Below are 46521 nucleotides of genomic sequence, written 5' to 3'. Positions count from 1 at the left end.
CTCCTGCCGAGCACGAATCGCCTCCATGTCCGAAGGCGCCCTCAGCCAGCCGGCCAGCGTGTCTTGGCCCATCGGTGTCTGCGCGGTCGAGAGGAGCTGAAACAGCGAACCGCGGCCGAAAATGTCGAGGTCTTCCGCATATAGATGCTCGTCCGTGAGGTATCTACGCCCTTCGTCGCCGCGACCGATCCAGCGGTTCTCCAGCCTCGCCAGGCCGCTCTCGTAATAGGCCGCCGCCTTGCTCGCCCGCCGCCACGCCTTCAACACGGCATTCTGCAAAAACGCCAATGGCACGAGCGCGATCGCCAACGGTACCAGGGCCTGAGCCTCGGTGGGATCAAACACCACGTAGCCGATCACGGCGAACAGCACCAGCCGTCGCCCCAGCGTGATGCGCTGGTTCGCCCGAGCCAGCCGCCGGGCAGTAGCCGAGCGGGCCGCGAGCCGGCCCCGATATTCGGTTGCCGGATCGTAGCCGGGCACCGTACGTTGCTCGGTCACCGCGGGTGTCATTGGACCGACCGCCTCCAGGGAAAGGACGAACTCTTCCCCTACTTTCGCCGCTCGAGCTCAATTCTTACTGAATAGCTGGATAGCCGGCGGAAGACAGGCCGCGACGCCTGGTGAATCGAAGCCGCATTACGCGTCCTTCTATTCAACGTTAGGCATTCATCATTTCAGCTACATCAGCTGCCATTGGTTCCAGACGACCACGTAAATGCCCAAAAGTAGGTTCGTCGTGGCATGGGCGGCCACACAGTCCCAGATATTGCGCGTCGCCACCATCAGACCAGTCACCATCGTGAACCATACCAGGGCGGCCAGCAGCTCGGCCGGGTGCATCGCCATCGGCACGGCCGTGCCGACGAGCACGGCGAGCGGCGTCACGGTTCCGAACGGGACGCTCCACCAGTTCTCATGGACACAAGCCCGCATCAGAAAGCCGCGCAGAAAGAACTCCTCGATTAGTGGCACAACCAGCGCCAGACCAATAAAGCGAATGGCCAGAAATCCATAGGCCCAGGCCGGCTCTCCCACCAACTCGACCAAGGGGTTGAACGCGCTGCGCTGACCCGATCCGAGCACGCTTCCCAGTCCGATCGCCGGCAGGATGCGGTGTTCGAGCCCCAGGTGGCACACGCCGATCCACAGCACGACTCCCACGCCCCCTACGGCAAATGCCAGCCAGCTAACGCGCCACGGGAATTGCCGATAGACCGGCCACACAAAAAAAACCGCGGCGATCGAAAGCGCGATCTTCGCCGTATAGACCAGCGGGTAGGCGCGGTACGGAATGTTCAAATCGAACCAGCCCGTCGCTGTCTGGTCCTGGGGTTGGGCTTGATTTAGCGGATCGGCACCCACGCCAGCGGCCGCCAGGTCATCGGCCGGTGCCCGGTCTGGCGGCGCCGGCTCGCAGCTTGTCAGGACGAGAAATACCACCAGAGGGAGCACATAGCCCAGCCACGGATAACGTGCCAGCAGAGCGAGGCGCCAGCCACCCGTGTTTCCGCCGCCGAGAGGCGGGGGGGGAGAACCCGTTGCGTTGGGGGGCAAAGATGCTGAATCGGATGATGCCATAGTTGCTTAACACTAATTATAGTAGAGAGATAAATCAATCAGACAGGACTTTGATCCGCCCCGCGAGCGATAGTAAACGCGAGAATCGATCGACACCAAAGCTAGCAGAATTCGGTGGACCGACGAAGAATTCACGTAATCGACACACTTTTCTCACCAGCAATTCAAATCCGTATGTTCAATTTGGTCTTTGCGTGCCGAAGAAATGGGTTACGATGGTTGGACAGGCATCATGCCACGCTGACCCCGCTCCCGTTGGCAGAGTTCGCTCACAAGGCGGTGAGCCGCCATAGGAAGGTCCGGGGACAGGCCTGCCCAACCGGGGTTCTCGTTCCTTCCGGCGACCCCACGCAACTGCGACCCCGAATTTTGGCGGCGCAAGCGCTATAGACTTGTCGCCTGACCGTAAGATTAGTTCTAACGCCTTAACTGTGTAACTTGATACTGGATCGCGAGATTCGACCATGGACCTGGCCCAACTACGCAACATCGGCATTTCGGCACACATCGACTCAGGCAAGACCACGCTCAGCGAGCGCATCTTGTTCTATGCCGGACGCATTCACCGCATGCAAGAGGTGAAGGGTGAAGGTGGCGCCACCATGGATCACATGGACCTGGAGCGCGAGCGCGGTATCACCATTACCAGCGCCGCAACGACGGTCTCTTGGGACGATCACCAGATCAACCTGATCGACACGCCGGGGCACGTCGACTTCACCGTCGAGGTCGAACGCAGTTTGCGCGTGCTCGACGGCGCGATCCTCGTGCTGTGCGCCGTCGGTGGCGTGCAGTCGCAATCGATGACCGTCGACCGCCAGATGAAACGCTATCATGTGCCCCGACTGGCATTCATCAACAAGATGGATCGCACCGGCGCGGATTACCGCCGCGTGGTCAAGCAACTTCGCGAGAAGCTGCACTGCGAAGCCGTGCTGCTGCAAATAGGCATCGGCAAAGAAGACCAGTTCGAAGGGGTCGTCGACCTGATCACCCAGAAGGCTTTGTACTTCGACGGCACCAACGGCGAGCGCGTCCGCGAAGAGGCCATCCCCGATGATCTCAAGGAAGAAGCCGCGCACTCCCGTCAGGAAATGCTCGAAGCGCTGGCTATGTACAGCGACGAGATGATGGAGTTGCTGCTGGCCGAACAAGACGTCCCCGTGGACCTGATCCACAAGGTCGTCAAGGAAGCCGTGCAAGAGCAGGACGTCACCCCGGTCTTCATGGGCACGGCCTACAAGAACAAGGGTGTCCAGCCCCTGTTGGACGCAGTGGTCCGCTACTTGCCGTCGCCGCTCGATCGCAAGGTCGCGGCCAAGTCGTACGACAAGCCCGACGAGAAATTCCCGCTCGAACCCGATCCCACCAAGACTTTCGTCGGTATGGCCTTCAAGATCGTCGAAGATCCGTACGGTCAGTTGACCTTTACGCGCATCTATCAGGGCACGATCAACAAGGGGGATACGAACTTCAATCAGCGCACCGGCCAGAAGCAGCGCTTCAGCCGCATTTTGCGCATGCATGCCGACAAGCGCGAGGAAATCGATAGTGCTTCGGCCGGCGACATCGTAGCCATCATCGGCATCGACTGCGCCAGCGGCGATACCTACGCCTCGCAAAACAAATACTGCACGCTCGAAAGCATGTTCGTGCCCGAGCCGGTCATCAAGATGGCCATCACGCCGATTTCGCGCGAGGGTGGCGACAAGCTCTCGAAGGCCTTGCAGCGCTTCACGAAAGAAGATCCCACCTTCCGCGCCACTAGCGACGAGGAAACCGGCGATACGCTGATCGCAGGCATGGGTGAGCTGCACCTCGAGATCTATGTCGAACGGATGCGTCGCGAATACAAGTTGGACGTCGAGGTCGGCGCTCCCAAGGTCAGCTACCGCGAAGCGCCCACCAAGGAAACCGAGTACGACTTCAAGCACAAGAAGCAAACCGGCGGTTCGGGTCAGTACGCCCACGTGAAGGGACACTTCTATCCGCTACCGGATGATGCCCCGGAACCGTTCGAGTTCGTAGACGACGTCATCGGCGGCCGTATTCCCCGCGAGTACATCCCCAGCGTCGAAAAGGGCTTCCGCGATTCGCTCAAGAAGGGCCCCGTGGCCGGCTACCCGATCGTGGGCGTCAAGACCGTGCTTGAAGACGGTTCCTACCACGACGTCGACAGCTCGGATATGGCGTTCCAGATCTGCGCTCGCAACTGCTTCCGCGAAACGTTCCTGAAGATGAAGCCGATGCTGCTCGAACCCGTCATGAAGCTGGAAGTGGAAGTACCCGTGAACTTCCAAGGCTCGGTGACTGGTGAGCTGACCAGCCGCCGCGGCATGATCGTCTCCAGCGACGTGCAAGGCGCCGTCGCCGTGATCGAAGCCGAGGTCCCGCTGGCCGAAACGTTCGGCTACTCGACCGATCTGCGCAGCATGACGCAAGGCCAGGGAACTTTCACGATGGAGTTCTCGCGTTACAAGCGCGTGCCGGTCAGCATCCAGGAAGAAATCCTGGCTGAAAAGAAGAAGCAACTGGTCGGGGCGAAGTAAGCCGTCGCTCGGTAACGGCTTTGTCGCTGGCCGGGGAGCGCGCCCCACCTTCCGTGTGGCACACGGTTGCAATGACTTTGAATCACCCTCTCGCCTTGCGGGAGAGGGCCGGGTGAGGGAGTCTCCCGCGCCCCTGAACAATGCATCCACTCGACCTCGGCCTGCACAGGCTCTCAGGGGTCGCGCCATCTGCGCTCGCGTTTTTCATGCGGCGCTGCCGGCATCCCGCGCGCGCCTGACGACAGGTTTCGCACGTCATTGCTCGCGAACGTTGGGGCAACCGCGCCCGATGCTCGGAGAGGATTTTCGTGCCCTGCCGTGGTAAATTAACGGCAGCGTGACCGCACGGCACCATGGCGCGCCACGCTTATTCTGACGCGGAAGGCGTGAGCACGTCGGCGCACGTGTTGCGGATTCGAGGCATGAGTAAAAGGGCCGAGCAGAGGAGAGGGGCATCGTGATCGATCAATTAGCGATGGCCAACCTGGCCATTGTCGGGGTGGCGTTGCTCGTCGCAGCCACTCGACCAAAGCTTGCGGCAGACATGCTGCGCAAGGGGGATCGTTGTTTCTCCCAGCTGGCGCGCCGCCGCGGCGTAGCTATCTGCATCTCTGCTGCGCTGCCCATCTTGGTGCGTTTGGCCATGTTGCCCGTCGCGGGCGTCCCCTACCCTCACATCCACGACGAGTTCAGTTACCTGCTGGCCTCGGACACGTTTGCTGCGGGGCGCGTGGCAAACCCCACGCATCCGCTGTGGCAACACTTCGAGAGCATGCACATCATTCACGAGCCGACGTACGTGTCGAAGTATCCGCCGCTGACGGCGGTGTTCATGGCGCTGGGACAGGTCACGTTGGGCTACCCCTGGGCTGGCGTGCTGTTGGGCGTTGCGGCCATGTGCGGCGGTATTTGCTGGATGCTGCAAGGCTGGCTGCCACCGAAGTGGGCCCTGCTAGGGGCGATTCTGGCGGGGATGCGACTGGGCGTTTGCGGCTATTGGGTAGACAGCTATTGGGGTGGCGCTTGGGGAGCGTTCGGCGGCGCCTTGCTGGTCGGAGCGCTACCGCGAATCAAACGTCGATCCAAAGTGCGCGATGCCGTGGCGCTGGCGCTGGGTGTGGCGATCTTGGCAAACTCGCGCCCCTTCGAAGGAATGGCGCTTAGCCTGGCCGTGGGGCTGGCACTTCTATGGTGGATGATTCGACTGGACCGTCGCGCGATCGTCACGGCGTTGCGTCGGTTCGTGCTGCCGGCGTCGACGATCTTGCTCGTCGTCGCTTCCGCCATGGCGTACTACAACTGGAGGACTACCGGCAGCCCGACACGTATGCCGTACATGGTGCACCAAGCCACTTACCAGGTTTACCCGATCTTTCTTTGGCAACCGAAGGCTGCACCGCCGGTTTACCGTCACCTGATGATGCGACGAACCTTTGAGTTCGATGCCGCGGGATCGAATCCTTTTTTGTTCTCGCCAACGTTCGCAAGCCTGGTCGATTCAACCTGGTATGCCGCCGCGAAAACCGCGACGATCCTAGGGCCGGTCCTGCTTCTTCCACTGCTTTATCTTCCCTGGATCCTCCGCGACCGGCGCATGCGCTTCATCCTCTTTGCCACCGCACTGGTTGCCGTCGCGCTCTGTAGCGGGGTCGTTCATCAAGTACACTACGCAGCCCCCATGACGTGCTTGCTCTATTGCTTGTGCGTGCAAGGGCTGCGGCATCTCTATGTATGCCGTTTTCATCGTCGCGCCATCGGCCGCGACCTGGTGCGACTGCTTCCAATAGCCTATGCCTTGCTGGTGATTGTCGGGCTAGTGGCCCGCCTGGACCCGTCCGAGATGATTCCGCGGTGGTCGCCCGACCGATTTCCCCGGCCAGGTCGCGACAGCCGAGCGCGCGTCGAAAAGGAATTGCAATCCAATTCGGGAAAGCACCTGGCGTTCGTGCACTATGAAGTCGCGGTACACAACCCTGATGACGAATGGGTCTATAACGCGGCCGATATCGATGGCGCCAAGATCGTGTGGGCCCAGGAAATGAGCCCTGCAGACAATCAAGAGCTGATCGATTACTTCCCTGACCGGCACGTGTGGCTCGTCGAGCCCGAGCCCGTCCCAAAGATTACGGAATATCCGCGGTAACGCGGACGCCATCCTCTTCAACCCAAGCCCCTCGCGGGAGAGGGCAACTCCGTACTTAACCCCCGAACCACTTCGCGATCGAACGCAACGTGGTCGCTCGGCCGGCGCGGCCGATGCTCGTCGTGAGGGGGATCTTCTTCGGGCAGACGTTCACGCAGTTCTGCGCGTTGCCGCAGTCCTGGATGCCTCCCGGGGCGGTCAACAGATCGAGTCGCTCGCCGGCATTCAAAGCGCCGGTGGGATGGTTGTTGAACAGCATCACCTGGCTGATGGCATGCGCGCCGACAAAGTGAGTGTCGTATGTCTCGTGCTCGCGCTTGTGGAACTGCTCGTCGGTCTCCCCTTCGTTCCGCTCCAACTCCAGCTTATTGAACTGTGGACAGGCATCCAGGCAGCAGCCGCAGCTCATGCACTCCGACAGCGGGTAAGCTTGCTGCTGTTGCTCGGGCGAGACGCGCGGTCCGGGGCCCGCATCGTAATAGCCATCGACCGGAATCCAGGCTCTGACTTTCTCCAAGGCGCGAAACAACCGGCGACGATTCACCACCAGGTCGCGCACGACGGGAAACTTTTCCATCGGCCGCAGCTCGATGCCTTCGGGACTGTCTTCGAGCAGACGGTCCACGAGTGCCGTGCAGGCTTGCCGCACGCGGCCGTTGACCAGCATGGTACACGCGCCACAGACTTCTTCCAGGCAGTTGCAATCCCAGGCCACCGGCGCCACGCGTTGCCCCTCGACCGTTTTGGCCTGTGCGGCTACCCGCTGCAGAACGCTAATCACGTTCATATCGGCTTCGCGCTTGATGCGGTGCCGCTCCCAGTAACTGGAGTTGCCGGGGCCGTCCTGGCGAAGAATCCGCACGTCGAACTCGGTCACGTGTGAGCTGTGGCCGTGTCCGTCGGCCGAGGCGTGCGCGTCGTGGTCGGCGTGCGACGAATGTCCGTTGGTCGTGGCTTGCATGGCTTCTTTCAACGCAGGTTAGTTGGCGGCCGCGTGGGCGACCGTCTCCACAAAACTCACACGAATCTATCCGCAGAGGTCGTTTACCCTGCGGCGGTCGCCTTAACGGCTCCCTTGCCGACGGCGCCATTGCCGTCGTGGCCGGCGGCCGCCTTGGCCACTTGGCGCTGGTTCCAGACTTCTTCGATCACTTCCGCGCCGACCAGGCCATACAATCGCGGCCGCGGCGGGATCAGCGTGGTATCAACGTCTTCGTAAACGAGGACCGGATCCCCATCTTCGACATGCGTTGCCACGGTCGATTTCAGCCACTTGCGAGTGTTCTCTTCAAAGCGGTCGCACCAGGCCTCGGCCTCGCGACGGTGGGCCGCCGGGTCCGTGGCCACCAACCCTGGCATGGCGAAGTCGGGCTTAAAGTGTGCGCCGCGGCACTCGTCGCGCTGTAGCGCGCCTTTGACGATCACTTTGGCCAGCGGGAACATGTCCAGCAGCGATTTGGTGAAGACGACGTTTTGATTGGTCCAGTTGCCGGTGTCGGACAGCGAGCAGCGCTTCGCTCGTTCGGCCAATTCGCATACCGTGCCGTAGGCTTCTTGCAGCACGTCGTTGCGGCGCACCACGGTGGCCGCCTTGGTCATCACGTTGCCCAATTCCTGATGAATCAAGTAAGGGTTCTCGCCCCCTCCGCTGCGCTTCAACAAGGCATCGTGTGCTTGCTGATGTTGGCGGCGGGCACTATCGAACAAGCTCGACGGCTGATCCGCGGCCGCTCCACCGGGCACACTCTTGATCCAATTGGCCAATCCCGGCGCCGTGATCAGGCCGCTGAAGATGCAGCTCAGCAGCGAGTTCGCCCCCAGCCGATTGGCGCCGTGATACTGATAGTCGCACTCGCCGATCGCATACAGGCCGGGAATGTTCGTCACCTGGTTGCGCGGAGAGCCAAGCCGCAGCCCGCCTTCGGCGGTGCGCTCGTAATCGACCCACAACCCACCCATCGAGTAATGGACTGCCGGGAAGATCTTCATGGGGGTCTCACGCGGATCGACCCCTTGGAATTTCTCGTAGATGTCGAGAATTCCCCCCAGCTTCTGATCCAGCACAGCCCGCGGAATGTGCGTGACGTCGAGATAGACGGCCAGCCGGTCTTGTTCAACGCTCAGCCCTTCGTACGTGCAGACGTTGAAGATCTCGCGCGTGGCAATATCGCGCGGCACCAGATTGCCGTACTTCGGATAGCGCTCTTCCAGGAAATAGTAGCGTTCGGCCTCGGGGATCTGCTTCGGGTCGCGCGTGTCTTGCGGCTTACGCGGGACCCATACGCGGCCCCCCTCGCCACGGGCGCTTTCGCTCATCAAACGCAGCTTATCGGCGCCCGGAATGGCGGTGGGATGAACTTGGATAAACTCACCATTGCCGTACTTCGCCCCCGCGCGGAAGGCTCGCGAGGCGGCGCTACCGGTGCAGACCATTGACATCGTCGAGCGGCCGTAGATCAAGCCGCACCCACCCGAGGCAATGACGACCGCGTCGGCCGGAAAGCTGCGGATCTCCATCGTGACCAGATCCTGGCCGATGCAGCCGCGGCAAGTGCCGTTCTGGTCGAGCACGGGACCGAGAAAATCCCAGAACTCGTACTTCTTGATCTTGCCTTCGACCTCCCAGCGACGGACCTGCTCGTCGAGCGCGTACAACAGTTGTTGCCCGGTCGTCGCACCGGCGAAAGCCGTGCGCTTGAAGAGCGTGCCGCCAAAACGGCGCTGATCGCGGAAGCCCTCGGGCGTGCGATTAAACGGCACGCCCAGCCGGTCCATCAGGTCGATGATCCGCGGGCCCCATTCGGTCATTTCCTTGACCGGCGGCTGGTGCTGCAGAAAATCGCCGCCGTACACCGTATCGTCGAAATGCAGGTACTCGTTGTCCCCTTGCTGACGGGTCACCGAGTTGACGCTGTTGATGCCCCCCTGGGCACAAACGCTGTGCGAACGTTTGACGGGCGTCAGGCTCATCAGGTCGACGCTGATACCTGCTTCGGCAAGTTGCATGGCGGCCGACAAGCCCGCCAGCCCGCCCCCGACGATCATCACGCGCTGCTTTGCCATCTTCGATTGACCTTAGGCTGATTGCATGTCGGGCCACGGCGTACCGGGCCTATCGCCGGCGCGGAAAGTCCGCGCGATTGTTGGCGATAAATTATTGCGATACTTCAATTTTACGGTTGCTGCTCGACCTGGGCGACCGGCGTGGTCTGTGGTGCTGACCGTCTGGCGGACTTCTTGGTTTCGCCCTGCTGTTCGAGTTCGGCTTTCGCTTTCGCTTCGAGTTCTTCGAGTTGCTGGTTCTGTTCGTCTCGGGCTTGTTCGTAGGCTTCGGCTTCGAGCAGGTTCTTCTTGTCACCGGCCCGCACGGCGCCAAAGAGGGCCCCCATGCCGAGCGTGAACAGGAGCACGCCAAAGACGCCGCATACCCAGTTCGCACGGCGTTGCGCGGCGGCTGTTTCCCACAAGCCCCACGTGATTCCCATCGTCCACAGACCGTTGGAAAGATGGAACACGCAGGCCGCAATGCCGATCGCGTAGGCCACGCGAGCCGTCAGCGGCGCGAGCGCCAGTCCCACCGACGACGTGGCATGTTCAGGATCGAATTGGCCGCCATACAGCGGCTTGGCCAGGTTCTTCATCCAGTAGTCATTATGGATCCAGCCGTGCATATGGAACACGTGCCAGAAAATGAAAACCAGCGCGATCCAGGCCGTGGCCCGCTGCAAGGTGTAGCGGATATTGCCCGAATAGGTGTAGCGATTCGAGTTCGATTTGCCGCTGCGGACGATCATCACCCCCACGACCGCATGGAAGATCAGCGGCAGGAAGATGAAGCTCCATTCGACCAGCGGTAATGCCGGCCCCAGGGAGTGGATCGTGTCGACGTTTTTCTGAAACGATTTCGCCCCGGCCAGCAGGCTGGCATTGGTCAGCAGATGGACCACCATGTAGGCGCCCACCGGCAGCAATCCACTGAGCGAGTGCAGCCGGCGGATCAGGAATTCGTGACGAAGGAAGAACGTGGGGGCGGGGCTACTAGTCACGCGATTGATTTCCTTAACGCGCTGCGGCAGGAGCGCGAGACGCGGTTACATCGGAACCACCAACTGCACCGGGTAGTATAGATTTGCCACGCCCCCTGACAAGCGGACTGCACCACGTTGCCGCGACAGCATGGATAGTAGGCCGAACTGCGGGCAATGCATCACGCCGCAGAGGGCTTCGTTGCGGACTGTACCACGCCCTCGCATTGCGAACCGATCGTGCGCCAGTTCGATCACATGGGCAACGGACTGGGCCCGGGACGCGGGCCGGCATTCGCCAAATCTTCTCCAACAATCATCGCGCCTCGGGGGCAACCGCGTAGCTGGCTGCGGCACCCGCACCTCCTCGAGAACGATTTCGGTCCTCCCGTGGAACCATTCGCCGGGGCGCAGCATCTGCAGCCGGCCAAGTGGAGCGGCCCGCCTGTCGAAGCAGGTTCCCAGAGGCATGCCTGCCGAAATGGCAGCAAATTTGCCCCGTCAGGGGGCACGCGGCGAGCTAATTTACCTAATCTAACTTGTGGCGAGGTATCATTGGTCGATATTAACATGAAGGTAGATAAGGATTATCGCCGCGCACGGCTGACAGAAACGTACTGTCCACCGGCGAAGTGGCATCCTAGTTGCTTAGAGTGGTGTCGGGGTGCGCCGGTACGCCGGCGAAACGTCAGGTGGGAACTGGTCCTGTGATTGGTACAACGCCATCTCTGTTGATCACTGACGACGATCTCGGCTTCCGCGAGACGTTACGCGGCGTGCTCGAGCCGCTGGGGTTTCGCACGTTCATGGCGGAGAACGGCGAGGAGGCTCTGCATCTGGTACGGCACGAGGAAGTGCATCTCGTGCTGCTCGATATGCACATGCCGCGGCTGACCGGGCTAGAGACGCTGCGGCTGGTCAAGCAGGTCAAGGCTATCCTGCCTTGCATCATCCTATCGGCGAACGCCGACGAGGACTTGCGCGAGCAGGCCCGCCGGGCCGAGGCCTTCTCGGTGCTCGATAAGCCGGTCAGTCGGCTGAATCTGACCAACATTGTCCGTATGGCACTGCGACGGACCTACAACTGGCCGGCATAACCCGAGCCCGTTTCGCCGCCCGCCACAGTTTCGCTGCTCGGGCCTATTTCGCTGCCCGGGCCTATTTCCCAAGCGCGACTTTACGCTCCGCTGGCTTGATCCGCCTCGGGCGCGCTCTCTTCGCGTAGGACCGTGGTGCGCTTGCGAGCGATGCCGGTGCCCGGAACCAGCAAGGGACTGGGAGAGTTTTCCTCGACGATCTGCTTCAGCTCGTCGGCGTCGATGACTTCCTTCTCGATCAGCCGTGCGGCCATCGCTTCCAGTGCCGGTCGGCGGGCGGCGATTATCGCGCGTACTTTCTCGATCGATTCTTCGATGATGCGGCGCACTTCCTGGTCAATCTCGCGCGCCGTGTGCTCGCTGTGGCTGCGCTCGCGCGGAAAGTCGCCTCCGGTGGCCAGGAAGGGGGAACGTGCGCTCTCGCGATAGTTCACCCGGCCTAGCCGGCTCATGCCGTATTCCATAACCATGCAGCGGACGATCTCGCTGGCGCGTTCGAGGTCGTTCTGCGCACCAGTGGAAACGTCCTGAAAAATCATTTCTTCGGAGATCGTGCCGGCCAACAGCACCTGCACCCGGCTTTCCAATTCTCCTTGGGTCATCAGATACCGATCCCCCTCGGGACGCTGCATCATGTAGCCTAAGGCGCCGATGCCGCGAGGAATGATCGAAACCTTATGCACAGGATCTGTGTCGGGCAGGCTATAGGCCACTAGGGCGTGACCGCTTTCGTGGTAAGCCACACGCTGCTTTTCGTCCTGATGGATGATGCGCTGTTTTTTCTCCAGGCCCGCGGTGACGCGCTCAACTCCCTCGTTGAATTCCACCATGCCGACGCCGGTTTTTCCCTTGCGGGCGGCCAACAACGCGGCTTCGTTGACCAGGTTCGCCAGGTCGGCCCCGACGAAACCCGAGGTAATGCCGGCTACATCGCGCAACTGCACGCTGCTGTCGAGCTTCACGTTCTGCACGTGAACGTCGAGAATCTTTTCGCGGCCGCGCACGTCGGGACGATCGACCAGCACATGGCGATCGAAACGGCCCGGACGCAACAGCGCCGGATCGAGCGTTTCCGGACGGTTCGTGGCGGCCATCACGATCACACCGCTGTTGGAACCGAAGCCATCCATTTCCACCAGCAGGGCGTTCAACGTCTGCTCGCGCTCGTCGTGGCCTCCGACAACGCTGGTGCCGCGGGTTTTGCCCAGCGCGTCCAACTCGTCGATAAAGATAATGCAGGGGCTTTTTGCTTCGGCTTGCTGGAACATATCGCGGACGCGCGCCGCACCGACGCCGACGAACATTTCGACGAAGTCCGAACCGGACAGGCTGAAAAATGGCACGCCCGCTTCGCCGGCGATCGCCTTGGCGAGCAGCGTTTTACCGGTTCCTGGTGGCCCGACCAAGAGTACGCCCTTGGGAATCCGACCCCCCAGCACCTGGTACTTTTCAGGGGTCCGCAGGAATTCCACGACCTCGCGCAACTCTTCGACAGCCTCGTCGATGCCGGCCACGTCGTCGAAGGTGACGCCGATGTCTTCCTGGGCGTACATCTTGCCGCGGCTGCGACCGAACGCCATCGGGCTGCCGGCGCCTCCCAATCGTCGCATCATGATGAAGAAGGCGAAGACAAATAGCGCCGTGACGATCAGCACAGGCGCATAAGCGCGCAAGCCGCTTGGGGCGCGCTCGAAGTTAGCGTCCGAAAACCCATTTTCGTACAGGGGATCGAACAGCTCATGGTCCGTCCCGACACGCGGGCTAGAAAATCGCACGTCGGCTTGCTCTTCGCCCAGCGGATTACCTTGGCCGTCGACAGACTGTGTGGTGACCTGGCCCGTTACTTCCGAGGCGCCCACGGTGAGATTCTTCAGGTGTGAGAAGCGGCGCAAGCCCTTGGCGCTGTCCGAGCCGTCATGCACGTCGATATGCGCCAGCGGCAGTTTCTCGAGGGCATTCTTATCGTCGCTCCCCAGCTTGATCAGGCGGACGAGCTCGGGATAGCGAATCTCGACATCCGGTTTGCTGGCCAACAGGGCGACCAGGAACACGGTGCCGATCCCCAGTGCCAGCAGGTACCAAATGACGTTATTGCCCATGCCGGCGTTTTTTTTGTCGGCCGATTTACGGCCGGGTTCGTTGCGTGGTTCCATAGCGCGACTTTCTTGGCAACTTTCAGTCGGTGATCCGCTCGCAAAAGCGGTATGCCGTCAGCGGCCCAGGCAGACAATTCCTGGCCGCGCAGCCCATAGCGAGAGGTGAAGCAGGAGGGACAGCACGTTCGGCAGACATACCAAAGCTATCCTAGGTGCTTACATCGGAAGATACAACGATCGTGCGCCAGCAAGATCCCCGCCGTCGCTACATCCCCACGTGTGGGCTTGTCGGGCAGTCGGCGTAGGGCGGATCAGGGTTGTCCCCTGTCAGACCCCTTCTTAGAATGCGGTCTTGCCTTGCGGCAAGCCTAAGCCAGCCATGCCGTTAATGCGTCCCTCGGTCCCAGGTCCCCGCAGCCGTTCGGTCGCAGATCGGTTTGTGGCACCAATCGGCGCAATGAGCATAATCGCGCCACACGGTGTCACTGCCGTCCTTTGCGGTCGTTGGTTAAGAGGGGAACATGGACACCACGCGACAGGCCCTTGGCGAACGGGAAAATGGGCTAGCCCTGAGCGCGGGCACCCCGAGGTAACGTTCAGAATTGCCCAACTCCCTACAAGCGGCCCGTCGAGAATTGCCCGCCGGGTGACCGAAATGGCCGACAACCGCTATTCCGCTGGAACCTTTACGTCCCTGGCGTTCGTAGAAGTGAACAGGCCATCGAGCTTCGCATGACCGACCGCGTTAAGAACATCGCCGTGCTCGGGTCCACCGGCAGCGTCGGGCAGAGCACGTTGGCGGTGATTGCCGCCTCGCAGGGTGGACTTCGCGCGGTTGCCTTGTCGGCGCATGCGCGGACCGGTGCGCTCGTGCAGCAGGCTGCGGAAACGGGTCCCGCGGTAGTTGTGGCGACCGACCCGCAAAAAGCTACGCAGCAAGATTGGAGCGGCCTGCCTGCAGGCACCGAGTTGCTGATTGGCCCCGAAGCCTTAGAGGAGACTGTCAGCCGCCCGGAAGTCGACGTGGTCTTGGCGGCGATTGTCGGTAGCGCCGGGTTGCGCAGCACGTGGGCGGCGCTGGAAGCGGGCAAAACCGTGGCCTTGGCAAATAAAGAGACGCTGGTCATGGCCGGCTCGCTGGTCATGGCGCTGGCCGCGCGGCGCGGTGTCAGCATCTTGCCGGTCGACAGTGAGCATAGCGCCGTATTTCAAGCGTTGCAGGCCGGGCGGAGCAACGAAGTACAGAAAATCATCCTGACGGCCAGCGGCGGGCCATTTCGCAAATATTCGCGCGAGCAAATGGCGAGCGTCACGGTGACCGAGGCCCTCGCGCATCCCACCTGGGACATGGGACCGAAGATCACCATCGACTCGGCCACCATGATGAACAAGGCGTTGGAGATTATCGAGGCCCGCTGGCTGTTCGACATCGACGTGGACCGCATCGAGGTGGTCGTCCATCCGCAATCGATCGTGCATTCGCTGGTCGAGTTTGTAGACGGCTCTGTGATTGCTCAGCTCAGCCCACCGGATATGAAACTACCGATCCAATACGCCCTGACGTATCCCGAGCGGACCGCGGGGGTCTCGCCGCGGCTGAACCTGACCGAGGCGATGCACTTGGATTTCGAGCCCCCGGACCTGGAGCGCTTTCCAGCCTTGGAATTGGGGCGCGAGGCGGCCCGTGCCGGAGGTACGACGGGTGCCGTGCTGAACGCGGCCAACGAGGCTGCCGTGGCCGGCTTTTTGCAAGGTGAGATGGCATTTACCGACATCGTGCCGGCCTGCCGCGGCGTTTTAGAGCACCATGATTTCGATCCCAGTCCTACACTTGATGAGTTGATTCGGCTCGACGACTGGGCGCGTAAGGAGATTGCACGTTGGGTATGCACTTGATCGAGACAAATCTTTTCGCCGCGCACTGGCTCACCGATTGGCACAACTGGGGCATCATCGCCCAGGTAGCCCTCGGGCTGGGCATGGTCATTTTCGTACACGAGCTGGGGCATTTCCTGGTTGCCAAGGCCTGCGGCGTGAAGTGCGAGAAATTCTATCTCGGCTTCGACATTTTCGGCCTCAAGCTGGCCAAGTTTCGCTGGGGTGAAACCGAATACGGCATTGGCCTGCTGCCGCTGGGCGGTTATGTGAAAATGCTCGGGCAAGAGGACAATCCAGCCAAAGCTGCCGAAGAGTTCGAACGCGCTCGCGTGGCGCGCGAGGCCGCCTCCGGCGACACCCTGCCCGAGGGAGAAGCGGCTGCCGACACCAGCGTCTTCGACCCACGCAGCTATCTGGCCAAGAGCGTGCCCAAGCGCATGGCGATCATCTCGGCCGGAGTGATCATGAACGTGCTGTTCGCGTTCGTGGTGGCTTTTATCGCTTACGACCGTGGCGTGAAAGAAGCACCCTGCGTCGTAGGTTCCGTCATCCCTGGCGACCCCGCCTGGCAAGCTGGGCTGCGTCCTGGTGACGACATCGTACAAATCCGCGACATCGAGAATCCGCGCTTTCGCGATCTCAAGAGCCGTGTTGTGTTGGGGAGCAACCTCGACCAAGGAGTGAAGTTCTACGTCCGCCGCCCAGGCGAAACCGAAACGCGACTGTTTACGCTCTTCCCGGTGAAGACGGGGCTCGCCCCCCGCGTAGGCATTCAAAGTGCCAGCACTAGGACCCTGGCGAATCCACCACTGCGTTCGACGGCGCCGCTCGCGGGTAAGGACAGCCCGTTCAAAGCGGGCGATGTGGTCGAGTCGGTGGCTGGCGTGCCCGTGGAGACGAACGCCGATATTCAAAAGCAATTGGCCATGCACCCCGGACCGACCACGGTCACGGTTCTGCGCAAGCTAGACAACGACGCGACAGAACAATTGCCGATCGATCTGCCTGGGCGTCCGCTCAAGCGGCTCGGCCTGGTGATGCAGACCGGTCCGATCATTTCTGTGCAAGACGAGTCGCCCGCCGCCAAGGCCGGCCTGCAAAAGGGAGACATCCTGGAATCAATCGCAGGCGAACCGCTGGGCGATCCGGAAACACTCAACGTTCGATTGCTGGCCAAGGCCGCTCAGACCGTGCCGGTAACGATCAAGCGCGATGACAAAAGCCTGGAATTGAACGTCGCATTGCGCGAGCCATACGCCATCGAGCTACCGATGATCGAGCGCGAGCCCTTGGCCATCTCGACGATGGGCGCCGCGATCGAAGTGACGAATCGCGTGGCCAGCGTGCTGCCCGGAGGCCCCGCCGAGAAGGCCGGCATCAAGGCCGGCGAGGAAATCGTCGAGGCGAAGATCCCCACGCGCAAGATCAAGGAAGGGGACGACAACGACATTAAGAACGACGAGATTTCCATTTCGTTCGCCGCCGATAAACCCAACTGGCCTGTATTCGCGCTGCTATTGCAAGAGGCGACGTTCGCCGACACGTCGGTCGAGTTGAAACTGGCCGATGGCCGCAGTGTCAAGGTCGAGCCGGTGACGACCGACGACTGGTTCGCCGACCGTGGCTTTCGCTTCGAGCCGTTGCAGGTCGAGCGCCGCGCCGGCTCGATGGGCGAAGCCGTGAAGCTGGCGACAACCGAGACGATCGAGTCGGTCACGCAGGTCTATCAATTTCTTTCGAAGATAGGAACGCAGATTTCGGTCAAAGGCATGTCCGGTCCGCTGGGCATCTTGGGCGTCGCCCACAGCTCGGCCAGCCGTGGCCTGTCCGATTTGCTGATCTTCCTGGGCATGCTCAGCGCCAATCTGGCCGTGCTGAACTTTCTGCCGATCCCGCTGCTGGACGGCGGCCATATGGTCTTCTTGATCCTGGAAGGACTGCGCGGCAAGCCGGTCAGCGAGCGCATCGTGGTCGCGTTCCATTACGCCGGATTCTTGTTCATCATCTGCCTAATGGGGTTCGTCTTCTTGCTGGATCTAAACTTGATCCCGCGCACGCCATGAGAAGAGAACGAACAAGCATAGACGTTGCATGACAAACGGTGGAGAAGGCACGCCTAACGGTCGCCCGACGGAATCCGCGCTCGTTGCAGCTCAGAATGCAACGTTTGGCATTCCCCCTTCTGTGCGCGCTATCTTGTTCGACGCCGTCGGCACGATCATCTGGCCCGAACCCAGCGTGGCCGGCGCCTATGGCGCGATAGGTCGCCGGCACGGGGTCGAACTGTCGGAAGCCGAGATATCGCCACGGTTCCGCGCGGCGCTATCCCGGCAGGACGAGCTCGATCGCACGCACCACTTGGGCCGTACCAGCCAAAGTCGCGAGATCGAACGTTGGCGCGGCATCGTGGCCGACGTGTTCCAGCAAGCGCCTTGCGCCGAGCGGATATTCGACGATCTATGGCAGCACTTTGCCCAGCCCGAACATTGGCGATTGTTCGACGACGTGGCCATGACCTGGCGAAAGCTTTCGGACGCGGGATACTTGCTTGGCGTCGCTTCGAACTTCGACGACCGGCTCGATCAAATCTGCCAAGCGCTGCCGCCGTTGACTCGTTGTCGACACCGGTTTGTGTCGTCGCGCATTGGTTGGCGCAAACCGACCCTCGATTTCTTCGCGGCAATCGCGGCGCAATTCGATCTCGCGCCGGAACAAATGCTGTTAGTGGGGGACGACCTGGAGAATGACTATTTGGCAGCCCGCGCCGCCGGCTGGCATGCCGTGCTGGTAGATCGCAAGGCCCACGCGCTCTCAACAGAGACGCTCACGGGCGAGGCTCCGACCGTTGCAACGATCGCGACGCTTAAATCCTTGACGGTGCTTTGACGGCCGGTGTGCCAAACGCGGCGGTCGCGTCGCGATTCACTTCCTCGCCAATCGAGTCGCAGCTGATCAGGCAGGTATGCGCACTGTGGCCAATTCTTGGCCTGTCGAGAGTGCCCGCCCGAAAGCGTGGCCCGACTCCGGAGGGTATGATGGGCCACGCAGGAGCGTCGTCGCGAAACGCGTCGGCATCCTTTTTGCAGTTCGCGTTGCCCCGAATGCCGTTCGCACTTTTCCGTGATGGAAATCTAACCCCCGTGTTCGGTGGCAATGATGTTCGATGGCAATGCCCAGCGGAGTAATGTCGTGACCGTTTCTCGTTATCCTCGGTCTCGTAGTTTTCGTTGGCCGGCGCTTAAAGTAATGTTTGTTGCGCTCGCGTGTTTAGCCGGCGATTGCTCGATATCGGTTACCGTCGGCGATGACGCAAGTCCGGCCCCGCTCGTTCGCTCGATAAAAAGTGGCGCTTGGTCTAGTCCGGCGACCTGGCAAAACGGTCGCACGCCCACGACCGGCGATCGAGTGCTGGTAAGTCAGGGGCACGAGGTCCTGTATGACGTTGTGTCTACGGACGTTATTCGCGTCGTCAAAGTCGCTGGCACGCTGCGTTTTGCGACCGACCGCGATACCCGTCTGGACGTGGGTTTGTTGCGTGTCGAAGCCGGCGAAGATGTGACCGAAGAAGGGTTCGATTGCCACGATCCGGCCGCATCGGCCGATCCCGCACTGCCGCGGCCAACCCTGGAAGTGGGTTCAGCCAATGATCCGATCAGTGCGGAGCATACCGCGCTCGTTCGGCTTACTTATTGCGAGGGGATGGACAAAGAATCATGTCCGGCGCTCATCTCGTGCGGCGGTCGGATGGAATTGCACGGCGCGCCCATGAACCGCACCTGGGTCAAATTGGGTGCCGAACTACGCGAAGGAGCGACCGAGATCGTCTTGGCCGAACCGGTGGTCGGTTGGCGGGCCGGTCAACGACTATTGATTCCGACGACGGCACGACTCGGCTTGTTTCGCTATCGCAACGGCAAGCAAGAAGTAATCCCTACGGTGCGCGACGACAGCCACACCGAAGAACGCACGATCGCTGCGGTCTTTGAGAATAAAGTCGTCGTCGACAAGCCGGTAAGGTTTGACCACAAATGCGACGGCGCGTATCGCGGCGAGGTCGCCGTACTCGGGCGCAATGTCATCGTCGAATCGGCCGATCCGGCCGGCATTCGCGGCCACACCATGTACCACACGCAATCGACCGGTTCGATTTCCTACGCCGAGTTCCGGCATTTGGGCAAACGCGGCGTCCTCGGTCGCTATGCGCTGCACTTCCATCTCTGCCGTGACACGATGCGAGGGGGCTACGTCACGGGCGCCTCGATCCACGACAGCGAAAACAGGTGGTTGACCGTACACGGGACGGATTACCTGGTCGTGCGCGATTGCGTGGGGTACAACAGCCTCGGGCATGGCTTTTTCCTGGAAGACGGCACCGAGGTTTTCAACGTCTTCGACCGCAATCTGGCGGTCCAAGCCCGGCACGCCGCGCCGCTACCAAAGCAAGTGTTGCCCTTCGACGAGAACGAAGGCGCCGGTTTCTGGTGGTCCAATTCGCTGAATAGCTTTACGCGCAACGTCGCTGTCGAATGTGACCAATACGGATATCGCTTCGAGGCCACGAAGACTGCGGACTTTGATCCGACGCTCGAAGTTCCGGGAGCCGACGGGGCGCTGAGGACGGTCGACATCCGCACTTTGCCGTTTGTTCGTTTCCAGGATAATGAGGCGCATTCACATCGTCGCTTTGCGTTCAATCTGGGAGGGATTCGTCACGTGTCGGATCAAGCCGATTACGAGACGATCCACACCGTGGGCGCCGACAGATCGCGCATTCAAGGGGGAGACGTGCTAGGCGTGGGTCCCGATTCACGACATCCCTTCATCATCAAGAACTATCTGGTTTGGAATTCGCACTGGGTCTTTCACGGCGGCTCGCCCAACGTATGGATCGACGGACTAGATGCGACCGATTGCGTTTACGGCATCTTTAAAACCCGCATCGACGGCCACGAGTATCGCAACCTGAGCCTGAAGCGAATCGACACGGCTGACTTCTTCGAGCCGTGGGGGTCGTCGTCTTTGGTGGAGAATTACGAGCGTTACCTTGATCCGATCGATGATCTGCCGCCGACGACCGTGATCACGCATTGTCGACGGCTGAACAGCGGCCGGCTCGAGGTGCGGGGCAGCACGGCGGACAATGGCCCCGTCAAGCGAGTGACGGTCAACGATCGCGAGGTCTATCCGCTGCGCGAGAATTTCGCCGAATGGCGCATCACGCTCGACAAGGCACAAGCGGGGTCGGCAGAGCTGATTGCCTTGGCGACAGATTCCGCCGGAAACGTCGAACCGGTTCCCCATCGCCGCCAAGTGCGGGAATTCCTGCTAGCGGAACCGACGTCCGTGGCACAGCCGTAGCGCGATGTGGCGGGCGATTCTGCGGAATTGGCCTGAAAAGTGCAATCCTCGCAGCACAGTCGCGGCACTCTCGGCCGATTTCGGGGCGTCGTCGACACGTCTTCAGGCTCTTGACGTTCGCGATTACTCAAGTCGTCTATGTTTAGGCCAGGCGGCTTTGCCGCTCGGGGCGATGCAACCTAAAATGCGACCGATCGACGGCCACGGAATGTACGTCCATGGATTTAGCCTTTGCAGGAAGCAACGCGGCGTTCTCATGCAGTGTTCAAATCGGGCAACGCTCCGCAACTCTCGACAGGCATTCACCTTGATCGAGTTGCTCGTGGTGCTCGCGGTGATCGGAATTCTGATCGCGATCCTGCTCCCTGCTGTTCAGGCAGCCCGTGCCTCTGCGCGCAGAACGCTGTGCACGAATAACATGAAGCAACTCGGTTTGGCCGTGTTGAACTATTACGATGTTTATCAACGATTTCCCATATTCGGATTCGAGCAGACGGGCTGGACGTGCGTCATCCTCCCTTTCATCGAGGCGGACGCCATCTACAGCACGACGTCCAAACGAGTCGGCAGCGATTCGGGTCCGTGGGTCGCCACGCCGGTGTCCGGCTTCATGTGCCCAGATCATCCGAACACCAGCGGGCAGAGTAATTCCACGATCTATGCCGACTTTGGCACGCGCGGGCTGACAAACTATCTCGGCGTGGCCGGCCGGCGCGTAACGGAGCGATACTCGCCCGCAGGGGATACCGGCATCCTTGGCGCCTGGGTCAACAACAACACCGGTGTGGCGCTGGGCATGATTGGCGACGGCGTCAGTAACACCTTGCTGATGGGCGAGCGCCCCCCGGGTCCCAGCGATACCGGCGACTGGGGATGGTGGGCCGGCCGCAACGACTGGGACATCATCATGTATTCGACTGTCGTCTTGACCGATGCGCCTCCATCGCTGATCTCGGGATACAAGGGGTGCAAGTATCCGGCGGTGTATTCCGCGGGCCGCCTGGAGAATCCCTGCGATCAAGACCATTTCTGGAGCCTGCACGCAGGCGGCGGGAACTGGACGATGACCGATGGGTCAGTCCACTTTATTCCCTACAACGTTTCTCCTGCCGTGATCGATCAGTTAGTGACTCGCGATCAGGGAGAGGTCGTCGTTCAAACGTGGTGAAACTTCCTCGGCCTTCGTACTTCGTCACACTGGTATTCTGCACGTTGCTGTCCGGTTGTGGTATGTCCACCGGCGACGTGTCCGGAACGGTCACCTTCGGCGATCGCCCGGTTACCAGCGGAACAGTGATGGCCGTTGGCAAAGACGGTGTGCCGCACTACGGCGACATCGCCGCGACCGGCGACTACAAAATTGAGAAACTTCCGCGCGGAAAGATAATCTGGGCGGTGACCAGCCCTGATCCCACCGCCGCGATCGTTCCTCGTCCGCCGTTCGATCAACCTTCTATTACCGCGCCCGCTACTCCCAAGCCACACGGCGCATGGTTTCCCATACCGGATCGCTACACGCTCACGTCGCTAGCGGATCTTCGCTGCGAGCTACAATCCAGTTCGCAGCGGTACGATATCAAGCTGACGGAATGACTTTGGCCACGCAGTTACCGCTCGCGCGCATGGTCGCCATTGATCGACCAAAACAAAAGTCGTAGGGCTTTCAATGCCCACGACGCGTGCTGATCCGACGGCGGCCGTACGTTGCGGTGGCCAGGACCATTCCCGTGATCAATAGCGCGAACGTGCCAGGCTCAGGAACCGCTGCCCCTGCGGCTGAGCCGCCTCCGCCAGGATTAAGCGTTGTCAGCCATTTCGACGCAATGATGTTGATGTCCAAGCCGTTGACGATGCCGTCCTCGTTCACGTCGCCGGTCGGCGCCACACCTGTCTTTAGCCAGTTGGTAGCCACCATGTTCAGATCCAGGCCATTGACGATACCGTCCGTGTTAACGTCACCGCGCAGGTAAGGCACACTAGTAACGGTGTAGTTGTCGAAATAGCCATTATCGGCGGATAAATTGTTGAAGGTCCCAATTTCCAACGCGGCTGCGCTGAGCGTGGTAGCCGACTGTGCGAGAAATGGAATCCCGGCCGCCAGCAGGGTTCCGTTAACGGACATGTCCACGGTCCTGTCGGCAAAATCCAACGTGACATTGAAATGCACGAACGTATTCTGCGCAATTGCCGGCCCAAAGTATTGCGAGGCGATGCCGGTGCCCGTCGGATCGACCTGGCCGCTGTCGTTAATGGGTGCCGAGACGAATGTTCGAATCTGTCCCCCGTTTTGCTGCAATCCGAAGCGGCTGGTCCGATCGACATCTTGGTCGTAGATATCGATCGCGTAGACCGGGCTGCTGTTGTCGATGATCGAGGTAAGGCTTCGCGCTATGTCGACTTGAATGCTCACCCGTTCGTTCGCACCTGGCGTGTAGTCAAGCTCCGGAAATGCGAAGGACCCATCGTTCAGGCCTCCCCCGGTCGCTTGTATCGCCTGAGTGCCCGAGGCAACCATCGAATTTTCCACGCTAAAGGCGTTCGGCGTCCCTCCGAACACGATCCAAGGATTGCTCGGGTCCTGACCCAGCGGAGAGCTTCCTGCTGTGAACGTGGGCGCCTCGAACCCATTCGAGTTGTAAATAATCGTGTCCGCGGACGCGATCAACGACAAACTTTGCAACAACACCAGCGTGACAATCAAGGTGATACGCATAGCACTCCTCATGACGGACACTTCTGAAAACGTCAAAACGCGGCAATCATCGATTCCGCGTCCATGGAATCCGATCCGATCGAATTCCCAAGCCGATTAGGCCCAGTTCGGACTATCGCCGCATGGCTGCCAAGCGATGGGCGTGCGAAGCAAAAACGAGATAGACGCCGTATAGCAACAGACGTGCCGCGTCGCCGACTGCGTAATCCTTGAGAAACGACCAGCGATATACGCGGGTAAGTCACAATGCGCGGCGAAACTTTCGCCTTTGATGGCGAAAAAATCGCCACGAGGTGCAGATCTGGCGATCATAGGGCGCAAAGCTGCAAGATTTTTCGCCCTCGCCAAAAAAGTGTTCGCTAGCAACTTTCGCCGTTGGCCCGTTGCCAGCTATGCGTGTCGTCACGCGTGGTCAGGACCCAGAGTGGGCTGCCACAGGAGTTCGCACAAACCCCAGCATGAGTAGAGCCCACGCCGCAACCAGTCCCAGACCTGCGCTGATGTGAGTGAGCTTGATGACTAACTCTTGCCACGCTTCACCCCCTGTGGCGCCCGCCTGACTGGCGGCGATGGGCAGCATTTGATTCGTACCCCACCAGGCATTTGCTGCCTCCGACAGCACCATGATCCAGGTCAGCACCACCGACAGTAGCATGACTGCGATCGACTTGGGGCCCACCGCGTGCGGCAGCTTGAGCAGCAGCAAGCCCAGCGCGATGATCAACATGCCGTTCAATTCAAACTCGGTATGCGCCACCAGCGCGAGACGCGGATAGGGCGTTAAAGGGACGACAAATCCCCACAATAAGCCGACCAGGACGAGCGCCATTCCTTGGATCAGTATCCGTCGACCGCCGCTCTCGACGCTCATGGGGGTCCTCCGCTCGTTCACGCTTCCCTAACGTGGCATACTTGCCAAACGCCGCGCCGCCGCGGCCGTACAATGGACGACGAGATTCTGTCACAGCGGTCCAACTCCTGCAACGCAATAGAGACGCCGGGGCGCCACTGCTGCGGCGCGTCGCCGTCTCATGCGGCAGATGGGCAGAGAAATCCGTTTTACGACTTTAGCGTTATGCGGACCGCACGAACACGACGCCCGCAGCATTTTGCAAGTCGAATACAGATCGAGCCCGTCAACTGTGACGTTGCCGTTGGCGAAGCTTAGCGGCCGCGATAGCAGTTGGACGTGCGCGACATCGCGGCCGTATCGTCCCATGGTTCGCGGGGGGCTCTCCCGGCCAATAGCGTGGGCAGACCGCACCCCAGCAAAGCCACGCTCCCGGCGCCCACGGCGATTAGCGCGTGATATTTCTTGAGAAAATCGACCTTAGCGATGCGACCCGTCGTCGCCGAGTGCCGAGGATCGTTCGCAATCGTGCTCGCGCAAACAATCTCGCCGAGCAGTTTGCAGCCGCCGAAATAAAGCACCAAGAACAGCGTCAACCCAATGAGGCATCGCATGCGAGTTTCCTTGGGGGCCAGCGGTGAACGTCCAAGGAAGTCTAGCACGCGCGGCCAAGGCCGAATCGTTGACCCCTTATCTCGGTCCCCGCACCGCGACGGGATCGCTCTGTACTGATCGTCATGTCTGGTTTGGATCATGGAGCGCCAGCCTTGATGAGAATCCGCCGCGTCCCCCCGTCGTCCCGAAGATTTGGACAGTAGGTTTGTGTGTGGGCAATATCGGCATGACGTGGCCTCGCTGCCATGACCCGCATCGCATCTCAACACCTTCGTCCTCCAGGACCGGAGAGGGGCAGTATGCTTTTTTCCATCAAGGCCGTCGTCGCCAGGGCACTTCGTAAGACGAATGCTCGTGGTTGGATGCTAGCGGCAATGGTCGCCGCGGCCGCGGCGATTCTTCCCCCCGTCCAATCCTTTGCCGACAAAGGGGTTGATTTTTTGCGCCCCTTGGACCCTTTGCTCGAGGCCGGCGCGCAAGGCGACCCGACATTCGAGGCAAGATTCGTTAGCCTGTTGTCGGACGGCAAACAAGGCGATGCCGAAAGGCTTCTATCCGCCGAGCTCGCGCAATATCCCGAAGCGACGAGGTTGGTAGAGTTGGTTGCCGCCAAGAAGGAAAAGGAAGCCCACGACTTTAAGATGCGACATTTCGTCAAGATTCATTCAGCGCAGCGTGCGTTATTCCTGTCGGCCGTCTGCGATCGCAGCCGCTTCGAAAAGGAGAGAGCATTCGCGACGCTCAACACCGTGTGGATGTTGGACCACCGCACGCGAGCGGCGAAATGCGCCTACCAGGTCCTGTGGATGGACTCCGAGGAACTGTATCAAAGCCCCAAGAAGGAAGTTGACCGTGCCTTCAGCGAATTGCAACAACTAGCGGATGCCAATCCAGACGATCTGATGATTCGCTGGATGCTGGCCGTACAATGCCGCAACTGGGGTCGCAACGAGGAGGGAGTCAAAGTTTACCAGCAGATTTTGGCAAAATGGCAGCCAGGTCCGGTGCTCGTGCACCAGACGTATGCCAATCTGCTCGACAACCTCCATCGCTATGACGAGGCGCTGGTCGAACGCCGGTTGGCGGTAAGCATGTCGCCCGCCTATTGGACTTACGACGGATTGGGCAATACGCTGCACGGCCTGTCGCGCTTTCAGGAAGCATGCGACGCGCACGCGATCGCCACCGCCATGAATCCTCGCCGATCGTCGAACTGGTCCAACTGGGCCAAGAGCCTCAACGGCTTGGGAAAATACGACGAAGCGATCGAAAAATCGCAACGTGCGCTCAAGATCGATCCCAGGAACTGGCGCGCCTATTGGATCTGGGGCACGGCTCTGGCAGAACTCGGCAAGCCGGAAGAGGCGTTAAAAAAGTGCCAGGCCGCCACCGCCATCTACAACAAGTCGCCACTGTTGAATGACTTCGTTGCGGATTTGGAAAAGCAACTTAAACAGTAGCTTGTCGGCGATCGCTTACCCGTGGCGCTGGAGTGCCCGGTTGCCAGGCATGCAACGGCCGTGTCAGAAACGATGGCCCCTTCTGAGGCGCCTTGCTGTCGTTGCGTGCCGAGAGACGGCAATCGATTCTAGGTTCACGCCCGCCGCGCGGTTGTTCTGGACGAGATCTGCTCTTCGGCCAACTGCTTGAGGGCCGTTCGGTCTACTTTGCCGCCGGGATTGAGCGGCATCTCGGCCAGGAACACGATTTCTTCCGGCGCTTTGTAGCCGACGCGCTGGCGGGCGAATCCGATAAGCTCGGCGCTTTTGGGTCGTTGTGCGCCTTCCTTCAGCGTGACATAGGCTCTCACGTTTTCACCATGCACCAGATCGTGAATGCCAATCACTCCGGCCGCGGCGATCGACGGGTGCTCGGCCAGGGCTTCTTCGACTTCTTGGGGACAGATATTCGACCCATCGTGAATGATGATCTGCTTTTTGCGGCCACAGAACCACAGGTAGCCGTCCTCGTCGGCATGCATCATGTCTCCGCTGTCGAGCCAGCCATCCACCAGCACTTCGGCCGTGGCGATGGGATTATTCCAATAGCCGATCGCATTGCCGGCCGAGCGAATCCACATCCGTCCCTGAGCGCCAGTCGATATATCGGCGCCGGCATCATCGCGGAGGGACAATTCATATCCAGGACAAAGCATGCCGATGGAGCCCAGGCGGTTTTCGCCGGCCGGCGGATTAATCGTCGCCAGCCCGATTTCGGTCATGCCGTAGCTTTCATCGATCGGAAAGCCGGAGAGGACCGTGAATTCGCGTTCGAGTTCTGCGGTAACCTTGTCACCGCCCGATGTACAGAGCCGAATCGAAGCAAAATCGGTCGAGGTTGAATCGTGATCGCGCACCAACGAGATCAATGCCGCCGGCAGCATCCACAGCACCGTCGGACGAAGCTCGCGCAGCAGCGGCAATATCTCGGGCCCTTCACTACTGCGGGGCATGACCAGCCGTCCGCCTGCCGCCAATGTGGCCAGGCCGCCCAGCGATCCTGCGATATGCGAGAATGACAATCCCGGCAAGACCGTGTCGGCGTCGGTGATGGCCATTCCTTGGATCGTGGACGCCATCATGCTGCCGAAGGTGCGCCGCGAGTGGACCACCCCCTTGGGCTTGCCGGTGGTGCCAGACGTAAAATAGATGAACGCAGGCGATTCAATATCCGCCGCCGCCGCCACGGCATCGGAGTGAGACGAGGCGACCAGCTCTTCGTAATGCACTCCCTGGGCGTCGGCCGCCTGATAACGAATTACACCTTTGGGCAGTCGCTTAGCGTATTGGCTGGCCGCCACGTCCTGGTCCCGTTCGGCATGGTGCAACAGCAGCGATGCGCCGCTGACTTCCAAAGCATGATCGATCTCTGGCGGCATGTAACGATAGTTGAGCGGCGTCGCCACCAAACCCGCTTTCAGACATGCCAGGTAATGGATGATCAACGCCGACCGATTCGGCAGCAACGATGCGACTCGATCGCCGGCGTTCAACCCCAAGGCCAAGTACTGTGCGGCCAACCGCGTGCTGATCTCGGCCAACTGTCGCCAACTCATGCGTGTCTCGCCAGAAACCAGCGCCAAATCGTCCGGTTTATTGCTCAGCCCGTTGTCCAACAGATTGCCAATAGGATTAGGCTGAGTCAGCGGTGGTCCGGCAAGCCGCATGATGTGGTCCTAAAAAACAGCGCGGGCCAGTGAATTTCAAAGGGAATCGAGTAGCGACCGGCCACATATCCTAGCCGAAACCACTGCGCGATGGCGCCTCCGAAATTGGTTGTTAGCGGAAGGCAGGTCGATTGGCGGGCGCCGGGGTGGTGGGATTTCCGATCGGTCGATGGGGCGTATTGTCGACGCGCTATTGACGGCGTTCAATTGAAAGTTATTATGGCTTTCAAATGAACGTATATATGAGGATTCGCAACGATGCCTAAAAGGCCCGTGCTGGCTAAATCAGAACTTGAGGTCGCCCGGATCGTGTGGGAACTAGGCCGCGCCACCGTGCGCCAGGTGTTGGATGCCTTGCCCGACAAGCGAGGGCTCGACTTCAAGACAGTGCAGACTTATTTACGGCGGCTGGAGGCCAAAGGGTATCTCAAGACAAAGCGCGAGGGGCGAAGCAACGTCTACAGGCCCACCGTCCGGCCCGGGCAGGTCATCGGCGAGCTGATGGATGATTTGCTCAACCGACTGTTCGACGGCCAGGTCCTGCCGCTCTTTCAGCACATGGTCAACGATCGCGGTTTATCGCGCGACGAGATGCGACAGCTACGCGAACTGTTGGATCGACTGGAGGAAGAACCACAATGACGGTCTCCCTTGATGCTCTCGGCCCTTTGGCGTGGCTCCAGATTTGGCAAGTCACCGTCGTGTCGGTCTGCGTCGCGGCCTTGGTCACGTTCTGTTGTCGCAAACAACCTCGCGTAGCCTACGCACTTTGGATGCTGGTCATTATCAAGTCCATCGTGCCGCCAGTATGGAGCAGCCCGACAGGACTATTTAGTTGGGCGCTGCGGGACACTACGACAGCGCAATCCATCACTGTACTTCCCTCTGCGACCGCGGCGCGATCCACGGCAGCGTCCCAATCTACGGCAACGACGCAACCCGCTGTGGTCGGGGATGTGCGCCGCGCGTCCAGCGAGTCGCCGGCGACGGATCCCATGAGCCCACGTCCGGCGCTAGCCAGCGACCATCAGATAGGCATGTCTGTCGATCGAGGTACGGATTGGAGCCGCATTCGCCTGGCACTGTTTGTGCTTTGGTCTGGCGGGCTGATGATCGGCACAGGATACGTGCTGGCGAAGCAACTCGTGTGCGCTCGATTGATTCGCCGGTCGAGCCTTTCTGTCGATCAGAGATACACGGCGGCACTCGGCGACCTATCGCGACGTTTAGGTATCGATCGCAAGGTGCGCCTGATCGTGACGAGCCGGCCGATCGGCCCTGCGGCCTTTGGCATTTTCCGCCCCTCGATCCTGCTGCCCGAGCCACTGTTATCCGGCGCCTCAGCCGACCAAATTGACCTTATCCTTGCGCATGAATTGATTCACTTGCGCAGAGGAGATGTCTTTGCGAGCAAGCTGCAACTCGTGGCACAACTGGCCTGGTGGTTCAATCCGCTGGTGTGGTGGGCAAACCAACAAGCCGGCCGCGAGCGCGAGCGTTGCTGCGACGAAGAAGTCCTCTCGGGTATCGGTTGCAAGCCCGTGGTCTATGCACGCACGCTGTTGAACGTCCTCGAGTTGAAGGGGCGGTTGCGGCCCGTCATGGCTCTACCAGGGGTGCGGGCCCTGGAAGTCACTTCCTTACGATTGGAGTCCATCATGAAGTACGCAGAGACGAACCATCGACGGGCTTCCTGGATCTCGCGGATCGCCTTCACGGCGGGATTGGTACTGCTCGTCCCTGGGACGGGCATCACGCTCCAAAGCCGGTTGCAGGCCAACGACAATGGGGACCCTTCTTCCACGGCCGACGCCAAGAGTGCACAAGAGAAGCTGCAAGGCGAATGGAAGATCGTACGTTGTGAGTTTTCTGGTCAAGACGACACAAATATCCTAGGCGTCAAGCATACGATCAAGGACGGCAAATGGATCAGGCCCAATCGACGAACGGCCGAATACCGATTGCAGCTGGGCCCGACTGAGCATCCGACCTGGGTAGACCTTGCGGCAGACCGTTTGGGCGAGAAGACTTTGCCAGGCATCTACTCTTTAGATGGCGATACGCTGACAATCTGCTACGCCTATAATCCCGATCTGCCGAGACCCACGGAATTCAAAACGACGCCCCAAGTCAGAGGGTACTTATACGTGCTCGAGCGCGTGAAAAACGTCGTTGCGGACCTGGTTGCCAATGACAAGAGTCCACGATCCGGAGTTGCTAACGCCGGTGTCCGGCCTGCACCAGAGCAGATACAGGGGAAATGGAAAATCGTCCGTTGTGAATTCTCGGGTCGCAACGAGCAGCAGGCGGTGGGCATCGAAGACGAGATTCGCGACAACAAATGGATGCGGCCCAATCGACGAACTGCGGAGTACCGACTTATATTCGATCCAAACAAGGATTCGATGTCGGTCGATCTTTCAGCAGATCGATTGGGCGATCGGACATTGAAAGGCATCTGCTCATTGAAGGGGGATCAATTGACCATCTGCTATGCCTACAAACCCGAATTGCCGAGGCCCACGGAGTTTAAAACCACGTCAGACGTGCCGTCCTACATCTACGTTCTTGAGCGAGTGAAAGATCAATAGCGGGTTGCCCGCGCGGGCAATCTAAAGTGGTTCGCTCATTTGCCGGCCGTGGTCATTACGTGATCGCGCACATATTGCAGTGCATCGGGCGAGACGCTGAACTGGCCGCGAAATGGGTTATCCATGGCGGCGGTCAGAAAGATAAGCATGGCCAACATGGACGCAAATGCGACCACCAGCAATGAGTGCAGGTGCAGGTTGTCTACCCAGAAGCAGTAGGTCAGGCCGATATTGATGATGGCCCCCACCAGTACCACGCCCCACAAAACGCCCGGCAGCGCCACGTTGACCGATTGGACACGAAAGCCGCGGTTTCCCACCAGGTCGCTGAGGCTCTTGATCACCTCGGCGTGGGCGATCTTCTCGACTTCGCGAGTTGGCTCGAAGGACATGATCTTGTTTTCGAACTCGTCGAGAATGACTTCACCCGCGTCGAGCACATTCCCCTCTCGATGCGCGGGCCATTCTTTTTCGATCACCACCGTCGCATAGTCGCGCAGCAGGTTTTCCGCGTCCTGTCGCAGCTCGGGCGGATAACCATCGATGTCGCGATAGAGCGCTCCGAGTGAATTGGCCTCCATCGCAACCTTGGCATCGACTTCACTGAAATTCTCCCACGTTCCCACGGCGATCAGCCCCAGGCTCAAGCCGTACAGTACGCCGATCGCCGCAAAGTAATAGTTTGTGAGATCGTTGTACTTATCAGAGCCGTTGACCATGCGCCGCACGAGCGGCCGTGTCAGGTACAGCCCGCCCAGCGAGCCGAAGGCGAACACGCCCAACATCAACAGGAACAGCTCCCAATTCGGAATCTCGTAGATCCAGTACAGAGAAATCATTGCAACTCGCGACTGTGGCCTATAACCTGGAAATTACCTACCGTTTGGCAAGCGAACGAGAACGTGGTCCCGGTCGTCTGAGCCGCGTCGCCGCCCGCTTCTCGTATCTGCTTGCTTCCCACCAGGATTGCAGTCGGCTCATGTACTGCGTTACGGTGAGTTGTCGTTCAAGTACCGAGTGCATGTCCCGCTTCGCGAAAGTACCATCGGATGTTCGCGTAGCGAGCTCACATGCGTGCAGAATCTGTTGGGCACGCCCTCGTTAGCATCCATATCGCCAGCATGACTGTCAACGCTGAACGGTGATCCATCGCGATTGACTGACAGAGCCAACGCAGAAAGCCCCGTGCGACATTTCGACTATTTGATATCCGCCTATCACTGCGTGAATGCGGCTGTCCTGCCGGCGCTGGCAAAGAGGTTCTTCAATGGGTCGCGAGACGTGGACAAATAAATCGGGAAACCTGCCATGCGAACTGCGCTAATTCTGATCATCGGGACACTGCTGGCCCTGGCGCAAATGCCGTTGCCAATTTCCGCGGCAGAGATCGAGGAGCAGGATCCCGCTTACTATCACACCGGCGAGTTGGCCGGATCGCTCCGCTCGGCCGAGCCGCTGCCGCTGTTCGACGCCGATCCGCAGCACCTCTGGAATCGACTGTTTGCGGCCGTCACCATCCGCCCCAGTCTGCTCCCCTCGCACAGAAGCGGACCTCCTGTCGCGCGGATCGAAGGGGGGGACCGGATCGAGTTTTTCGGATGGGGAGGGACCACCTATTGGGACGAACCAGCCAATGTTGCGCAGCTCGACGAGTTGTTGGATCAGTTTCTCGGGCAAGGCGGAGAGAAGCTCTCCACGGATCCACTGAAGCGGGTGCTGCTGCAACACGATTTGTGGACCTTGTTCGATTTCTTGATGATCGGCCATGTCGGGCGCCGTGGAGATTTCGAGACTCGTCACCGCCGCGACGAACTCTGCAGCAAGCTGGCTCGCACGATTCAGGCGCTGGCGCTGCCGGCCGAAACGTTGGCCACGCTTCCCGATAATTATGCCTTGGCCATTCAATCCGGACGGTTTGCCGCGACGCATGACTTTGATCCGACGCGCGATTATCTCCCGCCGCGGATTCTGTCCGGCGACGACGAGTGGCAAGAGCTGGACTTCTACCAGGCGCGGCGTTCGGAAGATGTGGAACGACGCTATGTGTTCTTGCACATGCGGGCCTTTCAGGGGCGTTCGTACTTCCGGGTCTTTTGTCGTTTCCCCGGCGGGCGGTCGCAACTAGAAAACTACCTTAAAGAACTCGATGCCAAGGGCGTAGACTGGCGGGCATCGGCTCAACACGGCAGCATCTCGCTCACGCCGGACGCGCCTGAATTACCGGCTGGAGCCGAAGTCGCGTTGCTGCAATTCCTGATCGCGCTTGATACAAATTTACAATTGGTGCCCACGCCGCTTGTCGAATCGGTCCGCCTGCTGATGTTCAAAAACGGCAGCGGCACTGCTGATCCCGCCACCAACATGGGCAACGGCGTGAATGCCACGAAGTACACCCTCAAGCGACGCCTCGCGCTCGCCGAGGGCGGGATGCACCACGGCGGCTTGCATCGCGAGCCGGACGACCTGCCGGTCTATCGCGTGCTTTTTGAAAATGAAGCGGCGCCAGACTGGGGTTCGCGCGGACGGTACTTCAGACTGGCCGCCGATTGTCGCGCTTGTCATTCCGGAGCCGCACAGACCGGTCGCCAATCGATTGGCTCGATGGTCAATACGGCCAGCATCGATTCCGGCGCCGCGCTGGGCGTCTCTCACACTCTCCCTGCGGGCGCAGCCAGCCCCCATCCCGCTCGCACCGTAAAGTGGAAGACGGCCGACGAGAGCTACCGGCGCCTTTTCGAATTGCTGGATAAATGAAATCCAGAATATTCGGCTACAAGACTCCATCGCTCTAGCGAACAAGATACCAGCGCGATGATCGAGTGATAGAATTGTTCCGCGCCGTTTATGCGGCAGCGCGGTGCACCTAAAACGGAGATTGCCATGACATCTCATCACGAGCCTCGCCCGGCCCCGCACAATAAATTGGCCGAAGACCTGTTGAATGGCCTCGACAGCGTTTTCGGCATGCATCCTGGTTTTCGGGCGGTGCATGCCAAGGGGCTGATGTGTCGCGGTGTTTTTAACCCGGCACCCGAGGGAGCAAGCCTGACACGCGCCCCGCATATCGCGCGAATGTCGACTCCTGTTGTCGTGCGGTTGTCCGATTTTGCCGGCGTGCCAACGGTACCCGATAACGATCCGGCCGCTGCCAGTCCGCGTGGCATGGCGATACGTTTCTATCTGGCCGAACACGTGCATACTGACATCGTGGCGCACTCGTTCGATGGCTTTCCTACGCGCAACGGCGAAGACTTCCTGAAATTTGTGCGGGCCTTGGCCGCCAGCGGGCCGACGGCGCCCAAGCCAACATTACTCGACGAGTTCCTGCTCGCGCATCCCGCAGCGATGCGATTTGCCGTCGCCCCCAAGCCGATTCCGACCAGTTTTGCGCGCGAGGCGTTCTTCGGCGTCTCGGCGCTGAAGTTTACCAATCGCTCAGGATCATCGCGCTTTGGCCGCTACCGCATTCGGCCCGAGGCGGGCACGGATTATCTTTCTGCCGAAGAGGCATCCCGAAAATCTTCCGACTTCCTGATCGAGGAGTTTTCCGCACGACTGCAACAAGGACCCGTCAAGTTCCACGTTTCGGTACAACTGGCCGAGCCGGGTGACGATGTGAACGATCCGTCTACGACCTGGCCCGACGGCCGATCGCAAATCAATTTGGGTACGATCGCATTGTCCGAACGCGTCGACGACCAGGACGCAGAGTTTCGCAAAATCATTTTTGATCCGATCCCGCGCGTCGACGGTTTGGAGCCCAGCGACGATCCCTTGTGGCAACTGCGGGCGGACCTTTACCTGCTGAGCGGTCGCCGCCGCCGGGCAGTCAGCAGTTAGCTACATCGTCGTGGCGAAGATCGCAGCAACTAAACGACAAAGCCGCGTGAAACCGATCCCAGTTGCCGAGCCGGCCTCGCCAGCAGCGGGACCTTGCCTCGTGCTGTATTTCAGGCTGCCAGCGGTTACAATCGTGGCGTTGCCGGACCAGGTTGCCCACCATCGGCCGTTCGCCCCCTAAGCTGACGGCCTCGTTCGACAAACATTCCGCCGAATCCCGCCCGCCGAAAAACCTTGCGAGCAATCCGATGCTGAGACTTCTGGGCAGAGAGACGCGCCTCTGCGATGGAATCACACGTCGTGAACTGATGCGTATTGGCGGGCTGTCGTTGTTTGGCAGCATGACCCTGCCGCGCCTATTGCAAGCGAAGGAACGCAGTCCCGCATCGCGCCAGGGGCCGGCGAAGAGCGTGATCATGTTCAATCTGCTGGGGGGGCCCAGTCACATGGACATGTTCGACATGAAGCCGGATGCGCCGGCAGAGATTCGCGGCGAGTTCAGGCCAATCTCTACGTCGCTGCCAGGGTTGTCGGTTTGCGAACACTTGCCCAATACGTCCCGCTGGATGCACCGCGCCAGCTTGATCCGCACAGTGACGCACAACTATAACGCGCACAATCCATTGGCCATGTTGACCGGCTTTGCGGGGGGCGACCCCGCTCAAGTCGCGGCCAAGAACACAGACCCACCAGATATTGGAGCGATTTGCCAATACCTGGGGATGCATGACTCGAGCGTGCCCGGCGCGGTTTGCATGCCGTGCTATCCCGGCTGGGGCGAGGGGATTCGCCGGCCGGGACCGTACGGCGGATATTTGGGTCGGCAGTACGATCCTTTTTTCTCGTTGTGCGCACCGACGTTCGACCGCAAACCGCGAGTGGCGAACTATGATCCGGTGCGTCCGATTGGCGCACCAATGATGCCGTCGCTGGACGCTTTGCCCGAGATGAACATCGATCGGCTCGATCGCCGGCGGTCGCTTCTCGAGCAGCTCAACGATCATTTTCGTTCGATCAATGCGACAAACTCGATCGAAACGATGAGCAAGCATAGCCAACAAGCGTTCTCGTTGCTGTCGTCGAACAAGACGCGTGACGCATTCGACATTTCGAAAGAGCCCGATCACGTCCGCGATCGCTACGGCCGCAACCTCAGCGGGTCTTGCCTGCTCACGGCCCGGCGGTTGGTGGAAGCGGGTGTAACGTTCGTCAGCGTCCATGCCGAAATCTTTGGCGCCAACGGGCATTCCTACGACATGCACGAAAATAATTTCGGCATGCTGCGGGACGAAAACCTGCCGATTCTCGACATGGCCTATCCGGCGCTGGTGCAGGATCTCGACGAAAGAGGATTGCTCGACTCGACGCTCGTTGTCGTAATGGGAGAAATGGGCCGCAGCCCCAGGATCAACGCGAAGGCGGGCCGCGATCATTGGCCGCAGTGCGGTTTCAGCCTTCTGACCGGCGGCGGCGTCCGTTCCGGTATGGTGTTCGGCGCGACAGATAAGCATGCCGCATACCCTTCTCGCGATCCTGTGTCGCCTGGCGACGTTGTGGCCACGATCTATCACCTGCTGGGAATCGACCCCCAGTTGACGATACCCGATCTCGGCGGTCGACCGGTTGCCATCGCGCACGGCGGCGAGCCGATCGCCGGAGTCATCGCCTGACGATGCAAAATCGTCCTGCTGGCCGGAAGCGAACGACGCTCGCCAGGGTTTGCTGGCGATCAAACGAGTGCGGATCGTAGAATAAGCGCTCTAAGAAACAGCCTTTGCGACGCCGTTCAAGCAGAGACTCAGCGCATGTTGCTCAAACTGGCCACCCGCTCCGCCGGTCTATTCTTATTCGCGGCGATCGTGCTAGCGCATCGATTGGCTGCGGCCGCGGATTGGCCGCAATGGCTTGGTCCGCATCGCGACGGCGCTACGACCGAGGTTGTCACCCCCTGGTCCGAAGTACCGCAGGTCGTTTGGCGCTGCGAGGTGGGAAATGGCTATAGCTCGCCTGTTGTCGCCGATGGCATCGTCTACGTGCACTCGAAGACTGCCGCGAAAAAAAGAGAGGCCGAGGATGTCCTGGCGTTCGACGCCACCACTGGCAAGGCGATATGGAGCGACACCTACGACCGCGAGACGTATCGCAGCGCGCTGGGAACCGGCCCGCGGGCGTCGCCTGCTGTGGTCGACGGCAAATTGTATACGTTCGGCATCACCGGCGTACTGACCTGCTACGAGGCGAAATCTGGAAAGCGCTTGTGGCAAACCAATCCCTACGAGACGTACAAGAGCCCACTGCCGAGGTTCGGCGTTTGTAGTTCGCCAGTGATTGCCGCCGGCCGTGTCGTAGTCTTGGTCGGTGGTGGTGGGACCGCGGTCACGGCCTACGACAGCTTGACGGGCGAAGTCGCATGGAAGGGGCTAGATGAACCAGCTGGCTCGGCGTCCCCCACGGTTTGGATGAGCGGGCAAGGGGCCGACGCCCGCCCGACGCTGGTCGTGCAAACGACGCTACGTATCCTGGGCATGAAGCCTGAAGATGGCAAAGTTCTGTGGGAGCACCCGCTCGTTTTTCAACCGGCGGGAGTGTCTCCGACGCCATTTCTTATCGGCAACTCGCTGATCTGTACAACGCCCGACACCGGGACGCTCTCGTTGGAGATTCCTGCCAGTGCCGAGGTGCCTCCGCGACTGGCTTGGCAAAAACCGCAGGCCACCAGCTACTTTTCCACCGGCACCGTCGGAGCGGATAGTTCAGTTCTCATCGTGACAAATCAGCAGGCCCCCGTCCCGCGTGCCGACCTGTGCTGCTTTGACGTGGCCAATGGCGACGAGCTGTGGCGCAAAGATGGCCTGGGATACTATCATTTTGGGGTCATTGCCACCGGCGATGGTAAGCTGCTGCTGCTCAACGACGGCGGATACTTGCTGTTGGCCGAAGTCACACGCGAGGGCTTTAGGGAACTGGCCAAATCGAAGGTATGCCGAGGCACACTCTGCAATCCGGCCTTTACTGACGGTAAACTATACGTTCGCGACGACAAGGAACTGATCTGTCTGCAGTTGGGACGCTCGACGGCTGCCAGCGCCCCCCGCGAGTAGTCGTTGCAGCGACCAGGAATAGGATTCACCCGCCATGAGCGCGACGATTGCCCTGGCATGTCTGCTACTGGTCGGCGAACAGTCGACGAAGGCAGACCCTGCAGACCTGGCGCAGCGCATCGACGAGCGGCTGCAAGTCCGATTCGACAGTGAACAGGTGCTCCCCGCCGAACGTGCTGCCGATGACGAATTCCTGCGGCGCCTGAGCCTGGACCTAATCGGCCGCATTCCGACGCCTAAGGAAGTGCAAAGTTTCCTGGCGGATTCAAGCATCGCAAAGCGCGAACTGCTGATCGACCAGCTGCTAGGGAGCAAAAAACACGCCTGCCACTTTGCACGCGTCTGGCGCGCGCTACTCATGCCCGAGTCCGAGGTCGAGCCACAACTACGTTATTTCGAGCCGGGCCTCGAGGCGTGGCTACAAGAGCGACGGCAAGACAACGTGGGCTTCGACGGCATCGTCCGCGAGCTATTGACCGTGCCGATCGTGGGGCCTAATGAGCAGCCGCAAGTTGTGCTGCGAGATCTACGTCGTCCGAATCCCCTGGCATTCATTGCGGCGAAGAACGCCGATCCGGCTAAGATTGCCTCGGCTTCGACGCGTTTGTTTCTCGGACTGCGTCTCGAATGCGCCCAGTGCCACAACCATCCGTTCGATAACTGGAGTCAGGAACAATTCTGGAATCAAGCGGCGTTCTTTGCCGGTATCGAGCGGCGTGGGCGGGGCCCGTTCGCGCCTTTGGTCGAGGTAACGACGCGCCGCACGATTGCCCTGATGGATTCCGACCAGATCGTCTCGCCCGCCTTCCTCGACCAATCGCAGCCGCGGCCGACGGATAATGGTCCTGCTCGCGCCGAACTGGCCCGCTGGATCACCGCACCAGAGAATCCCTACTTTGCCCGTGCGATCACGAATCGCGTCTGGTCGCAGTTGTTCGGCACGGGCATTGTCGAGCCCGTGGACGACATTCGCGATTCGAACGCCCCGAGCCATCCGGAATTGTTGCGCGAGCTGAGCGAATCGTTCGCAGCCGCCGATTTCGACGTGGCACTGATTTATCGTGCGTTGTGCCGCACCGCAGCTTACCAGCGCACCAGTCGGCAATCGGATCCCAGTCAGAGCCGTGCCGAGCTTTTCGCCAAGATGCCGGTTCGGCCGCTATCTGGGGAGCAATTCTTCGACAGCCTGGCTTTGGCCGTCGCCTACGAATCGACTGCAGATCGAAGTCCAGGTGAGCCTGAACGTGATCCGGTGCGCCAAGCCGTGCTTGGTCTCTTCGCCGGTGCCAGTGGCGGTGGGAATCCACAAACCTCTGTAGCCCAGGCATTGGCGCTCATGAACGGCGACGTGACCGATGGCGCAATAAGGCCGAAGAGCGGCGCGCGACTGCAGCAAATTATCAACGAGTTCCCCGAGTCGTCCGAGCGACAGATCGAGGTGTTGTATCTTTCAACGCTGAGCCGGCTTCCGACCCAGGAAGAGACACAAACGCTGATCGACTTTAATGGTTTAGGCGACAAGACCAGCCGCCAGCAAAACATGGGCGACATCTTTTGGATGCTGCTGAATTCCGCCGAATTCTGCTGGAACCATTAGGCGATGCCTCTGTGGCAATCAACAAACCGTGGTTGGAATTAACAAGGCCATGCGGAACTTCGGCTTAAACCAATTGACGCGGCGCCGCTGGTTGCAGGCGACCTCCGGCAGCGTAGCAGGTGCTTGGCTGGGAGGATGGTTTGGATCCCTCGCCTCGGCCATGGCAGATTCAGAGCGATCAAAGCGGTCGTGCATTCTGCTCTGGATGAACGGCGGTCCCAGCCAGACCGACACGTTTGACATGAAGCTCGGGCATGAGCACGGCGGACCGTTTCGGTCTATCGCCACGCGCGCTGCTGGCATCCAAGTCTGCGAGCATCTGCCCGGGATCGCCCAGTGGACCGATCGATTGGCGATCATCCGTTCGATGTCCACCAAGGAAGGGGACCACGGTCGGGCGCGCGACAACTTGCGCACCGGGTATGTACCGCAAGCTTCGATCCAGTTTCCCGTGCTTGGGTCGCTGATTTCCAAGGAATCCTTGGGACAGGCGGGCGACCTGCCGAACTACGTCAGCATTAACTCGCGCGGGTTGTTCAATCCCGGCATGCCACCGGCAGGATTCCTCGGGCCGGATTATGCGCCGCTGCTGGTTGGTCAAGACACCGACGGCAACGAAAACGGCCAGCGGCTAGCGGTCGAAAACTTGGCGCTTCCGAAGTCCGTATCGACGGAACAGGCACGCGCGCGATTGGAACTATTGCATCGGATGGAACGCAAGTTCCTCGACGCCCGCCCAGGTCCGGCGGCCGATGGCCACCGCACGGCCTATGCCAAGGCCGCCCGCATGATGAGTCACGAGGCCGCCAAGGCCTTTCAGCTCGATGACGAGCCGAAGGAAAGTCGAGACGCGTACGGCAGTTCCCAATTTGGCCAGGGTTGCCTGTTATCGCGGCGCCTTGTCGAACGGGGCGTTCCTTTTGTCGAAGTCTCGCTTGGCGGTTGGGACACCCACGACGATAATTTCCGTCAGGTGCAAAACCTGTGCGGTGCGCTCGACATGGGTTGGTCGGCGCTGATGCAGGATCTTCAGCAGCGCGGACTATTAGATTCCACGTTGGTGGTCTGGATGGGCGAGTTTGGGCGAACGCCGGCGATCAATCCCCGACTCGGACGTGATCACTTTCCCAAAGCATGGAGCGTCGTTCTCGGCGGCGGACCAATCAGCGGAGGACAAATCGTGGGGCGCACCAGTGCCGACGGTACAAATGTCGAGGAGCGGCCGGTGTCGACACCTGATCTGCTGGCGACGATCTGCGTGGCCTTGGGCATCGATCCAGAAAAGCAAAACATGTCCAATGTCGACCGCCCCATCCGCCTGGTCGACCCGCTTGCCAGTCCGCTCTTGGACATTATCTCCTAGACGTTCCTCGGCTTGGGGCCAAGATGCCGAGTTCGGACCACCGGTCGGCAGGGGCTAAAAGCGTTGAACCCCCCGCAAATATCGACTAGGCTGAACGCAAGTTCCATGCCCCCCGTGCGGAGTTGTTCGCGGTTTGAGCGATCGCTGAGGATTTTTACGTCCTTGCCTTGCTACGCGACGCAATTACCGCTCCGACCTGCCGCGCACCTCTCCCGCCACGCTACGCACGCATGCCGCGAAACGACTTCATTCGGGCCAGGACTCGAGTTCCGATCCGCGTTTGCTGCGCGATCGGCCTGCTCGCGTTCGTCCCGTCGGCAGTGGTCGCCGTAGAGCAACCTAACGACACGACCGGGCCCGATCGACCCGTGTTGTTCGAGCTCGATGTGCAACCGATCCTCAGCAAGGCGAGCTGCAACTCTGGCGCCTGCCATGGCAAGGCCCGCGGCCAGAACGGTTTTGCGCTGTCGCTCTTGGGCTTCGACGCTGACACAGACTACGACGCCATCGTCAAGAATGCTCGCGGACGGCGCATTTTCCCCGCCGCGCCCACGAATAGCTTGTTGCTGCGCAAGGCCTCGGGCACGGAACCGCATGGCGGTGGACTGCGTCTAGAACGCGGCGGTGCCGACTATGAGACGATCCGCGCCTGGATTACCGCGGGAATGCCACGCGTCCAGGAGCGCGATCCGAAACTCGTGAAGATCGCACTCGCGCCGCCAGAGCACGTGCTGCCAGCCGGCGCCAAAGAGCAGCTGGTTGTAACCGCGTATTACTCCGACGGTTCGCTGCGCGACGTCACTCGGCTCACGAATTTCGCCTCGAACGAGGCGGCCATCGTGGCCATCGACGCCCACGGACTGATCGCCGCTGGATCACTGCCGGGCGAGGCCAGCATCATGGCCCGTTACATGGGGAACATCGCGACGTGGAATACGGCGATTCCACTGCCAACGCCGGTCGACGCCGCGATCTATGCGCAGTTGCCACGGCACAACTTCATCGATGCGCTTGTCTGGGACAAGCTGCAGCAATTGAATATTCTGCCCAGCGAACCGGCCGATGAAAGCACGTTTCTCCGCCGCGTCCACCTGGACGTTATCGGTCGCCTGCCCAGCGTCGAAGAGAGCCGGCGCTATCTGGCCGACCCAAGTTCTGACAAGCGGGCGCGCCTGGTCGATGCGCTGTTGGCACGGCCGGAGTACGCAGACTATTGGGTCAGCAAGTGGGCCGACTTGTTGCGGCCGAATCCCTATCGCGTGGGAATCAAGGCGACGCTCAGTCTCGACAGCTGGTTGCGCGAAGCGTTTCGACAGAACTGGCCGTACGATCGCTTTGTCCGCGAGTTAGTCACAGCACAAGGAAGCACCTGGCGGAACGGAGCCGTCACGGTCTTTCGAGACCGGCGCTCGCCCGACGAGATCACTCCCATGATCAGCCAATTGTTCTTGGGGACCCGTTTGGAGTGCGCCAAGTGCCACCACCATCCATTCGAGGTTTGGAGCCAGGACGATTTCTACAGCCTGTCGGCCTTCTTCAGCCGCGTAGGCTACAAGGGCGCTGGAATCTCACCGCCGATTTCCGGCGGCGAAGAGATCGTGTTCACTGCCCCAACCGGCGGCGTAGTCCATCCGCTGACAGGCAAGCCATTGCCGCCGCGGCCCCTGTTTGGCAGCGCCCGCGAGGTGGGCCCTGACGACGACCCGCGCGAAGTGTTCGCCGATTGGATGCTCAACGACGGCAAAGTCTTGTTCTCGCGCGTGGCGGTCAATCGCATCTGGGCAGCACTCTTGGGGCGCGGACTCGTCGGTCCGGTCGACGATCTGCGGGCTACGAATCCTCCCAGCAACCCGGCATTGCTCGACGCCCTGGCCGAAGAGTTCCGCCGTTTGAATTACGATCAGAAGGAACTGCTCCGCCTGATCGTCAGCTCGTACGTATACGGGCTATCGTCATTGCCGGTCGAGCAGAACGTTACGGACACGCACAATTTCTCGCGACACTATCGGCAGCGGCTCGAGGCAGAATCGCTGTTGGACGCGATTGGCGACGTAACCCAGGTCCGCGAGTCGTTCAGCGGCTTGCCGCCCGAGGCCCGCGCCGTGCAACTGTGGACGCATCGCATCGACTCATTGTTTCTCGATGCCTTTGGCCGGCCCGACGCCAATCAAGATCCCCCCTGCGAGCGGACCGGCGAGACAACCGTCGTGCAGACACTGCACTTGATGAACGCGCCCAGCGTGAACCGCCAGCTAACCAGCGACGACGGACGCGTGGCCCATCTGGCGGCCAGCACACTCTCGGCGGAACAAATTGTCGAGGAGCTGTATCTGGCGACCTACTCGCGCGGTCCGACCAGTGAAGAACTAGCGGCCACAGTCCCACTCATCGTGGGCGAAGGCGCCGTGCGACGCCAGGCGATCGAAGATCTGCTGTGGGCACTGCTGAATACACCGGAATTTGTCTTTAAGAATTAGTTGGGGCCAGCGGCAAGGATCGCAAATATGAATTGGCTGCGCAACTGCGAAGGCTGGAGTCGCCGTGATTGCTTGAAGCTGGGAGTCGGCTGTTTGGCCGGCGGTGGCTTTGTCGATCTGCTGCGGCTCGTGGGCCAGGCGAACGAAACGACGTCGGGCAAGCCCTCGCGCCGCCCGACGAGCTGTATTCTCATCTGGATGGACGGCGGTCCTTCACACTTCGAAACGTTCGATCCCAAGCCCGACGCGCCGGCCGAAATTCGCGGCGAGCTGGGGGCGATCTCGACCAAGATCCCCGGTGTCCATTTTTCCGAGCACTTGCCACGGCTGGCAGGGATTGCCGACAAGTTGGCCGTCGTGCGTTCCGTCTGCCATAACCAGGGGAACCACGGCGCCGGCAATCATTACATGATGACAGGCACCCCGCCGCGCATTCCGGTCGGTTGCGGCGCCTTCGTCAGTTTCCATCCGAGCCTGGGTTCGGTTACCGCGTACGAACGCGGTAACCAAGGTGGGCTGCCGGCCTATTTTTCGATGCCCAGCATGTCGCGCTCGGGCGGGCCGAATTTTCTCGGGGCTCGATTCGCCCCCTTTGTCGTGGCGGACGACCCGAACAAAAAAGACTTCCGCGTCCGCGACGTCGCCACGCCGGCCGGTCTGGCCGACAATCGCTTTCAATCGCGGCGCGATCTGCGCTCCGTCGTCGATCGACTTGCCCGTATCCCCGACGAAGCCGCCGGCGACCCGGTCCGAGCACTCGACGAGTACTACGAACAAGGCTACAGCCTGGTAACCAGCCCGGAAGCGCAGCGGGCATTCGACATCAGTGCCGAATCCGACAAGATGCGCGATCGCTATGGCCGCAACCCGTTCGGCCAACGCGCACTGTTGGCGCGGCGCCTGGTGGCGGCCGGCGTGCCGTTCGTCACGCTCTACGACGGCGGCTGGGATCACCACTCCGATATTTTTGGCGCCATACGTAAGCGACTTCCTCCGTTCGAGAACGCCATCGCTACGCTGATCGAAGATCTCGAAGAGTGCGGACTGTTAGAGACGACGCTCATCGTCGCGCTGGGCGAGTTTGGCCGGACGCCCAAGATCTCGACACTGCCAGACCAAAAGAAGGCCGGCCGCGATCATTGGGCGAACGCCATGTCGATCCTCTTTGCAGGTTGTGGTACGCCAGGGGGCCAAGTCATTGGCGCCACGGATCGCACGGGGCATTCCGCCGTCGAGCGGATCCTTTCGCCCGAGAATTTCGTGTCGACCGTCTACACCAAGCTCGGTATCGATCCTGGCAAGATCTACTACGCCCCCAATGGTCGGCCAGCCCACCTTGTCAGCGATCCCACGCCGATCAAGGAGTTGATGGGGTGAGTCGCAATGCAGGTGGCATGATCGACGGGCCTTGTTCCCTCACGCGGCGCCTGCGGCCACGGTGTCTGGCGCCGGCACCCCGTTGGACTCTTTTGTTCCGCTGGGCACTGCCATTCGGACTGCCATGCGGTGGGAAACTGCTACTTTTCTGCATGTTCTTGTTCCCCACGACAAGCACTGCGGCGCCCCCGCAACTGAAGTACCTGGTTCCGGCTGGCGCGCAGGTCGGACAGACGCTCGATATCGAAGCGCATGGAAAGTTCGACTCCTGGCCTGTCAGGGTGTGGGTCGATCAGCCCGGCGTATCGGTCAGTCCCAAAGAATCGAAAGGGGAGTTGTCCGTCACGGTCGCCGCAGACGCCACGCCGGGCCTGTATTGGCTCCGGCTGTACGATGCCGCTGGGACAAGTTCGCCGGCGCCCTTGATCGTGGGGAATCTGCCCGAGGTGAACGAGCAGGAGCCGAACGACTCGCCAACCAAGCCGCAGCAACTTGACGCACCCAACGTCGTGGTGAATGGCCGATTGCGGCGCAAGGGGGACGTCGACACATTCGCGGTCCGCGTCGAAAAAGGCCAAACCCTCGTGGCCGACGTCGAAGCGCATCGCACATTGGCCTCGCCCATCGATACGTTACTGGAAGTCGTCTCAGCCGAGGGCTTTGTGCTCGCGCACAATGATGACGATCAGGAGATCGATCCTCGCATTGTGTTCACCGCGCCAGCGAGTGGCGTTTACCTGGTGCGCACGTTTTGTTTTCCGGCCACGCCCAACAGCACGATCTCGCTCGCCGGAGATGAAACTTCGGTGTACCGCCTGACGATTGCTGTCGGCGGGTTTGGGGATTATGCGCTTCCCCTTGCGGTCGCTAGCGTGGATCAACAGGTCGAAGTTCACGGTTGGAACCTGCCCGACGACGCACGGCAACTGCTTCCGCGACTGCTGCCCGAAGCGAAGCAGGCGCTGTTGGCTCATCCACGGATCGTCAACACGCTCGTCCTGCCGCTCGAAACGCATCCCTGCATCGTGGCGGCCGAGCCCAGTGTGCCCGGCCATCCGCAAGCCATCCAACTTCCGGTGACGATCAGTGGCCGCATCGAAGCGCCGCGAGATAATGACTCCTTTCGCTTCAGTGCGAAAGCGGGCGAAACGATCAACTTGCGGATCGAAAGCCGCGCGCTCGGATTTCCGCTCGATCCGGTGCTGGAAATCATCGACAGCCAAGGCAAATCACTCGCGCGCGTCGACGATTTGGGAGAAAACCGTGACGCGCAACTCGCCTTCGCCGCGCCGGCCGACGGCGCCTACGACGTCACGGTGACTGATTTGCACCGGCAGGGCGGACCGCGCTTCGTCTATCGACTTTCGGCCACGATCGCGCGCGCGGACTTTACATTGTCGCTCGCTGCCGACAACTTCACGGTCGCCACCGGCCAAAAACTCGAGCTGCCGGTGACGATTGAGCGATTGCAGGGGTTTAACGTACCGATCGAGCTACGCATCAAGGGATTGCCGAGCGGCGTAACCGCCGAACCTGTCGTGTCGCAGCCCGAGGGAGAATCGGCCAAGAGCGTGCAGCTTGTCGTTACTGCGGGCGACGCGCCGTTTACGGGACCCATTCGCGTGGTGGGAACAGCCGCAGGCACCGAATCCTCGGTCCACTTCGCCGAAGCGACCATGTCCGGTCGCACACGGCGAACCAAGGATGTCTGGCTAACGATCACCGCGGCCGACAAGAAATAGCTGGAAGTCCACTTGCCGGGCCATTCTCTTTGGTTTGGACCCCGTCCTGCAAGTGATTTCTGCTGCAGCGCACCTCGCGGGCGCATCTTCTTAACTCTCGACGGATGCCAACAAGTTGCAATAGTCCGTCAACGCCTGAAGGTGGTCGCGATCGGCGCGCAGGCCGACGTGTCCGTCGGGACGAATCACCAGCATCGTGATCTCGCTAACTCCCAACTCCTCGGCGGTCCCCCGAGTCAAAGGAATGGACGCGCACCGCTGGTCGGGATGGACAGCCAAGAGGAGCGTCGCTTCGAGAAGCAGCGGGCTGCCGCGAGCCGCCAGTAACTCGGCTATGTCAGCCAGGCGATCGCCCGCGGCGT

33 protein-coding genes (1 of these 33 cut by a window edge) are annotated in these 46521 nt (G+C 60.6%); 21 read left to right on the top strand and 12 right to left on the bottom strand.

The annotated features are described in order from the left end of the window. On the bottom strand, positions 1–513 hold a 513-nt coding region (locus VGG64_27735), incomplete at its 3' end, for a hypothetical protein (protein HEY1603427.1). A gap of 168 nt (positions 514–681) precedes the next feature. Continuing rightward, the gene (locus VGG64_27730; GenBank protein ID HEY1603426.1) at positions 682–1581 is read right to left on the bottom strand and encodes a CPBP family glutamic-type intramembrane protease; all 900 of its coding nucleotides are present in this window, start codon (positions 1579–1581) and stop codon (positions 682–684) included. Between the two features lie 464 nt (positions 1582–2045). Between VGG64_27730 and fusA the strand changes: the two genes are divergently transcribed. Together fusA and VGG64_27720 are read left to right on the top strand one after the other, a co-directional pair. Beyond that, positions 2046–4130 (top strand): elongation factor G, encoded by a 2085-nt coding sequence (fusA, locus tag VGG64_27725; GenBank protein HEY1603425.1) that lies wholly within the window; start codon positions 2046–2048, stop codon positions 4128–4130. Between the two features lie 457 nt (positions 4131–4587). Then, positions 4588–6273 carry a hypothetical protein gene (locus VGG64_27720; GenBank protein ID HEY1603424.1) on the top strand — a complete coding sequence of 562 codons (1686 nt, stop codon included), beginning with the start codon at positions 4588–4590 and terminating at the stop codon, positions 6271–6273. Positions 6274–6328: 55 nt separating this feature from the next. Here VGG64_27720 and sdhB read toward each other — a convergent pair whose 3' ends face one another. From sdhB to VGG64_27705, 3 genes are all read right to left on the bottom strand, one after another. Then, complete coding sequence (sdhB, locus tag VGG64_27715; protein ID HEY1603423.1) at positions 6329–7234, bottom strand: succinate dehydrogenase iron-sulfur subunit; 906 nt, start codon at positions 7232–7234, stop codon at positions 6329–6331. A gap of 83 nt (positions 7235–7317) precedes the next feature. Further along, entirely contained in the window at positions 7318–9336 is a 2019-nt protein-coding gene (gene sdhA / locus VGG64_27710) for a succinate dehydrogenase flavoprotein subunit (protein ID HEY1603422.1), read from the bottom strand. A gap of 110 nt (positions 9337–9446) precedes the next feature. Next, complete coding sequence (locus tag VGG64_27705; GenBank protein HEY1603421.1) at positions 9447–10319, bottom strand: succinate dehydrogenase cytochrome b558 subunit; 873 nt, start codon at positions 10317–10319, stop codon at positions 9447–9449. A gap of 686 nt (positions 10320–11005) precedes the next feature. Between VGG64_27705 and VGG64_27700 the strand changes: the two genes are divergently transcribed. Further along, the gene (locus tag VGG64_27700) at positions 11006–11395 is read left to right on the top strand and encodes a response regulator (GenBank protein ID HEY1603420.1); all 390 of its coding nucleotides are present in this window, start codon (positions 11006–11008) and stop codon (positions 11393–11395) included. Positions 11396–11475: 80 nt separating this feature from the next. On the opposite strand, the gene ftsH is transcribed toward VGG64_27700, so the two are convergent. Beyond that, entirely contained in the window at positions 11476–13548 is a 2073-nt protein-coding gene (gene ftsH / locus VGG64_27695; GenBank protein HEY1603419.1) for an ATP-dependent zinc metalloprotease FtsH, read from the bottom strand. A 675-nt stretch (positions 13549–14223) separates the two neighbouring features. Between ftsH and VGG64_27690 the strand changes: the two genes are divergently transcribed. The 6 genes from VGG64_27690 (at position 14224) to VGG64_27665 (ending at position 22320) form a co-directional block, all read left to right on the top strand. Continuing rightward, the gene (locus VGG64_27690) at positions 14224–15387 is read left to right on the top strand and encodes a 1-deoxy-D-xylulose-5-phosphate reductoisomerase (protein ID HEY1603418.1); all 1164 of its coding nucleotides are present in this window, start codon (positions 14224–14226) and stop codon (positions 15385–15387) included. Beyond that, positions 15378–17432 carry a site-2 protease family protein gene (locus VGG64_27685; protein ID HEY1603417.1) on the top strand — a complete coding sequence of 685 codons (2055 nt, stop codon included), beginning with the start codon at positions 15378–15380 and terminating at the stop codon, positions 17430–17432. The genes VGG64_27690 and VGG64_27685 overlap by 10 nt, the downstream gene beginning before the upstream one ends. Positions 17433–17460: 28 nt before the next feature. Continuing rightward, entirely contained in the window at positions 17461–18255 is a 795-nt protein-coding gene (locus tag VGG64_27680) for an HAD-IA family hydrolase (GenBank protein HEY1603416.1), read from the top strand. A gap of 360 nt (positions 18256–18615) precedes the next feature. Beyond that, on the top strand, positions 18616–20727 hold the full coding sequence (locus VGG64_27675) for a G8 domain-containing protein (GenBank protein ID HEY1603415.1): 2112 nt from the start codon (positions 18616–18618) through the stop codon (positions 20725–20727). Positions 20728–20983: 256 nt separating this feature from the next. Then, a complete protein-coding gene (locus VGG64_27670; GenBank protein ID HEY1603414.1) occupies positions 20984–21895 on the top strand; it encodes a DUF1559 domain-containing protein in 912 nt (303 codons plus the stop codon). Between the two features lie 62 nt (positions 21896–21957). Further along, positions 21958–22320, top strand: coding sequence for a hypothetical protein (locus tag VGG64_27665; GenBank protein HEY1603413.1), 363 nt, complete (start codon positions 21958–21960; stop codon positions 22318–22320). Positions 22321–22390: 70 nt separating this feature from the next. Here the strand turns inward: VGG64_27665 and VGG64_27660 are convergent, their stop codons facing one another. The 3 genes from VGG64_27660 to VGG64_27650 all read right to left on the bottom strand — a co-directional run bounded on the left by VGG64_27660 (position 22391) and on the right by VGG64_27650 (position 24904). Then, entirely contained in the window at positions 22391–23440 is a 1050-nt protein-coding gene (locus tag VGG64_27660; protein ID HEY1603412.1) for a dockerin type I domain-containing protein, read from the bottom strand. A gap of 412 nt (positions 23441–23852) precedes the next feature. Further along, positions 23853–24311 (bottom strand): hypothetical protein, encoded by a 459-nt coding sequence (locus tag VGG64_27655; GenBank protein ID HEY1603411.1) that lies wholly within the window; start codon positions 24309–24311, stop codon positions 23853–23855. Positions 24312–24604: 293 nt separating this feature from the next. Next, entirely contained in the window at positions 24605–24904 is a 300-nt protein-coding gene (locus tag VGG64_27650) for a hypothetical protein (protein ID HEY1603410.1), read from the bottom strand. Positions 24905–25204: 300 nt separating this feature from the next. On the opposite strand from VGG64_27650, the gene VGG64_27645 reads away from it, so the two are divergent. Then, on the top strand, positions 25205–26365 hold the full coding sequence (locus VGG64_27645) for a tetratricopeptide repeat protein (GenBank protein ID HEY1603409.1): 1161 nt from the start codon (positions 25205–25207) through the stop codon (positions 26363–26365). A gap of 134 nt (positions 26366–26499) precedes the next feature. Here the strand turns inward: VGG64_27645 and VGG64_27640 are convergent, their stop codons facing one another. After that, positions 26500–28071, bottom strand: coding sequence for a class I adenylate-forming enzyme family protein (locus VGG64_27640; GenBank protein ID HEY1603408.1), 1572 nt, complete (start codon positions 28069–28071; stop codon positions 26500–26502). A gap of 258 nt (positions 28072–28329) precedes the next feature. Between VGG64_27640 and VGG64_27635 the strand changes: the two genes are divergently transcribed. Together VGG64_27635 and VGG64_27630 are read left to right on the top strand one after the other, a co-directional pair. After that, complete coding sequence (locus VGG64_27635) at positions 28330–28713, top strand: BlaI/MecI/CopY family transcriptional regulator (protein ID HEY1603407.1); 384 nt, start codon at positions 28330–28332, stop codon at positions 28711–28713. Continuing rightward, positions 28710–30662, top strand: coding sequence for a M56 family metallopeptidase (locus VGG64_27630; GenBank protein HEY1603406.1), 1953 nt, complete (start codon positions 28710–28712; stop codon positions 30660–30662). Before VGG64_27635 ends, VGG64_27630 begins: the two co-directional genes overlap by 4 nt. Positions 30663–30697: 35 nt before the next feature. Here the strand turns inward: VGG64_27630 and VGG64_27625 are convergent, their stop codons facing one another. Beyond that, a complete protein-coding gene (locus VGG64_27625) occupies positions 30698–31501 on the bottom strand; it encodes a DUF4239 domain-containing protein (protein ID HEY1603405.1) in 804 nt (267 codons plus the stop codon). Between the two features lie 469 nt (positions 31502–31970). Here VGG64_27625 and VGG64_27620 point away from each other — a divergent pair, with 469 nt between their 5' ends. From VGG64_27620 to VGG64_27580, 9 genes are all read left to right on the top strand, one after another. Beyond that, entirely contained in the window at positions 31971–33416 is a 1446-nt protein-coding gene (locus VGG64_27620) for a hypothetical protein (GenBank protein ID HEY1603404.1), read from the top strand. Between the two features lie 126 nt (positions 33417–33542). After that, positions 33543–34502, top strand: coding sequence for a catalase family peroxidase (locus tag VGG64_27615; GenBank protein ID HEY1603403.1), 960 nt, complete (start codon positions 33543–33545; stop codon positions 34500–34502). Positions 34503–34750: 248 nt separating this feature from the next. Beyond that, positions 34751–36172 (top strand): DUF1501 domain-containing protein, encoded by a 1422-nt coding sequence (locus VGG64_27610; GenBank protein ID HEY1603402.1) that lies wholly within the window; start codon positions 34751–34753, stop codon positions 36170–36172. 135 nt (positions 36173–36307) lie between these two features. Next, positions 36308–37603, top strand: a complete 1296-nt coding sequence (locus VGG64_27605) for a PQQ-binding-like beta-propeller repeat protein (GenBank protein HEY1603401.1) — start codon at positions 36308–36310, stop codon at positions 37601–37603. Positions 37604–37637: 34 nt separating this feature from the next. Then, complete coding sequence (locus VGG64_27600) at positions 37638–39200, top strand: DUF1549 domain-containing protein (protein ID HEY1603400.1); 1563 nt, start codon at positions 37638–37640, stop codon at positions 39198–39200. A 28-nt stretch (positions 39201–39228) separates the two neighbouring features. Beyond that, the gene (locus tag VGG64_27595) at positions 39229–40563 is read left to right on the top strand and encodes a DUF1501 domain-containing protein (protein ID HEY1603399.1); all 1335 of its coding nucleotides are present in this window, start codon (positions 39229–39231) and stop codon (positions 40561–40563) included. Between the two features lie 230 nt (positions 40564–40793). After that, positions 40794–43040 carry a DUF1549 and DUF1553 domain-containing protein gene (locus VGG64_27590; GenBank protein HEY1603398.1) on the top strand — a complete coding sequence of 749 codons (2247 nt, stop codon included), beginning with the start codon at positions 40794–40796 and terminating at the stop codon, positions 43038–43040. A gap of 27 nt (positions 43041–43067) precedes the next feature. Next, positions 43068–44417, top strand: coding sequence for a DUF1501 domain-containing protein (locus tag VGG64_27585; GenBank protein ID HEY1603397.1), 1350 nt, complete (start codon positions 43068–43070; stop codon positions 44415–44417). Between the two features lie 152 nt (positions 44418–44569). Beyond that, on the top strand, positions 44570–46159 hold the full coding sequence (locus VGG64_27580) for a PPC domain-containing protein (protein ID HEY1603396.1): 1590 nt from the start codon (positions 44570–44572) through the stop codon (positions 46157–46159). A 90-nt stretch (positions 46160–46249) separates the two neighbouring features. On the opposite strand, the gene VGG64_27575 is transcribed toward VGG64_27580, so the two are convergent. Next, on the bottom strand, positions 46250–46521 hold the 3' portion of the coding sequence (locus tag VGG64_27575; GenBank protein ID HEY1603395.1) for an FAD-dependent monooxygenase. The gene runs 1306 nt beyond the window's last position; only the last 272 of its 1578 coding nucleotides appear in the window; its start codon lies beyond the right edge, outside the window; it ends in the stop codon at positions 46250–46252.

It is taken from the genome of Pirellulales bacterium, assembly GCA_036490175.1.
GTDB lineage: Bacteria > Planctomycetota > Planctomycetia > Pirellulales > JACPPG01 > JACPPG01.
Note: the sequence above shows the minus strand (reverse complement) of the source record. Positions and strands in the feature narration are given on the sequence as shown.

Bases quoted from the DNA above. Each gene is read 5' to 3' on its own strand.
- VGG64_27670 (HEY1603414.1), top strand. From the start codon at position 20,984: ATGCAGTGTTCAAATCGGGCAACGCTCCGCAACTCTCGACAGGCATTC.
- VGG64_27585 (HEY1603397.1), top strand. From the start codon at position 43,068: ATGAATTGGCTGCGCAACTGCGAAGGCTGGAGTCGCCGTGATTGCTTG.
- VGG64_27610 (HEY1603402.1), top strand. From the start codon at position 34,751: ATGCTGAGACTTCTGGGCAGAGAGACGCGCCTCTGCGATGGAATCACA.
- VGG64_27620 (HEY1603404.1), top strand. From the start codon at position 31,971: ATGCGAACTGCGCTAATTCTGATCATCGGGACACTGCTGGCCCTGGCG.
- sdhA (HEY1603422.1), bottom strand. From the start codon at position 9,336: ATGGCAAAGCAGCGCGTGATGATCGTCGGGGGCGGGCTGGCGGGCTTG.
- VGG64_27605 (HEY1603401.1), top strand. From the start codon at position 36,308: ATGTTGCTCAAACTGGCCACCCGCTCCGCCGGTCTATTCTTATTCGCG.
- VGG64_27655 (HEY1603411.1), bottom strand. From the start codon at position 24,311: ATGAGCGTCGAGAGCGGCGGTCGACGGATACTGATCCAAGGAATGGCG.
- VGG64_27645 (HEY1603409.1), top strand. From the start codon at position 25,205: ATGCTTTTTTCCATCAAGGCCGTCGTCGCCAGGGCACTTCGTAAGACG.
- VGG64_27625 (HEY1603405.1), bottom strand. From the start codon at position 31,501: ATGATTTCTCTGTACTGGATCTACGAGATTCCGAATTGGGAGCTGTTC.
- VGG64_27650 (HEY1603410.1), bottom strand. From the start codon at position 24,904: ATGCGATGCCTCATTGGGTTGACGCTGTTCTTGGTGCTTTATTTCGGC.
- VGG64_27680 (HEY1603416.1), top strand. From the start codon at position 17,461: ATGACAAACGGTGGAGAAGGCACGCCTAACGGTCGCCCGACGGAATCC.
- sdhB (HEY1603423.1), bottom strand. From the start codon at position 7,234: ATGCAAGCCACGACCAACGGACATTCGTCGCACGCCGACCACGACGCG.
- VGG64_27600 (HEY1603400.1), top strand. From the start codon at position 37,638: ATGAGCGCGACGATTGCCCTGGCATGTCTGCTACTGGTCGGCGAACAG.
- VGG64_27685 (HEY1603417.1), top strand. From the start codon at position 15,378: ATGCACTTGATCGAGACAAATCTTTTCGCCGCGCACTGGCTCACCGAT.
- fusA (HEY1603425.1), top strand. From the start codon at position 2,046: ATGGACCTGGCCCAACTACGCAACATCGGCATTTCGGCACACATCGAC.
- VGG64_27635 (HEY1603407.1), top strand. From the start codon at position 28,330: ATGCCTAAAAGGCCCGTGCTGGCTAAATCAGAACTTGAGGTCGCCCGG.
- ftsH (HEY1603419.1), bottom strand. From the start codon at position 13,548: ATGGAACCACGCAACGAACCCGGCCGTAAATCGGCCGACAAAAAAAAC.
- VGG64_27660 (HEY1603412.1), bottom strand. From the start codon at position 23,440: ATGCGTATCACCTTGATTGTCACGCTGGTGTTGTTGCAAAGTTTGTCG.
- VGG64_27675 (HEY1603415.1), top strand. From the start codon at position 18,616: ATGTTTGTTGCGCTCGCGTGTTTAGCCGGCGATTGCTCGATATCGGTT.
- VGG64_27615 (HEY1603403.1), top strand. From the start codon at position 33,543: ATGACATCTCATCACGAGCCTCGCCCGGCCCCGCACAATAAATTGGCC.
- VGG64_27730 (HEY1603426.1), bottom strand. From the start codon at position 1,581: ATGGCATCATCCGATTCAGCATCTTTGCCCCCCAACGCAACGGGTTCT.
- VGG64_27640 (HEY1603408.1), bottom strand. From the start codon at position 28,071: ATGCGGCTTGCCGGACCACCGCTGACTCAGCCTAATCCTATTGGCAAT.
- VGG64_27665 (HEY1603413.1), top strand. From the start codon at position 21,958: ATGTCCACCGGCGACGTGTCCGGAACGGTCACCTTCGGCGATCGCCCG.
- VGG64_27690 (HEY1603418.1), top strand. From the start codon at position 14,224: ATGACCGACCGCGTTAAGAACATCGCCGTGCTCGGGTCCACCGGCAGC.
- VGG64_27590 (HEY1603398.1), top strand. From the start codon at position 40,794: ATGCCGCGAAACGACTTCATTCGGGCCAGGACTCGAGTTCCGATCCGC.
- VGG64_27630 (HEY1603406.1), top strand. From the start codon at position 28,710: ATGACGGTCTCCCTTGATGCTCTCGGCCCTTTGGCGTGGCTCCAGATT.
- VGG64_27580 (HEY1603396.1), top strand. From the start codon at position 44,570: ATGTTCTTGTTCCCCACGACAAGCACTGCGGCGCCCCCGCAACTGAAG.